Origin of the sequence: uncultured Algimonas sp., assembly GCF_947498175.1 — a bacterium.
Classification (GTDB): domain Bacteria; phylum Pseudomonadota; class Alphaproteobacteria; order Caulobacterales; family Maricaulaceae; genus Litorimonas.
The window spans coordinates 1-48,711 of record NZ_CANMJB010000011.1 but is presented as its reverse complement, the minus strand read 5'-3'; the positions used below and the strand labels follow the sequence as shown (position 1 = coordinate 48,711).

The window sequence follows — 48,711 nt, the reverse complement described above, 5'->3', positions numbered from 1 at the left end:
GGGGTCCATCACGGGACGGCTAGGCCAGCCGGAACGGTGGGGAGATGGATCCCGGGTCGAGCCCGGGATGAGGGGGTGGGGAAATGGCTGACAAGCCGCAGTTTGGGCTTGCGACGAGGTGTTCCCTTCGCGTCCTTTGGGACGCGTGTCCGTGCCGGACAAGGTTTGCGACGATTGCCGTTGGCAATCTTAGACCTGCATAGTGGGACGCAAACCTGAGGGGCTAGGGTCGGGCGGGGACGCAAACCTGTGGGAGGCCCGTTTAGATGACCTGGATATCCTTGATCGGACTATCCGGATCGAAATAACCCTTTTCCTTCGGGAAGCTGACCTCGATCATGCGCATGACCGCGTCATAGGCCTGGGCGCGCATCGGTTCGGGGACCAGCACTTCGTTGGTTTCGTCGCGCAGGCACTCATAGAGGTTTTCCAGCGTGATGCGCTTCATGTGCGGGCAGAGATTGCAGGGGCGGACGAAATCGACGCCTGGGTTGGCCATGGCGACATTGTCGGACATGGAGCATTCCGTGAGGAGTATGACCTTGGCCGGGCTGTGATCGCCGACATAGTCGCTCATCGCCTTGGTCGAGCCGGTGAAGTCGCTCTCCGCCACGACTTCGGGCGGGCATTCGGGATGGGCCAGCACGACGACTCCGGGATTGGCGGCGCGCATGTCGCGCACGTCTTCGGCGGAGAAGCGGGCATGAACCTCGCAGCGGCCGTGCCAGGCGATGATCTCGATCCCGGTCTGGCGGGCGACGTTCTTGGCCAGGAATTCGTCCGGCAGCATGATGACCTTGTCGACGCCGTGTTGGGCCGCGATATGTTCGACGATGGCGACGGCATTGGAGCTGGTGCAGCAAATGTCGCTTTCGGCCTTCACGTCGGCGGAGGTGTTGACATAGGTGACGATGGGGATGCCGGGATAGCGTTGCTTGATGAGGCGGACGTCCGCGCCCGTGATCGAACTGGCGAGGCTGCAGCCCGCGCGCATGGAGGGGATGAAGACGCGCTTGTCGGGACAGAGGATCTTGGACGTCTCCGCCATGAAATGGACGCCGCCCTGGATGATCATGTCGGCGTCGGTCTTCGTGGCCTCGATCGCCAGACCGAGCGAGTCCCCGACATAGTCGCCGACCAGCGCAAAGATGTCCGGCGTCATGTAGTTGTGAGCCAGGACGACGGCGTTCTTCTGCTTTTTCAAGATGTTGATCGCATGGACCAGCGGGGCATAGGCCGGCCATTCGAAGGCGGGAATGAAATCGCTGACCTGGGCGTAAAGGTGATCTGTCGCGGCCTTGACTTCGTCCGTATAGGGCAGATCCTTCGGAAAGCCGTCAATGTCGTTGCCCGGCACGGCGCAGACGCCGTTCGGCACTTCGAGCGTCTGCCCGATCCAATTGCCGTCTTCCCAATTGAGGAGTTCCTTGCCCATGGATGGCCTTCGTTCGCGGTGGTCGTTGCCGACGATATAGGTCGTGTCAGCCGAACACGAAAGGCAGGGCGAGCACGAGCAGACCGAAGAGCAGTCCGGCCGCGATGGAAAAATTGGACAATCTGGAGGTCGGCCGCATCCGGCGGCGGTCCTGGATCCGTCCGACGAAACCCAGCGCGACGGCGAGCACGGCGGCGATCAGGGCGATCAGCTGCATGTCGGCCGTGGAAAGCCCGACACGTCCGTCATAGGCGCCTGTCGCGAAGCCGACGACCAGATTGACGCTCAGCGCCGCGGCGACGAGCGCGCTGATCGCGGCGAGCATGTTGATGACAGAACGCATGGACATCTCCGGGGTGAAAGCGCGACCGGGCATGGACCGCACCGGAAGCGCGGGCTTGGACATTGCGGCGCGCGGCGTCAAGCGCGGCGCGGCGTCAGGACGCGGAGCCGGGGCGCGGCAGGACGGTGGCGCCGCCGTCTTCCCTTCGCTAGAGGCGCGGCCATGATCAAGACCGCGCTCTACCATCTGTTCGTGCCCATGGGCCGAACCGGCCGCCGGACCTTCTGGGTCACGCTGGTCGCGTTTGCCGCCCTCGTCAGCGTCTTCAAATGGGGTTTGTTCCAGCACGACGCGGGCGGCGCGGTCTATTTCTGGGGCTTCCTGATCTGGCTGACCCTGCTGTTCTGCGGCCTGTTCGCGATCTACGGCAAGCGGTTGAAGGATTTCGGGCGGTCGGTCCTGCCCATCGTGACGCTGCTGACGGCGATCGTCGTCGTGCTGATCGTGATCATGCTGGCTTATGGCGGCGCGGAATATTTCGAGGCCTATTCCCAATATGAGCGCAAGGCCACGATCGACCCGGAAATCCGCCGCGCCATCAACGCGCGGTACGAGGCAAGAATGGCCGGGGCAGCCCCCCTCATAACGACGAGCATCAGCGCCCTGTTGATCGCGTTCACGCTGTGGGTCGGCCTCACTCCGGGCGACCAGGACGAGAACCGATACGGCCCGCCGCCAGGATGACTTTTTTCCGATTTTCCTTGCAAACGCCGCAGGAAACGTTAGTATTTTTATCGAGAAACGATATGAAAGGACTCATCCATGGGTAATCTCCTATTTTCGCCGAGCGGCCGCATCGGACCGAGCGCTTATTTCAAAGGCGTCATGATACTGGGAGTCATTTCCGCTCTTGCCAGCCTGTTAGGCCTGACTGGCGCCTTTGCCATGACCTTCGTGATTCTTGGTATTCTGTTGGTGTTGCTTGTTAGCTTTGTCATGCTCGGAATTAAGCGCAGTCACGATGCCGGAAAAACCGGCTGGATGGTTCTAACCCACATTTTGCTCTATCTCGGTGTCAGCACGGCACTGGATTTCATCCTGAAAGCAGTTGGTTTAGGTCCGGACCCCGAGCTTCAAGCGCGTGTTATGGAAGCGCAGCAATCCCAAGATGTTACAGCGTCAATGGAATTGACTGGCGAAGCACTACAGGCCGCAGCCATTCCGGGCGCGATTTCGTCCATCATCGGCGCGGTCATCGTTGCCTATCTGATCAATATGTTCAACAAGCAAGATCTGGGCGACAATCAATATGGCCCCGTCCCGCCAGCCTAATGACACTCTGGATTACGAGTGTTAAAGCCCGCCCGTCCGGCGGGCTTTTTCATGTCGGGCGTACGGGCCCGAACAGGCGATCGGCCTGGCGCATCAGGGCGGCGTCCACGTCCGCCATGCTCGCATCCACGCCAAGCGCGGCCAGCGACGTGACCCCGTAATCCCGGATTCCGCACGGCACGATGCCGTCGAAATGGGACAGGTCCGGGGCCACATTGATCGACAGACCGTGAAAGCTGACCCAGCGGCGGATGCGGATGCCGATCGCGGCGATCTTCTCTTCCACCGTGCCTGCTCGCCCGTCCGGCCGTTCGACCCAGACGCCGATCCGTCCGTCGCGCCGCTCCCCCCTCACCCCGAATTCCGCCAACGTGTCGATCACGAGCTGCTCCACCCCGGACACGAAACAGCGCACGTCGCGACCCCGGTCTCGCAGGTCGAGCATAAGATAGGCGACCCGCTGACCGGGGCCGTGATAGGTATATTGCCCGCCCCGCCCGGCCTCGAAGACCGGGAACCGGTCCGGGTCGACCAGATCGGCCGCATTCGCGCTCGTCCCGGCCGTATAGAGCGGTGGATGCTCGAGCAGCCAGATCTGCTCCGCCGCCTCGCCGCGCGCCACTGTGGCGGCGCGCGCTTCCATCTGCGACAGGGCCCGATCGTAGGGGACGAGCCCCGGCGCGACCGTCCAGTCGATGACACGATCCGACATCAGCGCCGCCCGGCCGCTGGCCGGCGCGCAGGCGGACCCGGCGTCAGGGTGGGAGGCGTCAGGGTTGGGCGCGGCCGGCATCGTCGAGGGCGTCGCGCAATATGTCCGCCGCTTCGGGATGGTCGTTATAGATGCGGCGGACTTCGGCGGAAACGCCCTGCTGCGCTTCGGCCAGCGCCGCGCCGCGCGAGGCCAGCGCCGCCATGTCGGAGAAGCTCGGCTCGCCCATCGTTTCGAACCGGTCGATGAGGACACGGTAATTGGCGACCATCGCCTCGACTTCGGGCCGGGCCGCTTCGGCCGCTTCCGCGCTGTCCACGCGGGCCAGCATCGTCGTCAGCTCCCGGCTGTCCGCGATCACCCGGTCGGCCATGTCGGGCAAGGACATGTCGGCGGCGATTTCGGCCGTGACGGGTGCGCTCGTCTCGGTCTGGGGCTCGCCGCCGCTGCAGGCCATGAGGAAAGCGGCCGGGAAAGCGGTGAGGATCATCAGGGTCGAGCGTGTCATAGCTTGGCCCATAGGCGGCGGGCCGGACCACCGCAAGCCCGGTCCGGCCCGCCTGTCAGCGGTTGCATGGGGAACGTGGGGGCGTCCCCCTAGCGTCCGCTGAACGTTCGCAGATGCGGCAGCAGGATTTGCGCCGCGTCCTGGTTGCGCGACTGGATGGCGTCGACTTCCGACATGAAGGCCTGGAGCTGCCGCGCCAGAACCGGCGAGCGTTCGGCCACCGCCATCATCGCGTCTTGGTCGGTCCGGTCCATGTTGCGCATGGCGGCGTTGACGCGGGCATATTGCTCACCCAGCGTCTGGAATTCGGGTATGGCGGCCTCGGCGGCGCCGACCGTTTCGATGCCGGACAGCAGAGCCGTCGCCGCTCGCAGATCGGCGATCGCCTTGTCGGCCAGTTCGGCCGGTCCGAGCGACCCGATGCTGGATGCGGACAGCACCTCTCCATCGTTGGAACCGCCGCCGCAGGACGAGAGCGTGCCGCCCAGCATCGCCGCGGCCAGAGCGCACAGGATCAATCGTTTCATTGGGTCTTCCCTTTCATTTCAAAGGGCCCTTTATCGATCCGATCCACCGCTCATAGGTCCCATATGGGACAAAGCCGCGGGATAAGGTCAGTCCGCGGACAGGAAACCGAAATCGAACTTGTCGAACGTCTCGCGAATGTCGCGGGCCTTGTTGGGATAGGTCCGGATCAGGGCCGCCATGGCTTGGTCCATATCGGCGCGAGCGGCGGCCAGTTCCGACCGGTTGGCCCGGATCGCGGCCAAGGCTGCCTCATTGCCAGCGGCGAGCTCGCGGTCCAGCCGCAGGGCGATGGTGCGGTAATCGGTCCCGACCGCCTCCAACCGCATAAGCGTGCTGTCCAGGTGGGCACGGTCGTCGATCTTGCCGAACTCCACGACCATGCCGTCCAGATCGCTGACCAGGCGCTCCACCATCAGAGCGGGCTCCAGCTCGCCGAGGTCGGCGGCACTGATCGTCTCGTCCGCCCCATCCACAGGCAAGGGCGAGGTGCGCGTGACGGGTTCGCAGGCGATCAGAGCGAAAGCGACGGGCAGCAGAAACGAAGTCCGGAGATGAGGCAGATAGGGTGTCATGGCAGGGTCTTTCGGAAACGATCAGATCGTATCCAGCCGGAACGGCTGCAGGGCCTCGGCGGTTTCGCGCCGCGACAATCCGCCGTGCCGCCTCGCGCTTCGTCACATCCGTATCGATGGCTGCCGATCCCGCAATTCTTGAGCAAAAGCCGCTTGCCAGACTGCCTGCCGCAATCCTATAGGCGCGGCCTGCTGACTGGCGTGCGGCCGTGGCGGAATTGGTAGACGCGCAGCGTTGAGGTCGCTGTGGGGTAAAACCCGTGGAAGTTCGAGTCTTCTCGGCCGCACCATTTTCAGAGCGTTTTCAATGCGTTAAGCCTCTGATTTGCTTAAGGAAAGCCCTTGGTTTTCCCGGTGCGTCCCGGCTTCTTGAGAGCTTTGCCTAACTTCTTGCCTTACAAAAGGCTCACAGGAGTAGGTTTGTGAAATCGATCCAGCGTCCCAATCAGTATCTGCGTCAACGCGGTGAAATCTGGCATTATGTGAGACGCGTGCCTAAGTCGGTGCGGCAAGCTGACGGTCCAGACATCATCTACCGCTCTCTCGACACAGACAGCCGAAGCGTTGCCCGCCAAAGACGCGACATTTGCGCCGCCGCGGACGACCAACGTTGGAACGAGATCACTCACGCTTGTTCAGGAAGTGCTAGCTCCCATGCTGTTTTGTGGGACACTCAACAGCGCTCTAGCATTGGGTTTTACCTACACGCCAGCTTCCCAGCTTGCCGAGCAAGCCACGCTCGAGCAAATTCTCCGGCGTTTGGACACGTTGGGGTCTGTCACTGCGAAGCCCACGAGAGAGAAGCTTCAGGACGCGGATGCGCTCCTCGGTCTTGTGACGCCGAACGATGTCACGATCACGCAGGCCTTGAACCTCTATCTGGGCGAAATCGCTTTGGATGAGCAGGGCGGAAAATCGCCCGAGCAGTTGAAGACCTACACAAAAGTCAAACGACGCGCCGTCGCCAACTTCATCAAGCTGAATGGCGACCTGTCCATGACGGACATCGACCGCGACCATGCGCGCAAAGTCTATCGCCATTGGGCTGACCGCATCCATCCGAACGATAGGCAAAAGCCTGTCAGCGGCAACAGCGGCAATCGCGACCTTGGCAATCTCAGAAAGCTCTACCGCCGATACTTCGAACACATCGGACAAGAGAGCCGCGAGAACCCGTTTCGCAATCTTCGCTTTGCCGCCCCGAAGTTGAAGACGATCAAACCCTTCACCGATGATTTCGTTCGAACGCGCATTCTCCAACCGAGTGTGTTGGAAGGCCTGAACCGAGAGGCAGCTCTGCTTTGTTACGTGTTAATCGAGACCTGGTGTCGCCCAAACGAGATTGCGAACCTACTTTCCGAAAACATACGGCTGGACGACGATGTTCCCTACATTCGGATTCGATCAACCAAGGCTCGGCAGCTCAAGTCGGCCGCATCCGTGCGCGAGATTCCCTTGGTCGGCATCGCGTTCGAAGCGATGAAGCGGTCTTCGGACGGCTTCCCGCATTACAGGGATCGCGGATACCTCCTGTCCCAATCGCTCTTAAAAGCGTTCAAGTCGCGCGAGCTTATCCCGTCGGACCAGCACCGCATTTACAGCTTTCGGCACAGCTTCGAAAAACGAATGCTCGAGGCCGGGCTAGACTACGGGCTTCGTTGCACGCTCATGGGCCATCGTAACCCTCGACCAGAGTATGGAGACGGTGGCTCATTGGTTTACCGACGAGACGAGCTGCTTAAGATCGTGCATCCGATACCAGATGGCCTTCTGACATCATATCCGTTTCCGGAGTAATTCCGAGATCGCTGCACTACTTCCGTGACTGTTTCAGTATGGAATTTAGACGAGACTGTCTGGACCGCATCGTCTCCAACTCAGTCTCTAATCTCTCAAACAGGGGCCAAGCATCCGCACTGTGTAGTTCTATAATCCAAGCTAGCGTCTCAAGGTCTTTGATGATTTCTGCAGGAATATTGCGCATCCAGATCGTAGTACCGGGTTCTGGTTAAACCTTCCATCAAGATCGCGGTGGGTTTCAACTGCATGCAAGGATAAGCAGAGACGAACTAGGGAAGAGGCAACATGCACGCAGTTTCAATAAACATCCATTGGCATGTGGACTTGAAGTCAGCCAAATGTGTACCAATCTTTCGCATGCTATTTAACCGGTGATCAGCTCAACTGTAGACACAACCTCAAAGCCGGCCATTAGCTTAGTATGAATTTCCCTAACAGTTGTTCGCAGAGATACTCTCTCGCAACATTATACGTCGATGTTTGTGTAAATTAGCCAGAACGCTATCATTCTTGTCTATGCTAGCCGTCTTCGGCAAAGTTTGATTTCGACAGAGAGTTTTCGCCCGAGATTTGCATACTATATCTAGACGGACGCCTCCCAAACTAACCCGTACAGATTACATCCGAAATGCATCAGCTTCTTCAACACTGTGAAAGGGATAGGACGACAGAGATCGTGCGCTTAAAATAGTCTTTATACGCATCATGTTTTGTCCACGACGCCAGCGCCCTTTGCCCGCTTCTGATAGTGACATCCGCTGTAACGTTTGACTCACCTTCACTGAGAAACAATGCGTACGGGTCTAATGAGATGTGTCAGCATGACAATGGCCAACCGGCGGCACTTCACCTCGCTCGTCCGTGTGACGACCGGCTTACGAACAATAGATCAAAGGCACAGATAGGTTGCTTCATTTTTGCTTAAGCGCTTTGTTGAGTTCTCCCGCAGACTGATAGTCAATGTCGAGCAGCAATCTCTATCCAGAGCGATAAGGAGTGGTCCGCAAACCAATCTTTCTCTCTTGAGATTGTTACATTATAGCGATAAAAGTGGATATGGGAGCGTTCGGTAAATCGGGATTTATGATGCGTGCGCTTTGCGTACTCTTCGTTTCAATCTTGTTTTACGGCCAAGCTCTTGCCGGAAGTCACGTCCATGAAGATGCGGATCATGAACCTGCGGAGACCTGCAAAGTCTGCGTTGTTGCAGCGCCCGACGAACAAGACGTGTTACCAGTACAGCTGGAGCCAACCGACACTCCGATTTTCATGGACGAGGCGCGGTACGCGACCGCAACTCAAAGTTCGCCGGAATTCGGTCTCATCGAAACTTGGTACAGTCCGCCACCATTACCGGACGTTCGGCCGAACGCAGCCCGCGCCCCACCTCATTAGCCATCACTGACGACCCGGAACGGCTTTAACGCCGCGTCCGATGACCGATCCACCCTCGTGCATCGCACGAAGGCTGCGTGATATTTTGCTATTGAACATAAGGGGACCCGTGTGCGTCCAATGACCCAATCCGCCCTGCTGCTTGCAGGGGCGAGCCTCCTGGCTTTTCCGCTATCCGCGTCCGCCCAGACCGCAGACGATCCCGTCGATGTCACGCCGGAAAAAGTCTTCGAAGATACAATTCTTGTGACGGGACGCCGGATCGACAATTACAAGGCCGTCGATGCGCTGACAGGAACCCGGGTGCAGGCGTTGCTGAAAGATATCCCCCTGACGGTTTCGGTTGTTCCTGCCCAACTTATTGAGGACCGGGGGATCAACTATCTTGGCGCAGCGCTGGACACGGTGCCGGGTGCGCAACGCAAGCTCGGCTATGGAGGCGTACAGAACTTCGGGGCCTATCTTCGCGGGTTCGACGCCAGCTTCCTGACGCTGCGGAACGGCGTTCGGGATTTCGGCTTCTATACACTGCGCGACGCAGCCAATGTGGAGCGCTTTGAGGTTTTGAAAGGACCAGGATCGGTTCTGTACGGAGCTGTTTCGCCAGGTGGAATTACGAATACGATCACGAAGAAACCGACTGAAGCGCGACTCGCCAGAGGTGTGCTGACCGTAGGTAGTGACGATTTCTATCGCGGCGAACTCGATCTCGGCGGGCCGCTTGACGATAATGTTGGGTACCGGTTGAACGCCGCCATCGAAGATGCGGGCAGCTTCCGGGACCAAGTCGAAAGTAACAGTTTTTTTATTGCGCCAGTCGCCTCCTTCCGGCTGGGTCAGGACACGGACTGGATTGTCGAGCTCGAACACAAAAAGAGCGAATATACGTGGGATCTGGGCCTTCCCCGTGACCCCATCATATTCCAGCTGCCCGTCAGTCGTTTTCTAGGCGAACCGGATGGCATCAACGATGTTGACTCGACCTATGTGGCGTCCGTTCTAGAGCACAGATTCAACGATGACTGGCGTTTCAGACAGACGACCGGCTACGCAAAAACCGACGGCGATTATAAGCTTCGTTCGGCTTTTCGCTTGTCGGCGGACAGGCTGACGGCGGACCGGAGCGCTTTTGACACCGAAGAAGAATCCAAGACCTTCGTGCTGCAAAACGACATTGCGGGCGAGTTCACGACCGGAGTTCTAGAACACCAGCTTGTTGTCGGGCTTGAATATTATGACGTCGAACAATCATATGCGTTCGAGTTTCGGCCTTTAGCGCCGATCGACCTCTTCAATCCCGTTTACGGCGCGCAAGCCGGAGCCGGGTTTCCCCTGTTTGCGGACAGAATTTCCAGCGAAGCCTACGGGCTCTACGCGCAGAACCTGATCTCCATCGGGGATAAGGTAAAACTGCTGCTGGGCGGCAGGTACGACTCGGTCGACAACACGAACTTCAACATATTAACGAACACGTTGACTCGCGAGGGCAACGACAATGCATTCAGTCCGCAAGGCGGTGTTGTCTATCAGCCGGATGAGGCCACAAGCTGGTATGTAAGTTACGGGGAATCCTTCCTGCCCATCACAAGTGGCGTCACGGCTGAGGGCGAACAGCTGGTGCCCGAACAGGGACAGCAATTGGAAGTCGGCGTGAAGCGATCCTGGCTGGATGGCCGTCTGTTTGCGACATTCGCCGTCTATTACATTACCAAGCAGAACGTTTCGACACTCGATCCCGACAATCCTCTCTTCCGCGTCCAGACAGGCGAGCAGCGCAGCCAAGGTGTCGAATTCGATGTCAGCGGCTCCCCGTTCGAAGGTCTCGACCTGACTTTCGCTACCTCCTACATCGATGCGGAGGTCACGGAAGACAACCGGTTCGCGGTTGGCTCCAGACTGCCGGGGGCTGCGGATTTTACGGCCAGTCTTTGGGGGAAGTATACGGTGCAGGCCGGGTTCGCAGAAAACCTGTCCGTTGGGGCCGGTGCGTTCTACGTCGGCGACCGACAGGCGGCTCTGCCAAATGCGGACTGGACCCTGCCCGCCTACACGCGGTTTGATGCGATGCTGAGCTACCCGTTCGACAAGGTCTCGGTACAGTTAAATATCCGAAACCTGACGGACAAGAAGATCTACGATCTGACTAGCACATCCATCCTGCCGCAGGAACCGCGCAGCGTCTCGCTCCGCTTGGCCTATGACTTTTAGCGTGCGCCATGTTTGAAATCGCCCGACACGAATTCCAGCATCAATTTCGCGACGGCCGCCTGACGATCGCCAGCCTCGCCTTTTTTGCGCTGCTGGTATCCGCCATCGTGTCGGGATGGGTGCAACATGCCGAGGCGCAGCGTCAGCATCACGCGTTCACCTCGGAAGCTCGTGCGCAGTGGCTGACGCAAGGCGAACGCCACCCCCATCATGCGGCGCATTTTGGCAACTATGTCGTCAAACCGGAACTAAGCCTCGCATTGTTCGAACCCGGCCTGCGACCGTTCGTGGGACAGACGCTTTGGTTGGAAGCCCATGAGCGTCCGGCCTTCACCAACATTCCGTCCGAAGACGATCAGACGCTCAATACCGGTCTCGGCGTTGTCAGCGGGGCGGCCGCTGTCCAGATGCTGGGAAGTCTATTGGCCTTGGTGATCGGGTCGTTGGCCATCGTCGGCGAACGTGAAAAAGGGACGTTGCGACAGGCCTTGTCCCAAGGCGTTCGTCCGGGCGTCTGGATCGGCGGAAAGATTGCAGGCCTCGCCTCCATCCTGGCTGTGCCGATCGTCCCGGCCGCTGTGATTGCTATGGTTGGATTTCTCCTCATAGCCCCTGCAGACACGCGATCGGACGTCGGTGTGCGAGCGGTTCTGATGTTAAGCACAAACGGGCTGCTCATTCTGATCGCTCTCATCGTGGGATTGACAGTCTCGGCCCTAGTTCGCACGTCTAGAGCGGCGCTGTTGCTGGCGCTGGGTCTGTGGATTTCCGGTTTCATTCTGGCCCCGCGCCTGGCTTCGACCCTGTCGTCGCACTTTGCACCGACGCCGAGCCTGGCGGAGTATAATGCCGCTGTCGGAGACGTGTTCGACGCAGGGTTCGACAAACGCGGCGGCTATATGCAGCAGTTCGAAGCCCTTCGCGTGACCACGCTTGAAGAATACGGCGTCGAAACGCTGGACGCACTCGAAACGGGATATTCCGGTATCCGCATGAAGCATCTGGACGCCTGGTCTACCGAAGTCGACGATCGGGAGTTTGCTCGTTTGCAGGAGGTCTACGGCCGGCAACAGGCCATTCGCCTGGGTGTTTCGTCGATTTCGCCTTTCGTTGCCGCGCGGAGTGTCTCGCAAGGCATGGCCGCGATGGACTGGGCGCATTACCAGGATTTTCTGACAGCGGCGGAACGCTATCGACGCGAGTTTGGCTATCAGATGAACGATCTGCTCCAGCAGCGGGTCACAGGCGAACGTTGGGAAATGGATGGTCAGAACGCCGACTGGGCAAAGGTCGAGCCCTTCCAATATCACAATCCGAGCGCTTTTTGGGCCATCAGACAGCAGACTGGGTTCCTGATGGTACTCTTGCTCTGGCTCGCGGCCTCATGGGCCGCTCTGGCCTTTGTAACACGGCGATTGCGACCATGAACGGGCGATTACAACAGGAGTGGCGGCTTTTTCTCAAAGCGCCTGCGACTTTACCGCTTTTGATCGTGCTGACCGTGCTGAGCGCGTTTGCCGTCTACAACGGCAGTCACCGCGTGGTCCAATCGGATAGGGCTGTTGCGGCAGCGCTCGCCGACGACATCGAACGATATGCGACCTATGAGAAAACTGCCGCAGACTTCGAAGCGGGCCTTATCACGGAAGCGGAACTCGGCAGCGTCAGAAACGCGCACAGTACAGTACTATTTAGGGGTGCCGCACGTGTTCTAATTCCGGTGCGTTCGGAACTCGGCTTCCTTTCCGCTGCCGAACAAAGACCCACACCCGACCTGCAGAGGATCGGCATAAATACCCGATACGGGAATACGGATCCCGCGCTCGACAACCCCGAAAACCGTCTGGACGGACCGTTCGACTCTGTTTTCATCATAAGCTGGCTGGTCCCGCTTTTCGTTCTACTTTTGAGTTACGATGTCATGGCAAGAGACCGGGAGCATCGCGGCTCCGCCCTTCTCGCCGCGCAAGCGGGCGGGTTGAGGACAATTATCGTCCAGCGGCTTCTGGTTCGCTTCGCGGCGGTCTTTGGAATTGTTGCCACAATATTGCTGCTTGGCACGCTCTATAACGAGCCGGATCGTTTGGGGACGGCCTTGCCCGGACTGGCCGTTCTTCTTTTAGGTCTTGGCCTGATCATCGGGTTCTGGATCTGCCTATCGGCCGGTATAAATGCCCGCGCGAAGAATGCAGCGACGGCGGGTCTCGTTCTGTTGACGGTGTGGGTCGGAACGTCTTTGCTCGCCCCGGTAGCGATCAGCATCATTCTTAACCGGACCGCTCCACCACCCGACCGATTGCAGGGCATCTTGGAAATGCGCGAAATCCAGAACGACCTTAACCGACGGCGCGACGCGGTCAGTCAGGCCTATTACGATGCCCAGCCGGATAATCGGCCCGTTCGACAAGGCAATGAGTATGAGGAATATTGGGTCCGAGAACTTTACCCGCGCATCCTGGCCTTCGACGCAGCTTTCGCGCCTCTGGCGCAAGAGCGTGAAGCTGCCCGCGTCCGACAGTCCGAAACACTGCGCAGAGCCTCCGTGGTCAGCCCGTCGCTGGCCATGAAGCTGCTGGGCGACGATCTATCGGGCGGGACGCCGGAACGTCGCCAGAGCTTTCTGAGATCGGTCGACGATTATCAGAGGCAGTGGCGCGACCATTTCGACGACAAGCTCGCGTCGATGCGACCCTTGACGGCGGCGGATTACGCCTCCGCGCCGATCTATATCGCGCCGGCGGAGGACAAGATCGACCGGATGCGAAGACTGGTCGAGCGGCTCGCCGCTCTGGCTCTGGCTTTCGCCGTTGCCTTCGCGTGGGCTTGGTGGTCGCTGAAACGGGTTGAGCCATGATCAGGGATAAAACCAATGCTTAAAGCCGAGACACTGACCGTCACATATGGGTCTCATACCGCACTGGGCGGTCTGGACCTCGATATTGCAGAGGGCGAAATCTACGCGCTGCTCGGACCCAATGGCGCGGGCAAGACGACCACGATCAACGCGTTTCTAGGTTTTGTCGATCTCGCCGGTGGGCGCACCAGTGTTGCGGGTATAAACGTTCAGGAGAACCCGGTCGCGGCCCGACGCGCGCTGGCTTACATTCCTGAGCAGGTCAACCTGTATGGCTGGTTTTCCGGTTTAGAAAATCTCGATTATTTCGCTCGGCTTGGCGGACAGTCCTACGACCATGACGTGCTAAAGAGATTTTTGACGCAAGCCGGACTGCAGGAAGAGGCCTTCGGTCGGAAAGTCGTCGGCTACTCCAAAGGCATGCGCCAGAAGGTCGGGATCGCCATAGCCTTGGCCAAACAGGCGAAAGCCCTCCTGCTTGATGAACCAACCAGCGGCCTGGATCCCGCCGCCTCCTACGAGTTCAGCGAGTCCCTCAAGCGCGTCAGCGGACAGGGTGTGGCTGTTTTGATGGCCACGCACGACCTCTTCCGCGCCTTGGATATCGCAGACCGGATCGGCATCATGCATTCCGGCATTCTGCAGGATGAACGGGCTGCGAAGGAACTGTCGGCGCGCGAGTTAGAGTCGCTCTATCTGTCAGTTGCGCGAGGCCGGGTACATCAAGCTTCGTCTGGAATGAAGATATGAGCTCGTATCTGGCAATCTTTGTATGTCATCTTTTTACAGAGTTGCGTCTCTCGTGACCGATTTGCCTATTTTGGGACAGTGTAGATTTTCCAGCAGAAAGCGCGCCATAGGATTCGCGCTGCCAATGGTGCTAACCTTGTTTTTGGCCTCCCCCATTCTTGCCCAGGTCGACCCGGCAGACATTTCCACGATTGCGGAAGCTCCCAGCAATACCGAAATATACCCTCGTAGTTTTTTCAATAAGTTTTTCCCTCAGACAGCTCTCGAACTGCTTCAACGCGTGCCGGGCTTCGGCATTCAGGGCGGCAGCGATGTGCGGGGCTTTGCGGGCGGGGCGGGCAATGTGCTGGTCGACCAAGAGCGCCCGACTATTAAGGCAGGCGGGCTGGAGGACTTCCTGATGCGCATTCCCGCTGACGCAGTCGAGCGGATCGAGATCACACGTGGGGCGCAGCGTGCTGGCGAAACGGCCGGACAAAGCATTGTCGCCAATGTGGTGCGCAAGCCCGACATCATTGCGGGAACCTGGTCGGCCGAGCTGGAACGCAACTCGGACGGTCTGGTTTATCCACGTGGCGAGGTGTCCATCACAGCTCCTCTCGGCGCGTGGACGACGACGACCAAGCTCAACGCTTTCTGGGAGCAGTTTCCGTTTACGAAATTCGACCGCCGGACGTTCGACGCTGATGGTGAGCTGGTTCTGTTCGAGAAAGAAACCCTGCCATCGACCTTGCGCGACGCATTCATTGCGACAGAGGCAAAACGCTTGCTCGGGGGTGGGTCGCTCACGCTGAATGCGAGGTTCGGCAATAGTCGGTTTTATCGAGAAACGGGACGGGACGGGTTTATCGCTCGTTTGCCAAACGGCGCGCCTGACCGGCGCACGGATATTCGGTTCGACTCCGAATTCTGGGAGGGCGAGCTCAGCGCGGACTGGACAAAGACCGTGCGCGACGATTGGTTCGTGAAAGTGCTGGGTCTGGGCTCGTTTCGCGATAGTGAGGTCAGCTCTTTGAACACTGTCGAAGAACCCATCGGTTCGCCGACATCAATCAGCCGGTTTGAGGCCTCCCGCTTCCCGGTCGAACTTCTGACGCGCGGGACCTATGGCAAGCTGGATGGCAAGCTCCGTCCAGAGGTTGGCGTCGAGCTTGCTTATAACCGACTGGACTCCGAGATCGCTTTTCAGTTCGAGGACAGCGGGGTCATCACCCCAATCGACCTCCCGGCCTCTGATGTCACGATTGAGGAGTTTCGCGGCGAGGCGTTTGCCAATCTGACTTGGGTGGCTTCTCCCAAATGGACAGTCGAAGCGGGCATGGCGGTCGAAACATCCGACATCACCATTGGCGGTGACGCAGAAGGTGACGGCAGCTTTACATTCGTCAAGCCGTCGCTCGCCGTGACCCAAAAATTCTCCGATCAATTTCAGCTTCGCGCAGCCATACGCCGGAGTGTCGGGCAACTGGATTTCAACGATTTCGCCGCCTCCGCAAACGCAGAGGATGACCGCTTGCTGGGCGGCAATCCCAAGCTTGGCCCCGACCAGACAACGCGTGCGAGCCTGACAGCGGATGTGCGCGCCAAATCGGGTGCGGCCTTGAACATCGGTGCATTCCACGAATGGCGCGAAGACGTGCTGGAACAGGTTATTCTTCCGTCCGGGGCCTTTGGCGTCGCCAATGCCGGATCGGCGCAAGTCTACGGTATCGAGGCCAATGCCAGTCTGCCGCTGACACGCTTTATTCCCGGCGGATTGCTGGAAGCGGACGTGACCCTTCGCAATTCCTCATTCGATGACCCGCTAACGGGGATGACGCGCAATATCACCGAGCTTCGCGACCCGCTCATCAAGATCGATTTCCGCCAAGACCTGACAAACTTAAAGGTCGCCTGGGGTGTGGGTTATGAAGCTCCTTACGACATCGCCTTCTTCTTCGTGGACGAGATCGATGCAGGATCACCGAGTTCCGGTTGGACGGCCTTTATCGAGACCACGCGCTTCTTTGGCGTCAAGTCTCAGCTTGAAGTCCGAAATATTGGCGGGCGGAATCTTCCTAGAGAGCGGCTGTTTTTCGAGCCGACCCGTGCCGGAGCGCTGACAGGTTCCGAATTTCAAGACCGACAGCGCGGCGCTTTCGTAAAGCTAACAATTTCAGATCAGTTTTAACGGCTTTCCAAGAACGACCTGCAAGTGAGCATAATGCGGAATCCCCGATTGGCAAAAGGTTCGATCATCTGCTCCAAAGAGAAAGTGTAACGATAGACCTTCCCCTTGCGGATAGATAAACTCAATGCCGACGCCAGCGCCACGCCTTATGGGCACATGTTACCGCTAACGCAGTTTGATGCGAAAATTCGCCTAAAACGGCATTGCGACCCGCGTAAGTCTGCTCAAGCTCTTGGGGAGGACAGCGGCTAGTCTCCCCTCGAAGTCAATGGGCAGGAGGTCAGTCAGCGTCCGGTACCACCAAAGCTCAACGCATTGTAGAGTCGCCGTACAAAGGCTTCGTCGTCGGCTTCTGTCACGGTAAGACTTTTAAGGTTGATCGGCTGGGCACTTCTTTGCTCTGGCAGTCATAAAGACATACGATCAGCTAATGGACAAGGGTTGAAAGGCCGCTCCGCAGAAGACACGTAATTCGGTTCAACGCTTCGACTAGACTACCGAAACCAAGCACTTCAAAGCCGCCAACCTCTAGCTCAGAGGTGGACGACATGATGGGAGCAGATCAGTGTTGGGACTGGTGTGTATGTGAAAAAATAAACATTTCGATAGAGGATCTAAGGAGGTCATCGAAAGGAGCCCATTTAAACTCCGAAACGTTTATGAGTAACGACAGTATTCCATGGATGTTGGCAAATAAGAGTTGCGAAGCGAACTGGGGGTCGCCCTCTCTGAATTCGCCAGATTGCATGCAGGACGCAATCAAGTCCTCGGCGATGACATATCGCCCGACGGCTGAGGAGCCGTCGACGTAAAGCACGTCATCAGAGTCGGTCACCTGATCTTTGACCATGTACACCAATTCGAAGCGTTCCGGGTGACTAAACCAATAGTTGCCGTAGCATTGTGCGAAAGCTCGTAAGCGACCAATTGGAGAGGCCTCCGCCGAAACCGCTTCTTCACATAAATCGAACAGCTCTACAAAAAAATCTTCCCAAACATACCTGACTATTTGCTGCTTGCCGGAAAAATATAGGTAAGGGCGTCTCGCCGAACATCCGGCTCTGACAGCTATCTTTCGCATCGATACATTGTCAAAACCTTCTTCAGCGAAAAGCGATTTGGCCGCCTCGATAATTTGGCGGCGGATTTCCGTTGCCTCCTCCAAGGATTTAGCCGGACGCCCGACAGTCTTTTTTTCCGTCATGTGTGACTCACAAACAGCACCATCAGGCGGGTTGACAATTTGGGTAACGCGTATATAAAACCTGAAAACACTGCATTTGGATCAACGGATACAATGATAAAGCCCTCGGTCAACAACGAGTATGGTCACCTCGAAAAGGTAGTCATGTGCCTGGCCAATGCCGTTGATTTCGATGCCACCAATATCCCGCCTGATCTCATCGACGAGGCGGCCATGCATCAAGCCGTGCGCCACCCGCAGCGCCCCTACGACCAAGCCTTGGTCCACCGGCAGCAGCAGGCGCTCGCCAAAGTGATCGAGAACAATGGCGGCGACGTGTTGTGGGCGAAGCCGTTGGGATCGGGTGTCGCGCAGCATTACACACGCGACGTCGGCTTCACGGTCGGCTCCGTCACCATCGTCGACCGCCCCCGGCGCCCATACCGCCGGCGCGAGTTGGAGGGTCTCGATCCTGTTCTGGAGCAGATCGAGACGGTCGCCCGCGTCACGCGCGGCTGCATCGAGGGTGGCGACGTCATGGTCGACCGCGACACTCTGATCATCGGACTAGGGGAAGAAACTGACCGTGAGGGGATCGCCAATGTCGAGGAGATCTTGAGCGACCATGGAATCGACATGCCGGTCAGGACACTCGAATTCACGCATCGTGGCGTAATCCACACAGACACGTTGTTCAACATCGTCGCGGAAGGCGTAGCCATCATTCAGCGCGATTCCTTCGGCGAGGACGATCTCAAGTGGCTCTCTAGCCGCTTCGAATTGATCGATGCGACGCAAGACGAGGCGGGCGGCATGGAAATCAATACGCTGGCGATCGGTGGCGGCAAGGTCGTCATGCTGGCGCCTGGCGGACGATTGGCCGACGAGATCGCCAAAAAAGGTTTGGAGCCCATCCTCCTGGACTATTCCGAAGTGATCGCGCTTCCGGGATCCTTCCGCTGCACAACATTTCCCATCGTGCGTCGCTAAGCCAATTCGTCACGAAGCCTCAAGGCAGGATCGATCATGCAGTTCTTTAGAGTAACCGTTGGGGAGTTTCCCGCAGTCTTTCGTGTGGGCGCACAGGAATGGGCGCTCGCCTGCGAGCAGGTCAAGCGCACCGAAACCGACTTGCTTGTGCTCAACGAACTTCCCTTCGGGCGCTGGCTTCCGTCTTCAGATACGTTTGATCAGGAGGATTTCGATCAATCCGTCGCCGACCATGACGCGGCGATAGACGCTCTGGCGGACTTTGGTGCGCGCAATGTCATCGGCAGCCGCCTGATGATGCAGGACGGCAAGCGCGTGAACGCGGGGTTTGTCTGGCGGGAAGGACAGGGCGTAGAGAACTTCTACACGAAACAGCACGTTCCCAACTCGCTCGGTTATTGGGAGCAGCAATGGTACGTGCCGGGCGAACGGAAATTTCCCGTCATCGATGTGGGCGGCGTCAAAGTCGGAATGTTGATCTGCACGGACGTCATGTTCAACGAGCACGCTCGCCATTACGGCCGGAACGGGGCGCAATTGATCGTGGTCCCGCGCGCCATGCCGCCGCTGATGAAGGATTTCTTCGACACGGCTATGCGCATGGCGTCCGTGTCCTCAGGCTGTTACGTGGCGTCCTCCAACCGTACGGGTGTCAACGACCTGAATGAGCCCTTCGAAGGGCGAGGCGTCATCTATAATCCGGCCTGTCAGGGCATGGCCCAGACAAGCGGTCTTTCGACCGTGGCATTTTCCGACATCGATCTGCATGCCGTGGCTTTCAAGCAGACTTTCTACCCCTGCGACGTTCCCGAATAGGGAGGGCAGAATGGCGCAATCCACCCATGGCGCGGTTGACTGCATTGTCGTCGGTGCGGGCTTCGCGGGATTGTGCGCCGCCGCCAAACTCGAGGCGGAAGGGTTCCGCGTCAAAGTGCTAGAGGCGCGGGACCGCGTCGGCGGCCGAACGGAAAGCGGGGAGATCGCGGGGCTGACGGTCGATCTGGGCGGCATGTGGGTCGGGCCGACGCAGACCGCGCTATCTAGCTTGGGGGAAACGTTGGGGGCGAAGACCTACCCGACCTTTCTCCAAGGGCGCAGCGTCGGCCGGGTCAAGAACAGGCGCGTCGAGGTCGAAGGCGAGTCTCTGGAAAACGAGATCGGCTTGGTGTCCAAGGTCAAGCTCGGCCTTCTGATCGCGAAGCTAGAGAAAATAGGAAGCGAGATCGACCCCGGATCTCCATGGGAGAGCGCTCTCGCCGAAAGGCTGGACCGGCACACGGTCGCGTCATGGGCGGACCGCAACATCGGAGACCGGAATGTCCGGACCCTGGTGTTTTTCATCGTTAGGAGCGTCTTCTGCTGCGAGCCGGAAGATCTCTCCATGCTGTTTTTCCTGTTCTACCTGACATCGGCCGGCGGACTTGAAGTCCTGGTGCAAGCCGGCCCGGGTGGGGCGCAAAATCATCTGTATGTCGGCGGTCTTCATCAGCTCGCCGTCAAACTCGCGGATCGGCTTCGCTCGGAGATCGTGTTCGGTGCCGAAGTTAGCGCGATCACGCAGTCAGAGACAGGTGTCAGGGTGGAAACCTCCGAGGCGGACGTCTATTCCGCCGCGGCTGTCATCATGACCGCGCCCCCTCCCCTCGTCAATCTCATGCGGTTTGATCCGCCATTGCCCGCCGCACGCGAGGAGCTTCTCAAGCGCCAGGTCATGGGGGCCTGCATCAAGGTCTGGATCGCCTACGAGACGCCATTCTGGCGTGAGCAAGGACTGAACGGATCGCTGGTGGACGACCGCAACGACGTCGCGCCCGTCTTCGACGTGACGCCTCCCGGCGCATCGGTCGGGCTCCTTAGCGCCTTTTTCGACGCCAAGGCGGCCGTGGATTGGAAAGACCGCACGCCCGAAGCGCGCCGAGACGAAGTCTTGCGAACCCTTGTCGCCGCCTTTGGAGACAAAGCGGCCGAGCCGGTGGATTTCATCGAGCGGAACTGGTGCGAGGAAACGTTCTCGGGCGGATGTTACGGGGCCTACATGCCGCCTGGGGCCATGACAAAATACGGCGCATCCCTGCGACGCCCGCACGGCCGCGTCTTTTGGGCCGGCACAGAGACGTCTCCGGTCTGGTCCGGCTATATCGACGGTGCGATCCGTTCAGGAGAGGCTGCTGCCATGGACGTCGCGGAATTCCTGAAACATTAATCGGATCAATCGGACTCTCCGGCGGATGAAAGCGGACGTCGCATCGCCGCCTCTGCCCGCCTTTACCGCTCGGCCGTCGATGGCAGCGCTCTGCGTCATCAGCGCAACCGCCGGACTGTTGTTCAACATCGCTCCGCAAACGACCAACATACTCCGCATGGTCTTCGGACTCTCCCCGAAACAGATCGCCTATCACTCCGCTTGGATCAGCCTTGGTTTCGGGTTGGGGATCGTGGCAGCAATGTTCCGGTTCGCGATCCAGCGCTTAGCCTTGGTTGTCGGGCTGCTGCTGATGGCCCTGCTCGCGCCGCTCTATGCCGCCCTCGATCCGATGGCCGCCGCGCCCCTCTTCGCCCTGCCAGGATTCGGTTGCGCCATGGTCGTCGGGGGGCTGTTCAGAATCGTCAGCCTGACAGGCGACGGGGCACGGGCAGTCGGCCTTCTTTTCGCCGCGCAGATGCTGGCCGCTCTGATCGCCAACGCTTTTCTTGAAAGCCCGCTCTCATTGACCGTTCATGTATCGGGGTTGGTCATGGCCCACACGGCCATGATTGGCCTGAGCCTGTTCTGCGTGAAGGCGGTCGTATATCCGGGCGTTACCGTTGCCACGCCGTCAATCCCATGGCGAGACAAGCTCTCAGCCGCTTTGGTGATGTCGGCCATAGCGACGTTCCTGACCGGGATTGTTGGTATCTGGACGTTTCTCGTGACCTTCGAAAACGCTATGTCGGAAAGCAGTTTCGTGTCCTGGACGATCCTGTCGCTGGTGTTCGCCATGCTGGGATCCTTGGCCGCCACCGTTCCACAGATTATCCGCATCCTTCCGCTATCCGTCGCCCTCGTGGGGGCCGCCGCGGTCGCGGGTTGCTTTATGATGGCCGTGCCTGAGCTTGCGCTGTTCGGCTTGGCCTTGCTGTCGTTCGGCTGGAATTTCGGCTTGGCCGTCGGAACCGCCCGTTTGGGGCATTTTGGCGGTTCGGCCTCGCTTGTGCCGCTCGCGCTCGCCATGATCGGCGTGGGTGGCGCCTTGGGGGCGGGCTTGGTCGGGTGGCGTTTGGAGGTCGGGCCGCCTGACGAAGCGCTCCATGTCGCGGCCATGCCAATCGGTTTCGGCTTCGCATGGCTCGCCCTTCTGACGATGCGGGCAGGATTCGGGCCGGATATCAAGGGAGATCACCGTGGATCGTGATTGGATGACGGCGCATTTAGAGGCGCAGAAACAGCAACAGGCAGCTTCGCCCGACCCGTCTGCCCGCGTCAGGCGGGACCGCTTGTTGCGGGCGGCTTCTGCCTTGAAAACTCACGAGGCAGACTTTGTCGACGCGCTCGCCGAAGACTTCAACGGCCGGGCCGCGGAAGTCACCCTCATCGCGGACCTCGCGCCCTCGATTCATGCCCTGAAACATGCCGCCAAGCTTGTGGAGCGCTGGATGAAGCCACAAGCGCGGCGTGTCGAAGCGCCGCTTGGGCTGCTCGGTGCGAAAGCACGCGTCGTTCTGCGCCCCAAAGGTGTCGTCGGAATAATGTCGCCTTGGAATTTTCCGGTCAATTTGACCTTCGGGCCCTTGGCCGGGGTGTTGGCGGCGGGCAACCGGGCCATGATCAAACCTTCGGAACTCTGCCCGAACACCTCTTCTTTGATCAATACGGTCGTTCGTGCCGTGTTCGATCCAGACGAAGTCGCCTGTGTCACCGGGGGCGCCGACATCGCTGCGGACTTCTCGTCGCTGCCGTTCGACCACCTGATTTACACGGGCGGGGGCGCCATAGGGCGGAAAGTAATGAAAGCGGCCGCTGAAAACCTCACGCCGTTGACGCTGGAGCTCGGCGGGCGCTGCCCGGCGATCGTCGACCGTGGCGCAAACCTAGAACTTGCCGCGAAACGCATCGCGACGGGAAAGCTGCTGAATGCGGGGCAGGTCTGTCTTGCCCCCAATCACGTTTGGGTGGCCCAGCCGCAGGAAGACGCGTTCGTATCCGCACTGTGCGACGTGATCTCCCAAATGTATCCCGCCGATGGCGATGCGTCCGACTATACCGGCATTATACACCCGAGGCACCTGTCGCGTTTGGAAGACCTTATAAAAGCGGCGGAGGGAGACGGTGCCACCGTCATTTGGCCGGCGGGCCGACGCAAGTCCGAGACTCGCTTAATGCCGGCCTTGGTCACCGATTTAACGGCGGATAGTTCCATCATGCAGGAGGAGATATTCGGGCCCATCCTGCCAATTCTACGCTTTGATTCCCTTGACGACGTTGTAAATGACATCGGTCGCGAGCGCTGGCCCCTTGCCATCTATCCTTTCATGCCCGACCGCGAACGGCGCGACAGGCTGATGTCAAGAACACTGTCGGGCGGGGTTTGCATGGATGATTGTCTTCTGCACTTTTCGCAGGAAAATCTACCCTTCGGTGGTGCAGGTCAGTCCGGCTATGGAGCCTATCACGGACGGGCGGGGTTCGACGAGTTCTCCCACGCGCAATCCGAATTCAGGCAGATTCGAAGCTGGGATCTCTTGAAGATCGCCAGACCCCCCTACAGCCCCAAGCTTTCTAAAATGATCAAGTCGCGGTGGTGATCTCACTGGTATGCGTTCGCATCCTGCTGCGGCTTCGTTGCATCATGGTCATGCCTATCTACGGGTGAGTGTATCGGCGCAATTTTCCCAAAATATCATACGCCGCCTAGCAAGATGGAGCAACCTCGGCGATAATTTACTTTACGCGTTTATTAAACTGTTACAGGGTCTCTGAAGTGAGGCTAAGGCAGATAACAACCGGCCTCCTTCGAAAGCCAGGGAGGTCACAATGTTTTCGTCAAAGCTGCATCTAGAGTCCACGGTTGCTCTTATCGCAACTGCATCGGTCTTTGCTCCGGTGCCAGCATTCGCCCAGAATTCAAATGAGGACGCCGGCTTGCTCGACGTCATCATCGTGACGGCACAAAGACGGGCGCAGAACGTCCAAGACGTACCGTCCTCAATTACTGCGATAAGCGGCGACGCCTTAAAAGAGAGGGGGGTGGCTAACGTCGAAGACCTTGCCCGTCTTACGCCGGGCCTGGCGATCAAGACCGAGTTCGCCGCTTCCAATCCTCAGATCTTCCTCAGAGGCGTCGGCACCAATGATTTCAACGCCAATCTGAACTCCGGCGTCGGCGTCTATTTGGACGAAGTCGTAATTGGCTCTCCGACAGCTCAACTTTTCCAGTTCTTTGACCTGGACCGGGTTGAGGTGCTCCGGGGTCCTCAAGGTACGCTGTACGGCCGGAACACGACGGGCGGGGCCATCAATATTTACAGCCGCATGCCCGGCGATGTCGTCTCCGCAAGCGGAAGAGCAGAGTATGGCAGCTATGACAGCGTCCTCGTCGAAGGCGGGGTCGATATCCCTATTGGAGAGCGTGTGCGAAACCGCGTGTCGGCCCAATACCGCAAGCGCGACGGTTTGACGGACAACCGCCTCTCCGGAGACGAAGTGGGCGCGATCGACCAGATCGCCGCGCGTTGGGTCTCGGAGGCAGATCTGTCGGACAAACTATCGGCCACATTTAGTCTCCAAGGAGGCCGGAGCCGGGGGGACCAGGCCATCTACCAACATATCGGGTTACTCGACTTCGGCGACGGGGTCGGCCGCGACGCGCTGGAATATGCGGACACGGACGGTGACGCGTTCGCCGGGAACTACAACTCCGTCGATGACGACCGAGTCGATGCGGCTGGAGCCACGCTCAACTTTGAATGGCAAGCGAGCGACGCGCTCAGCTTCAACGCCATCGGCTCTGTCCAATACGCCGAGCGGCAGAGTTTTGACGAGGATACGGACTACAGCCCTAATACGTTGCTCCACAGCGATTACGACACGACCTCGCGCCAATATACGATGGAACTGCGCGCCAACTACGAGGCTGACCGCTACTCCGCAGTCGGCGGCGCGTTCTACTACAACGAAAATCTGGATTTCGCCGGAGCCTTTGACGTGTTTTCGGATGCCAGGGATGGCATCAGCGCACGGCGGGCCGAACTCGGTCTTGAGGGGATCTTTTTGCCTGGCGGGTTCAACCCCGATGTCGGCCTGTACGAACGCGCCGTCAATCTCGGCGGCTTCGGCCTGCCGAGCGGATTTCTTCTGCTGCCAGAAAACGCTATTCTCGGCCTGCCCGCTTTTCGTAGCCAATATGGGTATGAGCAAGAAACGGAAAGCTGGGCCCTGTTCGGGCAGGTCGATTACCAATTGAGCGACCGGCTCACCTTGACGGGCGGCCTGCGCTACACGGAGGAAGACCGGATTTTTGATTATCAGTCATCTTTCGATGAAGCCGTCACCATACCGTTGGTTGATTTCGAAGACACGGTGTCCGCCTCCAACCTCTCCGGCCGCGCCGCCTTGTCCTACGAGATCAGGCCCGGTGCGTTGGTTTTCGCCAGCTATAGCCGCGGCTTCAAAAGCGGAGGATTCAATGGCGGTTCCGTGCAATTTGTCGAACAGCTTCTGCCCTTCGAGGAGGAGACGTTGGACGCCTTCGAAGCCGGGGTAAAAGCCGATCTGTCCGGGTCGCTGCGGCTCAACGCTTCCGTGTTCCATTATGACTACAACGACCTTCAGGTCTTCCGCCTGGTAAACATCAGCGGTGTGCCGCAGCAGCTTCTCGACAACGCCTCGGACGCCACCATCTCGGGCGGGGAGATCGAAGCCCGATGGCGCCCCACGCCCGATCTGGTTTTCAGCGCCGGCATCAGCCTCCTGGACACGGAGCTGTTGGATTTCGTCACGGATCCGCTCGTCGGGTCGGAGGACTTTTCCGGAAATGAGCTTCCGTTCGCCGCGGACGTCTCGGGGTCCGTGGGGGCGAACTACAGGCTGAGGACGCGGGGAGGCGATCTGGTCTTCGCGGGTGAGGTTTCATTTTTCGCGGAACAGTTCACAGATCCGAGTAATTCCGAGCTTCTCACACTCGACGCTTACGAAACTGCGGATGTTCGTGTCGATTTCACACCGAAGGAGAGCGCATTTACCTTGGGCTTGTTCGCCCGAAACGTGTTTGACGAGGACTTCGTAACGAACGTGACCGACCTTGCGGAATTCGGTTATGTCGCCGAGCTTCGAGGAACTCCGAGGATTATCGGTGCTAGATTGCGATTTACTATGTGAAGGGCCGTGATTGATTTATTTACTTCAAGGCTTGAGACACGCCCAACCGCAATTGATTTGAAATTGTAACGTAAGTCCTTCCTCTTACGTACAACAGTAGGGGCTTCGTAGTGTGTCCATCAAACTACCCGGAAATCAACGTGTCCGGAAAATCAACTCAAAGGGTGTTCTCGGACGGCTTCCGCCTGTGTCCGTCAAACAAACGTTTTCGGACAGTCGGAGAAGCGTAAATACACTTGCCGTAGGTCGAACGGCATTGTGCCGCAAACTTCGTAAGATCTGCGGCGCTAGCCCTCAATTTACAAATAAGCTGAGAATCTTTCTGGCTCTATTTGTGCGAGCTGGGCTAACACATTGAGCTCATCGGTTAGTGCGTCGATGGCACTGCTCGTCTCAGGACGTCCCTTTTCGATCCAATCTAGCGGATCCATACCCTCGACCCAGCCAACATTGGGCCGATGTATTTGATAGCCCATCAATCGCTTGAGCTCGTCCGAATAGTGACGAGCCTTGTCCCAAGGCACCGACAGCATGAAATTCTCAGTCTGCCGCAACCAACCTAGATTGTATCCCAGGATGGCTCCCCGGCGGCTTTTCTGCGTTGTATTTCCTCCGCCGGCGTGGAGCAAATTTCCGAGATAGATGAGACACGAGCCTGCCTTCATACTGACATGCTCGATATCGGATCGTTCTGGTTCCCTGTCGCGAGACCATTTATGCGAGCCTTTTACATAGCGTGTGCCCCCATTCTCTGGCGTGAAATCATCCAAAGCGAGCATGACATTTACCATCGTGACAAAGTCTTTCTCGAAGGGAAAAAGCTCGTCATCCCTATGCAGGAATTGTGGCTTCTCGTCTGGCAAGATCTCGATAGCTTGTGTCAGATTGAGTTGGATACTGGTGCAATGTTGTCCAAGCGCAGCCGTTGCCGCATTGACCAAGACCGGATGCGTGCATAACCGTTCGATCGTTTGCGATTTACGCATGAGCGCCCCAAATCTCTTCGTGCTGCTGCCGTAGAAAAAGCCCTGAGATGTCGGAGTCGCTTCGAAGTAGCCGGCCAATTCACCAATCACCTGACCAGCATCGAACAATTCTTCAATGACAACAGCGCCGTCTCTCATCAGCGATTCGGTAACCTCGGACGCAAGACTATAAGGAGTATATGAGTTCAAGGTGTTCATTGGAACTGCCCTCCCTTCATCACGTCCGACATATGATCTCGGATGTCATCGAGTGTGGGCCTCATGTTCAACACGAGTCGGGAGTGAACATCGCTGAGTATCTCAGAAAGAATATCCAGATCGCAGATCGCCAGAACGCTATCAATGATCGAGCTGTGCATTCCCTCGAGCGCCAAATTACTATCTAGGGCTTTGGAAAGTTCGATCGTGATGGGTTTGAAAATCCGGAAGCTGCGGCGTAATCTTGTTATGTTCTCTACGCTTGTTTCGAACTGAATCCCAAAAGCCACACCTTGTGCAAATCGGATAGGCGGGCTGATTGAGCTTAGAGGTAAACCGGCTCTCGCTATGGCTCGCGTCACGATGCGGCCAACGCAAGAAATCATCCCGTCGAGTTTGCGTGACAAGCCAAACTCAAACAGGCTGAGCATCATCATGCTGCTGCAAATTTCGTTCAGGCCATCGACGCCCGGAGCTGGAATCCAGCGAGATACCTCCCAAACCTTTTCCTCACGTGGCGGAACGCCATCGAAGAATTCCGCAAGCTTGTCGCAGGAAACATTCGCCTGATTTGTCGGCGATACGCGGCAGGAGGCGAGTACCTGTCCGACGTCATCGATCAGAAGTAGATAGTGCGCAAACTCGTTATCGAATTCATCAACTTCGTAGTCCCCGCCCTGATCGAGCTCGGTCCAGCCCAACCTGTCTACGAACATGGCCTTACGCTGGCGATGCATCTGATCGAGCTGCGGACCGTAGAGCGCTATGTTCGTCGTGTTGACAATATGTACCTTCATTTTGGTCTCCTCCCAGTGATGAGACCATCTGGGGTTTTAGGCGGAGACTTGTCATTGGGGGTTTTTCCCCAAACTACACTTCGATGAGACCTTTCCGGAAGGCTTCCAGGACCAACTGATCACGCGTGACAAGGTTCATGCGGGTTCGAGCGTCATCCATATGGCGATGAACCGTTTTCACACTGATATTAAGAATAGTTGCAATATCGCCGTAACGCTTGCCTTCCGCTAACCATTTGATGATTTCGATCTGGCGTTTAGTCAGAGCATGCGTCTTTGTGCCTGATTGTCTGTGTTGAAGTCGTCGCCCGGCTTCGCAAAAATAGATTGAGGCGACTTCGATTGCTGCCAACCCGTCGTCGGACAATTCGACCGTGTCACCCATAAGACTCACGACGCTGAGTTGCCGATCGAGCGATCTTATAGGGACGAGTACACCCTCACGAGCTTTGTACTCGCTCGCCTCGTCGAGAATCCTACGTCCAATAGACGTAACAGTGCCAGTTGCGAGCACATCACTCCATGAGAACGCCGAATTCGAATGTTTTAAAAATTCAAGGCAGGCATCGAAGCGGAAGTATTGCCGGCTGAAATACCGGGCCTCCCATCGCCGGTTCCACCTTCCGAACAGTTCTACAGGACGTCCGTTTCCCGTGCTGCCTCGCAAATCGGTGCATAGAAAGGTATCAAAACCGTAGTCACTAACAACGCTCGAGAACTGGATGTTCAGGTCATCAAGTGTCTCGGCTTTATGAGATGATCGGATGAAGTCGAAAAGCGGCCTCGCTAAATCCTTTTCGAATTTTGTCATAAAGCCGCCCCCATGCTGGCCTCAGCACAACCTGTCTATGAGTGTAGAGCAACTGCAATCCTCCTGGGAGTGCAAATTGCACAACAAAGGACATCATTTATCAGGGTTGGCGGAGCTGTACTTGTTCTAGTCCGGTTGGCCAAACAGCCGTCCATCTGACAACAAAGTCATAATCCTAAGCCGTTGTATGGAAACTTTATAGAGGGTATCAGGCGAGCGAAGGTATGTATAACTAAAGGTAGAGTTGTGCGTTTATGAAGAAGCCTCATCAAAGCAAACCCCGTAATGCCAATGCGGTTGATCTACATGTTGGCACAAGACTGAGACTCAGGCGCTTGCAGCTCGGTATGTCGCAATCTGCGCTTGGCGATGCCGTAGGCGTTACATTCCAGCAAATTCAGAAGTACGAGAAGGGAAAGAACCGTATTGGCGCGTCCCGTCTTTGGTCATTCGCAGAGGCTTTAGAGGTACCGCTACAATGGTTTTTTGAAGGACTGTTACCACAGCGAGAAGGCCAATCGGTTCAACCAAACGACAACATGCTCCAGGATTTCATCAACACTCGAGACGGTTTTGATTTTGTCGAAGCTTTGAACGGTATAAAAAGCATAAACGTCCGGCGTCAGCTCCTGCTCTTTGCACGTACGCTTAGCGATGAATCCCATGAAAATAAGGTCAAAAACCGATCATCGGACTGATCATTTGGTCGCGATCAACATACAGTTGTGTGAAGACTAAACCTGTTGCAACAGTTTTAAGAATTTTGGATCGCCTGTAGAAAACCCAGGCTTATTATGTTGCAGGATATCGCGTAGTCAGGCTGTAAAACTGATCTCAATCCGCGAGCTTTATGTTTCATAAGCAACAGGATCCATGTCCAACGTAAATGTTGCATTTTGCAACATACATGTTATATCCTTTTTATGTCACAGCAAGCCGTCCGCGTCTCATCCGATCTTGTCGAAGCCGCCCGCCTGGACGCGGCGGTCGAAAGCCGCTCCGTTTCCGGTCAGATCGAGCATTGGGCTCAGATCGGACGCTTGATCCTCCGATCTCCCGATTTCGACTATAGCCGCGTGAAGCGGGCGCTTCGCGCCGAGCTGTCCGTCGATGATCTGTCGGGTCGGGAACAAGCCGTCTATCACGAGGAGTTCCTGGAGGCGATGGAAATCCCTTCCTCGGAAGAAGAGGCCTTTTTCGCGGACATGCGCAAGCGCGGCGTCGGCGTTGGGATGGATGAGGCCGGCGCCCTGGTCTATGGCGATAACGAGCCCACACGGCCCGATACGAGCGCACCCGCACCGGCTGAATAGCGGAAACCGGGAGCAGTTTCGGTGGCCCAGGACGACAGCCTTGAGAAGCGACCGACGCTCTATTTGATCGCCGGACCGAACGGTGCCGGAAAATCGACCCTCTACAAGACGCGCATTGCACCGCGGACCAATGCACCCTTTCTCAATGCCGACGTTCTCCAGCGCGCCGAGCTTAAGGATCAGACGGTCCAGGGCGCTTATAAGGCCGCACAAATTGTGCGTGAGCGCCAGTATGAACATCTGCGAGACGGCAAGAGCTTCGTCACGGAGACCGTGTTCTCGCATAAAAGCAAGAACCAGCTGGTCATCGACGCAAAGGAGCGGGGCTTTCGGGTCGTCCTCTATCATGTCGAGATCCGGAGCGAAGATCTGTCGGTCGCGCGCGTCAAGCAACGGGTCAAGGACGGCGGACACGACGTCCCTGAGGACAAGGCCCGAGCCCGGTATCATCGCAACAAGCCCTTGATCCGGGAAGCGGTGCGTGAAGCCGACGACGCCTTTGTCTATGACAACTCGACCTATGGCCGCGCGCCCCGGATGATCGCCCGGTTCCACGATGGTCAGGCCATCCGCGTTTCCAAGACTATTCCGAAATGGGCGCGAAATCTATACAAGGAGGATTTGTGGGCGTTTACGCCCGCACGATTGAACGACGCGGCTGCCTCCTATGAAAACCTGAGCCAGATTGCGCGCGAACAGGTTTCGCCGAAGGCGAAGGTCTTGATCCCGCGCGGCCGTCGCTCCTTCACCGGGCCGATCATCGCCGAGTCCGCCATGCATGTATTGCAGCAGACGGATGACGGCCGACTCTACGCCCACTTCAAGTCTCTCATGGACAAGGTTCCGCCCTTGGAGCGCGACGTGAAGATCGATTATCCCCACAGTCGCAAGGCCGTGGTCAAGCGCGCCGGTGCCATCTCGACCCAAATGTCCTTGGCCGAGGCCAAGGACGTTCTGACAGCCAGCATAGGGGTTGCCCGAAAAGCGTTCGAGGCCGAAGGCAAGGCCGCTTTGAGCGTGCAGGACACATTGTCGAAAGCCCGGGCCGACGCGCTTCTGAAATCCTTGAAGCTGGCGCCGAAGATGATCGATGCCCTCAAGGTGCATGGCTTGACCTCGATCGACGTGCAAACTCGGCCCGACGCGAGCAAGGCCGACATTGTGCGGTCGATCGTGAGAGCTACAACTCAAGTCTACAACGCCAAAGGCGTCGGGAAGACAAAGGCTCGCAACTATTCTTCATGTCATTCTAGCTAGAGTAGGTCTTCCAGTTCGCGGGCGAGGTCGGAGATCTCGTTCAGAACATCGTCGGGAACGGTCTGTGTCTTGAACTCTGGGCTATTATGTCGGACTGGAACGAGAGCCTGGATTTGAGGGGTCGGCTTCCGAGCCTGTCCCTTGATGGCGCGGTCCTGATAAAAGCGGATTTTCTTCGCCCGGTCCGGTCGATAACTCTCCACGAGAGTGATTTGCTCATCGGTGGACAGCACCGCGACTTCCTGGGCCAGCATGAGGTCGCGACCCATTTCAGAATGGTTGCGCGTCACGCCCATGGATCCGACAGAGCGAGAGGTCTGCTTGATCGTCTTGCGGCCGAGCCGGTAGGACACATATTCGGTCGTCATCCTGTCGTTGAGCGCGAAGAAGATCTGATGCGCCGACGATTGCAGGATCTTCTCGCGCCCCGCCTGGCCGTGGCGGAGGTCCAGCTGCGTCAGTCCCTGGATGTTGTTGACGATCCGGAGATTGAAGAATCGCACGAAGGGAAGATTATCCACGACGCTCAGCATGGTCCCGAGCGACTCGAACTCGTCCAGAAGCACGAGCACCTTATGCGGTTCGTCCGGTCCGGGTTCGTTCTGCAGCTAGGCCGCGAGGACCTGTTCCACGAACAGCCGGAGCACTTATTGCCCAGAAAGACAGCGGCCTAAAGACGAATGCGCTGAGACAATTGATGGAAAGCGCTGTGGGGGCACAAGCAGTAGCGCAATGGGTCTCAACGAGTGGACTAAGTGCTGGATTTGCGACGGCAAATGTAGTGGCTGCTCTGCCACGAGACAGGTTGGAAGCTAACCGTTAAATAGCGTTGGCTTTGTCAAAGGCATATACGCCTTACCTTTACCCACACGCAATGTTGAAGAGAATGTCGTAGCAGTCCATGGACCAAATCCTTTAATCTTTGTCATATTATTCGGCATGTATGAGTCTGGCAGCTGGATTGGACGGTTGACGCCGCGCACCACTCCGGACCATCTGCGATCTAGCGCTATGCCGAGACCCTGAAGCATGACCTTCATGAACATCCCTGCTCAAACTTGGTACAAACGCCTCGCCCCCTATCGCACGGCCGATGATCGGCGCGCCTTATTGGAATTGTTGATCACGCTCGGGCCGTTCCTGGCGCTTTGGGCTGCTCTCTGGGGCCTGTTGCAGGCCGGGCAATATTGGGCGATCGTTGGATTCCTGCCTGCGGGGGCGCTGGTCGTGCGTCTTTTCATCATCCAGCATGACTGCGGACACCAATCCATGTTCAGCGGTCGCCGGACGAATGACTGGGTCGGCCGATTCCTCAGCCTGATCACCCTCACGCCCTATGACCACTGGAAACGCGGACACGCGCTCCATCATGCCGGTTCGGGCAATCTGGATCGGCGCGGGATCGGCGACGACATCATCACGATGACGGTCAAGGAATACCGCACGGCGAGCCGATGGACGCGTCTGAAGTATCGTTTGTATCGCCACCCCGTCGTGATGTTCGGCATCGGCCCGCCCTACGTTTTCTTCCTGTACAACCGCCTTCCCCTCGGATCCGGTAAATTGAGCCGGTCCGAATGGGCGAGCGCGCTGCTGACGAACGTTGGAATCGCCTTGGTTTACGGCGTGATGATCTGGGCTGTCGGGTGGAAAGTCTTCCTCATCATCCAAGTTCCGACCATCCTAGTCGGTGCCTCGATCGGCGTCTGGATGTTCTATGTCCAGCACCAGTTCGACGACACCCATTGGTCGCGAACGGGCGAATGGGACCGCAAGGAAGCCGCCCTGCGCGGCAGTTCCTACTACGCGCTGCCCGGGTGGGCGATGTGGGTCACCGGTCATATCGGCGTGCATCACGTGCATCACCTGTCCGCACGCATTCCCTTCTACCACCTTCCGCGCATTCTGAAGGCGCATCCGGAACTCAAGACGATCGGGCGTCTGACGCTCCGCGAGAGCTTTTCCAGCGTCAGTCTCGCGCTCTGGTGTGAGCGTCGCAAACGGATGGTCAGCTTCCGCGCATGCGCTTAATCAGTTTCAGCCCCGGTCCCAGCATCTGAGCGCCGGCAGCGCGTCGGCGAAACCGTTGACTAAGGCGTCGACCCCGAAATAGCCTGTTGTCATCATCTCGCCCAGACCAGCCGCCTCGAACAGCAACATGGCCCCGTCGTCATGGGCCACGAACTTCTTGTGGGCGTGGGCGTCGGAGACGAAATCCTTAGCCGCGGGCATAGCGGCGAGCGTCTTGCCGCCCGCCTTTGACACGATCACGGCGACCGCGTCGTACAGGACAGAAGGCCCGCCGCCGACCTGCTCGTCCGCGGGCAGATGCGTCCCGTCGTCAAGATCGACCCCGCCGACGGTTGGCGCGATGACAGCGACATTCGCGCCGAGCTTTTTCATCGCAGCCTGCAAGCCCTTGACGCGGCCTGCGTCGGACTCGTCCGCCACCAGGATGCCGAGCGTCCGGCTAGCGAAACTTTTCGGCGGGTTCTTCAGCATGCTGAGCGCGTCGGACGGCGCGATGTCCATCTTCGTCTCGGCCGCAGTCTTGGCGGGCTTCGGCAGTTTCATGCCCAGTCCCTGGGCGACCGCCTTGGCCAAACCGTCGTCGATGTTGTGCAGATGGGCGACCATCAGTTCGCGGATGGCGACCTTCCCGACCTTGCTGAGCTCGAAGCAGAGCGCGTCCTGCATGTGCATCTGCTCGACCTTGGTCTGGCTGATGTAGAATTGGCGCGCCTGGCTGTAATGGTCGGCGAAACTCTCAGGGCGTATCTTGAGCGCGGGCCCTTCGAGCGGCTGTTCGTAGAACTTATAGCCGGCCTTGGGATTCTCGCGCGGACCACCCTCGTCGGGGCCCCAGCTATTGGGTTCGTAATTGGCGCGGGTCGTCGGATTCTCCATCGCCATGTGACCGTCCTGCTGGAAATTGTGCATGGGACAGCGCGGACGGTTGACGGGAATGTGCTGGAAGTTTGGACCGCCCAACCGCTTGAGCTGCGTGTCCAGGTAGGAGAAATTGCGGCCCTGCAGCAGCGGGTCGTTCGAGAAACCGATGCCGGGCGGGACGTTGGAGGTGCAGAAGGCGACCTGTTCGGTTTCGGCGAAGAAATTGTCGACATTCTTGTCCAGCACGAGCCGTCCGATGATCCGGACCGGAACGACCTCCTCGGGGATGAGCTTCGTCGCATCCAGCACGTCGAATTCGAAATTGTCCGCGAAATCCTGATCGAAGATCTGGACCCCGAGTTCCCATTCGGGGAAATCGCCCTTGTCGATCGAATTGAAGATGTCACGCCGATGGTAGTCGGGATCGGCGCCGTTGATCTTGACGGCCTCGTTCCACATCACCGACTGCATCCCGTATTTCGGCTTCCAGTGGAATTTCACGAAGGTCGACTTGCCGTCCTTGATCAGGCGGAAGGTGTGGACCCCGAACCCTTCCATGAAGCGCAGCGAGCGCGGGATGGCCCGGTCCGACATGATCCACATGACCATATGCATGGCTTCGGGCGACAGAGAGATGAAGTCCCAGAAATTGTCGTGGGCGGTCTGCGCCTGCGGAAAGCCGCTATGCGGTTCGGGCTTGGCGGCGTGGATCAGGTCGGGGAACTTGATCGCGTCCTGGATAAAGAAGACCGGGATATTGTTGCCGACCAAGTCCCAATTGCCTTCGTCCGTATACATCTTGACGGCGAAACCGCGCACGTCGCGGGCCAGGTCCGGCGACCCCTTGTTGCCCGCAACGGTTGAGATGCGCATGAAGGCTTCCGTCTTCTTGCCGATCTCGCTCAATATCTTGGCGTCCGTGAGGTCCGACAGGCTGTCGGTCAGTTCGAAATAGCCTTTCATGCCGTAGCCGCGCGCATGCACAACGCGTTCAGGAATACGCTCGTGATCGAAATGGAACATCTTCTCGCGGAAGGCGAAATCGTCCATCAGCATTGGGCCGCGCGGCCCCGCCTTCAGATGGTTCTGACTGTCGGAGACGGGCGTGCCGTTCTTCGTCGTGAGCGTGTCGTAGCCATCCTCGGTCGTCTGGTGCGGCGCGCCGCCCGCATCGAGATCAGGCAGTTGAGTCGTCTTTTTCATGTGATCGCTACCGCGCATCACAATCCGAGTCATGTCGTGAAAGTTTTAATGCGTAATATTGCAACGTCCGTAGATATGGCTTGTTCCACACGCCGACGCGGTGGCCTGAGCATCTTGGTCACCAGTGCTTCATTTATCGAATCGGAAGGTTGGACCCGAAAATAGGAACAATGGACTTCTTCAAATCCACTGTAAGGTTTTGCTCTATGTTGGCCTTGGCGTGACAAGAGATTGAACTTTGGAAACGCCTCATGCCTGCACGCGCTTATTGGAAAGGTCATTTGCGACTCAGCCTCGTGACCATCGGCATCGAGCTTTACACGGCCGTTGACCATGCCGAGACGATCAGGCTGAACCAGATCCATCGCGAGAGCGGAAAACGCATCAAGTATCAAAAACGGCGCCCGGGGTTGGCGAGGTCAAGAGCGACGATATCGTCAAGGGCTACGAAGTCGATGACGGCAAATATATGCTGCTCGAAAAGGACGAGCTCGACGTTCTCAAGTTGGAATCCAAGGAAACGATCGACCCGGTACAGTTCGTCGATCATTGCGAAATCGACCCGCGTTTTTTCGAGAAGCCGTATTTTGTGACGCCCGGTGACGGCAAGGTGGCCGAGGAAGGGTTTGCCGTTATTCGTGACGCGCTCGCCAAGTCCAACAAGGTCGGTCTGGGTCAGCTCGCCGCGCGCGGGATCTCGGCCGCACCATCCTCATTCCGAACCGGGCTTCCCGGCCCTGCCGAAGCCAACGGAATGACTGTGCTGTCTTAGGCTTTCGTCGGCCTCCGACCGATTTCTGCCAGCGTCTCTATCCCAGGCTCAACATCGCGCGGGAGGCGAGCGCGGCCAGCTGCGCGGCATTTTCGTCCAGTGTTTCCGGCCGGGTCGCAGTCGGGTAGGCGCGGCCCAAGGCAGTCAGGGCGGCCTCTAGGTCGGACACCGCATCGGCGTCCGAAGCTTCGATCCGCGTCCGGTTGTCGGTCATGACGGCCAACGCCGCCTTGTAGAAGCCATAGCCGTCCAGATAGGGCTCGTAAGCGTCGCTTCGCTGCGCCACGCCGTACATGTCGGCGGCGCGGTCGATTTGATCGGCGGTGACACGGGCGGCGACGGCGCCCGCATCCATGCCGTTGTCAGGCGCTTTGTCGGCGGCCGTCCGCAAGGCAGCGATAACCCCATCGACATGGCGATCGATGTCGGCTTGGGGCGCGCCCCGGTAAGCCGCATCGGACGCGTCCAGCAATAGGTCCGTAAAATCCTCCACGCCGCGTTCGCGCAGCACGCCTTCCATGTCGGCCAGAACCTCGGACACGGGATGGGCGAACATTTCGCCCGCCGCGTCCGTGAAGCCCGCTGCATAAGCATCGCGCCCGGCGAGGAAATGCGCTTCCGTGATGGCGAGCGCGGAACGGAAAACCACTGGATCGGTCCCGGCCTGCGCTATGGACACACCGCCCTCACCCTCGCCGCCCTCGCCCGGATCTCCGACCTGTGCCGCCGATGACCCCGAAGCGGCAACGTCCGGATCGGTGACGTCAGGGGTGGCTGCCGGTGCCTCGGCAGAGGCTGGGGTCTCGTTATCCGTTCCGGGCGAACACGCCGTGCCGGCCAGTCCGGCGGCCAGCGCGGTTGCAAGTCCGAGTTTGGTCCAGCTTTTCTGTTGGATTGACATGATTTGCCTTGTTCGACTGTGAAACGCTATGAGGCCCCATGACCTATATGCAAATCGCTCGCAAGTCCGAAGACGGATGATTCTCGTCATCGACTCGGTTCTGGATGGCGATCAGCTCGCGGCTGTCCGCCATGACCTGCGCGATATCAGGTGGCAGGACGGAACCCGCACGGCGGGTCGCACGGCCAGCCAGGTCAAACGCAACGCCCAGGCCGATCTGACCACGCGCAGCGGCTCCCGATTGCGCGACCGGCTCTTCGCATGCATCCAGTCCCATCCGGTCCTGAACGCCGCCGCCCAACCCGCCCGCTTCTCCCCGCTCCTGCTCAGCCGGACCGAAGCGGGCGGCGGCTACGGGTTGCATCACGACAATGCCGTCATGGGTCGCGAGGCGGCGGCGATGCGAACCGATCTGTCCTACACTCTGTTTCTCAGCGACCCCGACGATTATGACGGCGGCACGCTGACCCTCGACCTGCCCGGCGAACGGCGGTCGTTCAAATGCCCGGCCGGATCGTTGCTGCTCTATCCGTCGACATCCCTGCACCAGGTGGACGATATCGGATCCGGTGTCCGACTGGCGGCCGTGGGATGGATCGAAAGCCGTCAGAAGCACGGTGAACACAGGGAGGTCCTGTTCGACCTCGAAAACCTTCGCGCGACCCTGTCGCAGTCCCATGCCGATCAGTCCGATCCGATGCTCGTTCTCGGCAAGGTCATCGCCAATCTGAAGCGTCTGCTGTCCTAGGCGCAGCGCTGTGACCTTACCTCACCCCGGTAAAAAGCCCTCCTGACAGGGTGGGCTCTGCACTCGGCATGATTCATACCGCCTAGAAACGGCGCTTCAAGCTGGCGGAGAAGGTCGTGCCGATCTCGTAATCGTCGATGACCAGCGTCGTCGGGCCGCGCGTCTGCGTGGCCTCGTATTTCTCGTCCAGGATGTTCTGAATCTTGAAACCGAACTCGTAATCGCCGCCGCGCAGCTCGAACGGCACATTGACCACGAAGTCGAGGCTGATCGGCAATTGCTCGTTGATGGCAGGCAACCCGGCTTCGAGCTGTTCCACGGCGCGGATCCGTTCGCTGGTATAGTTCAGCAGCAAGAACGCATCCCAACCGGCTTCGTAGTTCTCGATACCCAATTGCAGGTTGGCCAGGTGGTCGGATTGGCCCTGCAGCTTGCGGCCGTCCGAGTAGAGGCCCTCGGCCGCGATGAAGCGCGGGTCGAACCCGTCCGGATTGATCACCGCCGGGATGATCGGCAACTGGCCTTCCGCAGTGACCGAGCTGTCGGAATAGGTGTAGTTGGAGCGGACGACGAAATCCTGTCCGCCGATCAGGTCGCTCAGGAAACCGAAATCGGACGGGATGCCGAATTTCTTCTCGAACTCCAGTTCGATGCCATAGACCTCGGCCGCCGGCGCATTGATGAAGCTGGTCGTATCGACTTCGCCCACGCTGATGAGGATTTCTTCGATCGGATTCGTCAGGTCCTTGTAGAAGAAGCCGACGGTGAAGAACTGGTTCGCCGCGAAATAGTATTCCAGCCGGGCATCCAGATTGGTGCTTTCGGAATTTTGCAGGAACGGGTTGCCGATGAACTGGTCGTTCGTGTCGGTGTTGATGAACAGGGACGGGGTCAGTTCGCGAAACTGCGGACGATTGATAGTCTTGGACGCCGCCAGACGCAGCTGCCAATTGTCCAGGAACGTATAGGTCGCCGTCATGGAAGGCAGCCAGAAGCTCTCTTCCAGCGGATCGAACTGGCTCGATGTGTCGTCTAGGATACTGCCGATGGCGGTCGTCTGCTCGGAGTCTTCATAACGTACGCCGCCCGCGACCTGGAGTGTGTCGGTGACGTTGGTGTCGAAACCGACATAACCCGCGATCGTCTCCAGAGTCGATTCGGCCCGGTCCGGGAAACCGGCGCTGGCGGCGAGGCGGTCGATCTTGGTGAACCCGTTTTCGAACAAGGCATCCGAGAACAGGCGGTCGATGCGGAAGCGTGAAAACTCCTGCGGGATGACGCGGTCGCCCTGTTCGTAGCGGAAGATGACCTGTTCGCTGTCGCGCGACTTGTCCAGATAGGCCCCGCCGATCTTCAGGTCGATTTCGCGGTCGCCGAAGACGGCCGGATAGACGAAATCCACGCCCAGATCGAGCGACGTGTCGTCCAGCTCAGAGAACTGGACCTGGTTGGACACGCCGAGGCGGCCCGTATCGATGCCGATGAAGCGGTCATCGAGCGGACCTTCTTCATTGTAGCGCACGAAGCGCTCATAGGGAGCGTCGCGGCCGGCGACGGCATAGGAAGCCCGCCAGTTCAGTTCCGCATCGTCCAGCGCGGAGATGAAATGTTCGCCGAGCAGCTGTCCCATATAGACTTCGCGCTCGAACCATTCGGTGAAATCCGTACGCTGGAATTCGTTGTCGTCATTGTCGAAACCCTGCAGCACGCGCACTTCGGACGAGGATTGGCGCGTGGCGAAGCCGACCAGCGTGACCGTATTGTCCTCGTCGATCTCCGCACCGACCGACAGAAGGCCGTTCAGCGAGATCGCGTTTTCCGTCCCGACCAGATCCTTGTCGTTCTGCAGGCGGATGCCGTCGCCGTCCAGCGTCGTGGTATTGTCCTGGCCGCGGCGCGTCTGCCAGCTATTGTCGTAGCCGATCGTGGCGAGAACGCCGATCGACGGGCCGCTATCCAGATCGAAGACCTTGCCGCCCGACAGGCGCGCACCGCCATTGAACGGCACGTCCGTATTCGACCGCACGATCAGCGTGTCGAACGTATCGAAGTTCTGCGTCGGTTCACCGAGTTCGTTCAGGGGCGGCAGGTCGCGCAGACCGTCGTCGAAGCCGATCCAGTCCGTATCGGATCCTTCGACATTGAACCCGCGGCGCAGCGTCGTTTCCGAATTGGCGGAACCTGAAATCGAGACTTCGAGAAAATCTTCCGACGGAAGGCCGCGCGTGCGCAGATTGATCGCCCCGCCGCCGAATTCGCCGGAGAATTCTGGGCTGGCCGTCTTCTGGACGACGACGTCGGACAGGATAGACGTCGGGAAGAGATCGAGCGGCGCGACCCGGCGCAGCGGTTCCGGCGACGGCAGCGGCGAGCCGTTGAGCGTCGCATTGGAGTAGCGCTCGTTCAGGCCGCGGACGATCACGAACTTGCCCTGGGCGAGCGACAGACCCGTGACGCGGGTAAGCGCGGAGGCGATGTCACCGGCGCCGATTTGGGCGAAGACATCCTCGTCCAGCACGGAGGTGATTTCCGAGGTGATCTGCTTTTCGTTAGGAATGAACGTGCCGACCGCAATGACCTCGTCCAGATTTTCGTCAGATGTGGGGGTCTGAGCGATACTCGGCCCCGTGGGGCTGGATGTGGTTTGCTGGGCGAACGCCGTCAGCGGCGTGGCGAGAGCGGTGCCGAGCAGCAAGGTTCTGAACAAGGTCTGGGTCACGATGGGGTCATCCTGGAAATCTGTAAGACAAAAAGCCGGCACCTCGTTCCCCGAGTCTGCCGGCCGACGCCCGGGCGTACGGGCCCGGGCGGAAGCGTGTCGGGTTGGGTTCTAGGGCGTCGCGGATTGATCGACGAGTAGCGTCCAACCTTTGTACCAATCGTCGTCGGCGTTCTCGACCGCGCCGACATAGGCGGCGTCGTCGAAGAAGGCATCGACCGTGCTGACATTGGTCGCCGTCACGGCATTGACCGTGGCATCGGGCGTGTAGTCGCCCACAGTGCTATAGGTCGGAGCGGTTCCGCCGACGACGTTGTTGCGGCCGGCTGTCGCCACCTGTTCGGGTGACCCTGCGGTCGCATCCGCCAGATCGGGGTTGTTGCCCGCAATCAGCGAGGAGCTGAAGGTGATGCCGCCGCCTGTGCCTTGGGCTTCCGACTCGGGGCCGTCGATATCGACGCCGGCTTCGCCAAAGCCCGTCACGACCGCATTATAGATGTCGGTCGCGGTGCCTTCACGCAGCAGCATGCCGATATCGGTCGAGCTTTCGCCGACCAGGGTCAGGTTGGCGAATGTCGGATCGGCCCGCGGAATGGCGGCGTTGACGGCGCTGTTGCTGTCGCCCTCGAACCCTTGGTCGCCAGCATCGGCGGCTTGGTCGATGATGACGTATTGGACGTTGCCGGTCCAACCGTTGGTCCAGTCGAGACTGTCGTCGCCATTACCGGTCAGCACCAGGTGTTTGGCGTTGGCCGTGCCGCCGAAGAACTCAATTCCGTCATCGGCATTGTTGTGGACCTGGACGTAGTCGATCTCGGTGCCGTTGCCGACGCCCTGCAGCGCGATGCCGTTCAGCTCATTGTCCGGCGTGAAGCGGAACCCCGCATACTGGACGCGCACATAGCGCAGAATGCCGGAATTGTCGTCGGCCGTGCCGCCGCCATAAAGACCCGATGCGCCTTCGCCGTCGCGTTCGCACCCGGCCGCACCCGGCGTCGCGGTTGCGTCGGCGCAGCGATTGATCGGCGCCCGGCCGTTGAGGATCAGCGAGATGCCTTCGCCGCGGTCCGTGGCCGCATTGGCTTGGCCGTTCACGTCGGACTCGGATGTCATGACGATTGGGTTTAGCGCCGTTCCGACAGCTTCGATCTTGTTGCCGCGCGGCACGACGATGCTGTCGCGTCCCGTGTCGGCGTAGAGCGTGACACCTGCATCGATGCGCAAGGTGACCGGTGTTTCGTCCGCCGTCGCGGCGGTGCCCAGATCGGTGCCGACAAAGACCTGGCCGGTGACCTGGTAGAGGAAGTTGTTGTTCAGACGCACGTCGGCGCTGAGCGTGCCGGACAGGCGGCAGACTTCCGTGCCGTCGATGGTCGTGTTTGCCGGTGTCGTACCGGTCGGGCAGGTCGGAGCGGCCGCATCGAACAAGCCGAAGGTCCAGCCCGCAGCCCAGTTGCTTTCGGGTGTCTCGGTCGGCGAGAAGGCCCCGATATAGTTAAGCGCTTCGAATCCCGGAACGGCGCTGACGTCGTCGGCCGGAACGGCCTGTTCGTTCGGGCCGGGGAAGAAGCGGTTTTGAAGCGTGTCCAGACCTTCGACGACATTGTCGCTGCCAGTGATGATGGCTTCGGTATTGACCGTCTCGCCGTCGTCGCCGGACTGGATGTTGTCCGGGTTGTCCAGGAAGATCGACTTGAAAGACAGGGCTCCCGACTGGAGGTTGGCGAGCGTCACGTCGTTGTCGACGTCGATGCCGGCATCCGGGAAGTCCACGATGATGCCGTTGACGATGCGGCCCTGCGTGCCTTCGCGGAACAGGCCGCCAATGTCGCCGTCTTGGCCGACCATGGTGAAGTTGGAGATCGTCGGGTTGGCGGCAGGCGTCGCGGCGTTGTTGGCGCTGTTGCTGTCCGCTTCGATGCCCTGGTCGCCGGCCCCGCGGGAATGGACGATCAGCAGGCGCTGGATGTTGCCGGTCCAGCCGTTGGTCCAGTCGAGGCTGTCATCGCCATTGCCGGTCAGGACGACGGCGTTGCAGCTGACCGTGCCGCCGAAGAACTCGACGCCGTCATCGGCATTGTTGTGGACCTGGATGTGGTTGCAGGTCGTGCCGCTGCCCACGCCCTGGAAGGCGATGCCGTTCAGCTCGTTGTCGGCCGTGAACTGGTTGCCAGCATATTTGACCTGGACATAGCTCAGCGTGCCGGAATCGTCGGTGGCGTTGCCGCCGCCATAAAGACCCGATGCGCCTTCGCCGTCGCGTTCGCAGCCGGCCGTGCCCGGTGTCGCCGTGGCGTCGCCGCAACGGTTGATCGGCGCCGAGCCGTTGATGACCAGACCGCCCCACAGCCCTTCCGCATTCGGATTGACCGTGCCGAGCACGTCCTGGAGCGCCGTCATGATGATCGGCTGGCTGGCCGTGCCTTCGGCTTCGATCTTCGAGCCGCGGGAGATGACCAGATAGTCGAGGCCGCCCGCGCCGGAGAGGCGCGTCCCGGCCGGGATCGTCAGTGTCACAGACCCCGGTCCGGGCGCTTGAGCCGCGCTGCTGCTGCTGCTGGCAGATGCGTTGGCATCCGTTCCGACCGTAACCTTGCCTTTGAGGATGTAGCCGTTTTCGGCCGTCAGCGTCACGTCGGATGTGATGTTGCCGCTCAAGGTGCAGGCTTCGGCGGAGCTGGTCGTGCCGGGCAGCGTTACCGTTTCGAGGGTCGTGCCGGCCGGGCAGTTGTTGTTCGGCACCAGATCGACCGTCACGTCGGGATTGGTCGTTGGCGGGGTCGGTGTGGTCGGCGGCGTCGTCGGAGGGTTCACAATGACCGTGACAGGCTCTGTCGTGCCGGGTGACGACGAATTGTCATCGCCGCAGGCCGCCAGCGCGAAGCCGGCCGTTGTGGCCATCAAAGCCAGTTTCAAAGTCGCATTCATCATGAGGTCCTCACGGGTGGGCAGGTCTTGTCCGGCATCCCGGTCAAACCTAGGCAGTGTTGGGTCGGGAATCCCGACCTGCGGCTGGCCGTGCCATCACCATTTAATTGTGACGCGGAGTCTATGAATGCGTGTCGCTTTGGTGAAAGGCTCGTGAAGGTTCGATGACGACGGTCCTAGGCGCCGGTCCTGTGCGGCGGGCCATCTGCCTTGTGGCAATACAAAAAGCCCGCACCGGGACGTGCGGGCTTATCATATTGAGTGGAACACGCCGGAATGGCGCGCGGCAGGACGATGGAGCGGGATCAGTTCCGGTCGAGCGTTTCCAGACGCTCGGACGGAACCCTCCACTCGGGGTTGATCGCAAGCGCGCGCTCATAGGCAGCGCGTGCATCGGCGTCCTTGCCTTCCATCTGATAGGTCAGGCCGAGACCGTATTCCGCCAGGACGGCCGTGCGGCCTTCCGTGCTGTCATCGCGGAAGCTGGCCCGGGCCGACGACAGATTGTTGTCGTCGATGGCCGCGAAGCCCTGCCCCAGCGAAGCCAGCCCCGTGTCGCCCGATAGATCGCCCGCCCGGCTGAAATCGTCCGATGCGCTGTCGAAACGGCCCAAGGCCATCTTGTGCAGCGCTCGTCGTGTGTAGAGCTGTGCCCGGACATCCTCGCTGGCGCCGGAGGCGCGGATGAGCTTCGAGCAGGCACGGATCGCACGCGACGAGCTTTCCGTCGCGACGCAATCGTTGAAAGTCGTGCTGATCGTAGCGGGAACGCCCGACAGGTCGTCGGCCATCGCCGTCGCGGACTGACCGCTTTGCGCGTAGGCGCCTGTCGCCGTGGCCAGTGTCAGTCCTGCCGCTAATAGATATGTTTTCATGTCGATCTCCGAAGTCGTGGCCGAATGTTCTTCTATGGCCATGCCTCCTATCGGCTTCGGAGCTTCACGGCACTTCTGTGAAGCTTATGTGACGCTAAAAGTCATAAAAGTCAACAATCCAATGACACAAATATGACAGCTTTTGTCACGTTTATGTCTTCTCATGACGAGTTTCCGCGTTGCACTGCGAAAGATCCTTGCCAAATCAGTCGCATATCGACTCTGCGTCGATGCGGACGGAAACGATCGGGACAAGGGGCGCGTTGACGGTTCACACCGGCCTGCGTTGAGGCCGGAGGAAGCGGTGATATATTTCATGTTCGACGAGACCGACGACGAAGAGGCTGAATTGCGGGATCGTTGGCGCACACTCGTGCAGGAACGCCTTCCGGCACAGGCGCGGCGGCGCAAGGACTGGCCGGTCTATCTCGATCACTGCTTCGCGCGCATTCTGCTCGACAATGCCTTCGGCATGATGTGGCGCAAGGTGATCGAACCGCCGGCCTGGCGCAATACGCCGCTACCCGTCCTGCAGACCGCGATCGATCTGGGCGAAGACGTGCTGGCGGACCGCGCGGACCTCTGGGCGCTCAACGACGCTTCGTTGATCATGCGCGGCAAGAAACCGCGCGGGCGCAAACCCGCAACGCGCCGGCCGGGCCGCAAAAGGAACGGCCGCTGGCACGGACGCGCCGCTCAGGCGCGCCGGTTCAAAACGGGCTGAGTCTGGGGCAGGCCGATCAGGCGCGGGCGTTCGGACCCATCTGCATGATGGTGTCCTTGATCTGCAACTTCTGACGTTTGAGTTGCGAGATCTTCACGTGATCCGGAGCCGGACTTCGGAGTTCTCGGTTGATCTGGGTGTCGATATCCCCGTGGCGGGATTGCAATTGTTCCAGATGAGCCGACAGCGTCATGAAGACCTCCGTTAGTGGGTGTGGAAAATGCATCGTAGCATAAAGCGGGCGCCGCCGCTAGAAACGCTCCATGAACGATGGTCCAGACAATGACGGCGACACGATCCCGAACGGCGAAGACGGCGCGACCGCGTCCGAAACCCGCGCCCTGCTCGACCATCTGAAGCAGGAGCATCGCCGCATCGACCAGGAGATCGGCGCCCTGATCGAAACCGGCGTGGCGGACATGCTGAAGGTCCGCCGGATGAAGAAGATCAAATTGTCGATCAAGGACCAGATCGCCTATCTCGAAAACCAGCTCACGCCCGATATCATCGCCTGAGGCGTCCCGGGACGTCCGATACGCCTGAGACCTCCGGCCGGGGGCCGTTTCCAGGCTAGGATCGCTTGTCCAGATACATGGCGCGGTCGGCGCGTTCCAGGATCCGGGCGGCCGGCTCGTCCGGATCGCAGGGCGCGACGCCCCAGCTCGCTCCGATGCCGACATCCCCGTCCGGATGGGCGATCGCCAGATCGCCGAGGCGGCAGGCCAACGACGCGGCCTTGGCCTTGGCGATCTCCATGTCGGACTTGAACAGGAGCACTCCGAATTCGTCGCCGCCCAGCCGGGCCACCATGTCGCATTGGCGCACCCCGGCGCTCAGGCAGTCCGCCACCCCCTCCAGCAACCGGTCGCCGATGCCGTGGCCGTAACGGTCGTTGACCTGCTTGAAGTCGTCCAGATCGAAGAAGATGATCGACGACATCAGGGCGTAGCGCGCCATGACGGACTGCGCCCGTTCCACTTCGCGCACGAAGGCGCGGCGGTTGAAGATCGGCAGCATCGGATCCAGATCGGCGGCGGCTTCGAGTTCCAGCACGCGCAGGCGAAGCCGGGTCACCTCCTCGGACAGGTCCCGATTGCGCGCCGCCAGCTGCGCCTGCGTCACCCCGATCTGCGACGGCAGCGGATCGGCGGCGGTCTGCAACAGCGTGCTGATGCGGGTCGGATCGGCCAAGTCTGGTGCGCTCCTGCAGGACTGGGGGTCGGAAGGACCCTCTCGCCCGGCGCCGGTTAACGTCGCGCTAAGATTTCGCCTTGCTCCATTCCGCGCCCGTTGACCGCCCGCCGCCCATCGCTATGATGGCGCGCTTTCCAGCGTCCCACGCGAAAGCCGCTCCATGTCCGTTCCGACCCCCAGCGCACCCATTGCCATCATCATGGGATCGACCAGCGATTGGCCGACCATGGAACATGCCGCGACGGTGCTGGATGAGTTGGGCATCGCTTTCGAAGCCACCGTCATTTCCGCCCATCGCACGCCGCAGCGCCTCTACGATTTCGCCGAGAACGCCGCAAGGCGCGGCGTGAAGGTCGTGATCGCGGGCGCGGGCGGCGCGGCCCACCTGCCCGGCATGTGCGCCGCCATGACCCGCCTGCCGGTGCTGGGCGTGCCGGTCGAATCCAAGGCGCTGTCCGGTATGGACAGCCTGCTCTCGATCGCGCAGATGCCGGGCGGCGTGCCGGTCGGCACGCTGGCCATCGGCAAGGCGGGCGCGAAGAATGCGGGCCTGCTGGCCGCCGCTATCCTGGCCACGTCCGACACGGCGTTGGCCGGGCGGCTCGATTCGTGGCGGGCGCGTCAGACCGAAAGCGTCGGCACGGATCCGCGCGGCTGACATGACCGACCAGCTTGCTGCCCTGTCTCCCGGCTCCACGATCGGCATTCTCGGCGGCGGACAACTCGGCCGCATGCTCGCCCTCGCCGCCGCGCGACTCGACCTGCGCACGCTGACTTATGGAACGGGCGCGGAAGACCCGGCTGGACAGGTGTCCACCCGCCATATCCATGCGCCCTATGACGACGACGCGGCGCTGGCCCGTTTCGGCGCATCCTGCGACGCGATCACCTATGAATGGGAATCGATCCCCGTCCGCGCGGTCGAGATCGCCGGCGCGGGCCGGACCGTCGCCCCTAATCTGACCGCGCTGCGCACGGCGCAGGACCGGCTGCTGGAGAAGCGCTTCCTGTCGGAATTGCCCGGCGTGTCCGTCGCCCCGTTCCGCGACGCTTCCGGGACGATCGACGCCTTGCGCCGCGCCGTCGCCGAGATCGGCCTGCCTTGCGTCGCGAAGACGCGCCGCGGCGGCTATGACGGCAAGGGGCAGGCCATGATCCGGACCGCGGCCGACATCGCGGCCGCCTGGGAAACGCTCGGCGGACATGCGCTGATCGTCGAAGGTTTCGTCGACTTCACCCGTGAAGCCAGCATCGTCTGCGCCCGCGGCCAGGACGGCGAGGTCTGCGCCTACCCGCTGACCGAGAACGTCCACCGCGACCACATTCTGCATACGTCCACCGCACCCGCCGCCCCGTCCGTTCACGGGGGCGATGACGGCCGGCCGGGCGACATCGCCCGCACCATCGCCGACGCGCTCGACTATGTCGGCGTCATCGGGGTCGAGCTGTTCGACACCGCCGAAGGCTGGGTCGTCAACGAAATCGCTCCGCGCGTCCACAATAGCGGCCACTGGACTCAGGACGCCGGCTGCACCGACCAGTTCGAACAGCATATCCGCGCCGTTGCCGGTTGGCCGCTCGGCGATTGCCGCCCCGCCTGGCCCGTCCGGATGACCAACCTGATCGGCGAGGACGCCGCTGACTGGCCCACCCTCGCCCGCGACCCGTCTGCTCGCCTGCATCTCTACGGCAAGACCGAAGCCCGCCCAGGCCGCAAGATGGGTCATGTGAACCGGCGATCGGGGTGATGGGGGCGCGCGGTTGCCGGTGATGCTTTGACTGTTCCGCGCTATTCTGTCTCTGAAATCCATTTCTTTCCTTCATTCCTTTCTCCTCATCCCGGGCTTGATCCGGGATCCATCTCCTGCCGTCTCGTCTGGCCGTGAGGGTTGGGCGATGACCCCTACCCGATCAAGCCGGGCACAGGCTCGTCGAGTCTGGCGTGAGGGACCATCGGATAGCAGTTCATTCTCCTCGCCTTCCTCTCCTTCCGCTCTCTTTCTCTTCCCCTCATCCCGGACTTGATCCGGGATCCATCTCCCAACCGTTCCGGCTATCATAACGGTCCTGTGATGGACCCCGGGTCGAGCCCGGGGTGAGGGCTGGTGGGATGTCCGAGTTGAAAGCCAACGGGGATGGGTGAAAGGGCTGTGGGGATGTGTGAGACCGAGGCGGATGTCGTGCAGGGTGCGTCGTGCATAGTCAGCGATCTCTGGCCTCCGATCATCGCGCACGCCTCCATGTGCGACCGGGCATCGGGGCCACGGCGGGGTTGCGTTTGTGCCGCGAAGGCGACACGAGGCGCGGGCCCTGCCCCGT

41 protein-coding genes, 1 tRNA gene and 2 pseudogenes are annotated in these 48,711 nt (G+C 59.6%); 26 read left to right on the top strand and 18 right to left on the bottom strand.

Annotated features, from left to right (window positions below; translation table 11 throughout):
- Positions 1–262: 262 nt before the first annotated feature.
- The gene (gene nadA, locus Q0718_RS12375) at positions 263–1,435 is read right to left on the bottom strand and encodes a quinolinate synthase NadA (RefSeq protein WP_298918431.1); all 1,173 of its coding nucleotides are present in this window, start codon (positions 1,433–1,435) and stop codon (positions 263–265) included.
- 46 nt (positions 1,436–1,481) lie between these two features.
- Complete coding sequence (locus tag Q0718_RS12370) at positions 1,482–1,778, bottom strand: hypothetical protein (RefSeq protein WP_298918428.1); 297 nt, start codon at positions 1,776–1,778, stop codon at positions 1,482–1,484.
- Between the two features lie 162 nt (positions 1,779–1,940).
- On the opposite strand from Q0718_RS12370, the gene Q0718_RS12365 reads away from it, so the two are divergent.
- Together Q0718_RS12365 and Q0718_RS12360 are read left to right on the top strand one after the other, a co-directional pair.
- Positions 1,941–2,462: a DUF805 domain-containing protein gene (locus Q0718_RS12365; RefSeq protein ID WP_298918425.1), complete on the top strand. Its 522-nt coding sequence runs from the start codon at positions 1,941–1,943 to the stop codon at positions 2,460–2,462.
- A gap of 78 nt (positions 2,463–2,540) precedes the next feature.
- Positions 2,541–3,050, top strand: coding sequence for a DUF805 domain-containing protein (locus tag Q0718_RS12360; protein WP_298918423.1), 510 nt, complete (start codon positions 2,541–2,543; stop codon positions 3,048–3,050).
- 49 nt (positions 3,051–3,099) lie between these two features.
- Here the strand turns inward: Q0718_RS12360 and lipB are convergent, their stop codons facing one another.
- The 4 genes from lipB to Q0718_RS12340 form a co-directional block, all read right to left on the bottom strand.
- Positions 3,100–3,762: a lipoyl(octanoyl) transferase LipB gene (gene lipB, locus Q0718_RS12355; RefSeq protein ID WP_298918416.1), complete on the bottom strand. Its 663-nt coding sequence runs from the start codon at positions 3,760–3,762 to the stop codon at positions 3,100–3,102.
- Positions 3,763–3,820: 58 nt separating this feature from the next.
- A complete protein-coding gene (locus Q0718_RS12350) occupies positions 3,821–4,270 on the bottom strand; it encodes a hypothetical protein (RefSeq protein WP_298918413.1) in 450 nt (149 codons plus the stop codon).
- A gap of 89 nt (positions 4,271–4,359) precedes the next feature.
- On the bottom strand, positions 4,360–4,797 hold the full coding sequence (locus Q0718_RS12345) for a hypothetical protein (protein WP_298918410.1): 438 nt from the start codon (positions 4,795–4,797) through the stop codon (positions 4,360–4,362).
- Positions 4,798–4,884: 87 nt separating this feature from the next.
- On the bottom strand, positions 4,885–5,370 hold the full coding sequence (locus tag Q0718_RS12340) for a hypothetical protein (RefSeq protein ID WP_298918405.1): 486 nt from the start codon (positions 5,368–5,370) through the stop codon (positions 4,885–4,887).
- A 203-nt stretch (positions 5,371–5,573) separates the two neighbouring features.
- Between Q0718_RS12340 and Q0718_RS12335 the strand changes: the two genes are divergently transcribed.
- The 8 genes and pseudogenes from Q0718_RS12335 to Q0718_RS12305 all read left to right on the top strand — a co-directional run bounded on the left by Q0718_RS12335 (position 5,574) and on the right by Q0718_RS12305 (position 16,547).
- Positions 5,574–5,660 (top strand) — tRNA-Leu (locus tag Q0718_RS12335).
- 132 nt (positions 5,661–5,792) lie between these two features.
- Positions 5,793–5,933, top strand: a pseudogene (locus Q0718_RS13745) (DUF6538 domain-containing protein); the annotation flags it as partial.
- Position 5,934: 1 nt separating this feature from the next.
- Positions 5,935–7,167: an integrase gene (locus Q0718_RS12330; protein ID WP_298918402.1), complete on the top strand. Its 1,233-nt coding sequence runs from the start codon at positions 5,935–5,937 to the stop codon at positions 7,165–7,167.
- A gap of 1,518 nt (positions 7,168–8,685) precedes the next feature.
- Complete coding sequence (locus Q0718_RS12325; protein ID WP_298918399.1) at positions 8,686–10,773, top strand: TonB-dependent siderophore receptor; 2,088 nt, start codon at positions 8,686–8,688, stop codon at positions 10,771–10,773.
- Between the two features lie 8 nt (positions 10,774–10,781).
- Entirely contained in the window at positions 10,782–12,200 is a 1,419-nt protein-coding gene (locus Q0718_RS12320) for an ABC transporter permease subunit (RefSeq protein ID WP_298918397.1), read from the top strand.
- On the top strand, positions 12,197–13,627 hold the full coding sequence (locus Q0718_RS12315) for a DUF3526 domain-containing protein (RefSeq protein WP_298918395.1): 1,431 nt from the start codon (positions 12,197–12,199) through the stop codon (positions 13,625–13,627). The genes Q0718_RS12320 and Q0718_RS12315 overlap by 4 nt, the downstream gene beginning before the upstream one ends.
- Positions 13,628–13,642: 15 nt before the next feature.
- A complete protein-coding gene (locus Q0718_RS12310; RefSeq protein ID WP_298918392.1) occupies positions 13,643–14,377 on the top strand; it encodes an ABC transporter ATP-binding protein in 735 nt (244 codons plus the stop codon).
- A gap of 52 nt (positions 14,378–14,429) precedes the next feature.
- Positions 14,430–16,547 carry a TonB-dependent receptor gene (locus Q0718_RS12305; protein ID WP_298918389.1) on the top strand — a complete coding sequence of 706 codons (2,118 nt, stop codon included), beginning with the start codon at positions 14,430–14,432 and terminating at the stop codon, positions 16,545–16,547.
- A 562-nt stretch (positions 16,548–17,109) separates the two neighbouring features.
- Here the strand turns inward: Q0718_RS12305 and Q0718_RS12300 are convergent.
- A complete protein-coding gene (locus tag Q0718_RS12300) occupies positions 17,110–17,751 on the bottom strand; it encodes a TetR/AcrR family transcriptional regulator (protein ID WP_298918387.1) in 642 nt (213 codons plus the stop codon).
- 93 nt (positions 17,752–17,844) lie between these two features.
- Here Q0718_RS12300 and Q0718_RS12295 point away from each other — a divergent pair, with 93 nt between their 5' ends.
- The 6 genes from Q0718_RS12295 to Q0718_RS12270 all read left to right on the top strand — a co-directional run bounded on the left by Q0718_RS12295 (position 17,845) and on the right by Q0718_RS12270 (position 26,074).
- Positions 17,845–18,720 (top strand): arginine deiminase family protein, encoded by an 876-nt coding sequence (locus tag Q0718_RS12295; protein WP_298918385.1) that lies wholly within the window; start codon positions 17,845–17,847, stop codon positions 18,718–18,720.
- Between the two features lie 36 nt (positions 18,721–18,756).
- The gene (locus Q0718_RS12290; protein WP_298918382.1) at positions 18,757–19,536 is read left to right on the top strand and encodes a carbon-nitrogen hydrolase family protein; all 780 of its coding nucleotides are present in this window, start codon (positions 18,757–18,759) and stop codon (positions 19,534–19,536) included.
- A 10-nt stretch (positions 19,537–19,546) separates the two neighbouring features.
- The gene (locus Q0718_RS12285; RefSeq protein WP_298918380.1) at positions 19,547–20,923 is read left to right on the top strand and encodes an FAD-dependent oxidoreductase; all 1,377 of its coding nucleotides are present in this window, start codon (positions 19,547–19,549) and stop codon (positions 20,921–20,923) included.
- A 25-nt stretch (positions 20,924–20,948) separates the two neighbouring features.
- Positions 20,949–22,112, top strand: a complete 1,164-nt coding sequence (locus tag Q0718_RS12280; protein ID WP_298918377.1) for a hypothetical protein — start codon at positions 20,949–20,951, stop codon at positions 22,110–22,112.
- Positions 22,102–23,502, top strand: coding sequence for an aldehyde dehydrogenase family protein (locus Q0718_RS12275; protein ID WP_298918374.1), 1,401 nt, complete (start codon positions 22,102–22,104; stop codon positions 23,500–23,502). Before Q0718_RS12280 ends, Q0718_RS12275 begins: the two co-directional genes overlap by 11 nt.
- 229 nt (positions 23,503–23,731) lie before the next feature.
- On the top strand, positions 23,732–26,074 hold the full coding sequence (locus Q0718_RS12270) for a TonB-dependent receptor (protein WP_298918373.1): 2,343 nt from the start codon (positions 23,732–23,734) through the stop codon (positions 26,072–26,074).
- A 299-nt stretch (positions 26,075–26,373) separates the two neighbouring features.
- Here the strand turns inward: Q0718_RS12270 and Q0718_RS12265 are convergent, their stop codons facing one another.
- From Q0718_RS12265 to Q0718_RS12255, 3 genes are all read right to left on the bottom strand, one after another.
- Positions 26,374–27,258, bottom strand: coding sequence for a phytanoyl-CoA dioxygenase family protein (locus Q0718_RS12265; protein ID WP_298918371.1), 885 nt, complete (start codon positions 27,256–27,258; stop codon positions 26,374–26,376).
- The gene (locus Q0718_RS12260) at positions 27,255–28,055 is read right to left on the bottom strand and encodes an acyl-homoserine-lactone synthase (RefSeq protein WP_298918369.1); all 801 of its coding nucleotides are present in this window, start codon (positions 28,053–28,055) and stop codon (positions 27,255–27,257) included. The genes Q0718_RS12265 and Q0718_RS12260 overlap by 4 nt, the downstream gene beginning before the upstream one ends.
- Positions 28,056–28,128: 73 nt before the next feature.
- Positions 28,129–28,866, bottom strand: coding sequence for a LuxR family transcriptional regulator (locus Q0718_RS12255; protein ID WP_298918366.1), 738 nt, complete (start codon positions 28,864–28,866; stop codon positions 28,129–28,131).
- Positions 28,867–29,120: 254 nt separating this feature from the next.
- On the opposite strand from Q0718_RS12255, the gene Q0718_RS12250 reads away from it, so the two are divergent.
- From Q0718_RS12250 to Q0718_RS12240, 3 genes are all read left to right on the top strand, one after another.
- Positions 29,121–29,564, top strand: coding sequence for a helix-turn-helix transcriptional regulator (locus tag Q0718_RS12250; protein ID WP_298918363.1), 444 nt, complete (start codon positions 29,121–29,123; stop codon positions 29,562–29,564).
- Positions 29,565–29,789: 225 nt separating this feature from the next.
- Complete coding sequence (locus Q0718_RS12245; RefSeq protein WP_298918360.1) at positions 29,790–30,179, top strand: hypothetical protein; 390 nt, start codon at positions 29,790–29,792, stop codon at positions 30,177–30,179.
- Between the two features lie 21 nt (positions 30,180–30,200).
- Entirely contained in the window at positions 30,201–31,436 is a 1,236-nt protein-coding gene (locus Q0718_RS12240) for a zeta toxin family protein (RefSeq protein WP_298918358.1), read from the top strand.
- Here the strand turns inward: Q0718_RS12240 and Q0718_RS12235 are convergent.
- On the bottom strand, positions 31,433–32,044 hold the full coding sequence (locus Q0718_RS12235; RefSeq protein ID WP_298918434.1) for a type IV secretory system conjugative DNA transfer family protein: 612 nt from the start codon (positions 32,042–32,044) through the stop codon (positions 31,433–31,435). The genes Q0718_RS12240 and Q0718_RS12235 overlap by 4 nt on opposite strands.
- A 430-nt stretch (positions 32,045–32,474) precedes the next feature.
- On the opposite strand from Q0718_RS12235, the gene Q0718_RS12230 reads away from it, so the two are divergent.
- On the top strand, positions 32,475–33,467 hold the full coding sequence (locus tag Q0718_RS12230) for a fatty acid desaturase (RefSeq protein ID WP_298918355.1): 993 nt from the start codon (positions 32,475–32,477) through the stop codon (positions 33,465–33,467).
- A gap of 6 nt (positions 33,468–33,473) precedes the next feature.
- On the opposite strand, the gene Q0718_RS12225 is transcribed toward Q0718_RS12230, so the two are convergent.
- A complete protein-coding gene (locus Q0718_RS12225; protein ID WP_298918352.1) occupies positions 33,474–35,531 on the bottom strand; it encodes a catalase in 2,058 nt (685 codons plus the stop codon).
- Between the two features lie 251 nt (positions 35,532–35,782).
- On the opposite strand from Q0718_RS12225, the pseudogene Q0718_RS12220 reads away from it, so the two are divergent.
- Positions 35,783–36,303: pseudogene (locus Q0718_RS12220) on the top strand (Ku protein).
- A 37-nt stretch (positions 36,304–36,340) separates the two neighbouring features.
- On the opposite strand, the gene Q0718_RS12215 reads toward Q0718_RS12220, so the two are convergent.
- The gene (locus tag Q0718_RS12215; RefSeq protein ID WP_298918349.1) at positions 36,341–37,204 is read right to left on the bottom strand and encodes a hypothetical protein; all 864 of its coding nucleotides are present in this window, start codon (positions 37,202–37,204) and stop codon (positions 36,341–36,343) included.
- Between the two features lie 76 nt (positions 37,205–37,280).
- On the opposite strand from Q0718_RS12215, the gene Q0718_RS12210 reads away from it, so the two are divergent.
- Positions 37,281–37,952 (top strand): Fe2+-dependent dioxygenase, encoded by a 672-nt coding sequence (locus tag Q0718_RS12210; protein ID WP_298918346.1) that lies wholly within the window; start codon positions 37,281–37,283, stop codon positions 37,950–37,952.
- A gap of 82 nt (positions 37,953–38,034) precedes the next feature.
- On the opposite strand, the gene Q0718_RS12205 is transcribed toward Q0718_RS12210, so the two are convergent.
- From Q0718_RS12205 to Q0718_RS12195, 3 genes are all read right to left on the bottom strand, one after another.
- Positions 38,035–40,671: a TonB-dependent receptor gene (locus Q0718_RS12205; protein WP_298918343.1), complete on the bottom strand. Its 2,637-nt coding sequence runs from the start codon at positions 40,669–40,671 to the stop codon at positions 38,035–38,037.
- A 111-nt stretch (positions 40,672–40,782) separates the two neighbouring features.
- Positions 40,783–43,602 carry a hypothetical protein gene (locus Q0718_RS12200; protein WP_298918339.1) on the bottom strand — a complete coding sequence of 940 codons (2,820 nt, stop codon included), beginning with the start codon at positions 43,600–43,602 and terminating at the stop codon, positions 40,783–40,785.
- A 302-nt stretch (positions 43,603–43,904) separates the two neighbouring features.
- Positions 43,905–44,474: a tetratricopeptide repeat protein gene (locus tag Q0718_RS12195; protein ID WP_298918336.1), complete on the bottom strand. Its 570-nt coding sequence runs from the start codon at positions 44,472–44,474 to the stop codon at positions 43,905–43,907.
- A gap of 304 nt (positions 44,475–44,778) precedes the next feature.
- Here Q0718_RS12195 and Q0718_RS12190 point away from each other — a divergent pair, with 304 nt between their 5' ends.
- Entirely contained in the window at positions 44,779–45,198 is a 420-nt protein-coding gene (locus tag Q0718_RS12190) for a hypothetical protein (RefSeq protein WP_298918333.1), read from the top strand.
- A gap of 16 nt (positions 45,199–45,214) precedes the next feature.
- Here the strand turns inward: Q0718_RS12190 and Q0718_RS12185 are convergent, their stop codons facing one another.
- Complete coding sequence (locus Q0718_RS12185) at positions 45,215–45,391, bottom strand: DUF465 domain-containing protein (protein ID WP_298918330.1); 177 nt, start codon at positions 45,389–45,391, stop codon at positions 45,215–45,217.
- Positions 45,392–45,461: 70 nt separating this feature from the next.
- On the opposite strand from Q0718_RS12185, the gene Q0718_RS12180 reads away from it, so the two are divergent.
- Positions 45,462–45,713: a DUF465 domain-containing protein gene (locus Q0718_RS12180; RefSeq protein WP_298918327.1), complete on the top strand. Its 252-nt coding sequence runs from the start codon at positions 45,462–45,464 to the stop codon at positions 45,711–45,713.
- A 55-nt stretch (positions 45,714–45,768) separates the two neighbouring features.
- On the opposite strand, the gene Q0718_RS12175 is transcribed toward Q0718_RS12180, so the two are convergent.
- Positions 45,769–46,389, bottom strand: a complete 621-nt coding sequence (locus tag Q0718_RS12175) for a GGDEF domain-containing protein (protein ID WP_298918324.1) — start codon at positions 46,387–46,389, stop codon at positions 45,769–45,771.
- A gap of 163 nt (positions 46,390–46,552) precedes the next feature.
- Between Q0718_RS12175 and purE the strand changes: the two genes are divergently transcribed.
- Together purE and Q0718_RS12165 are read left to right on the top strand one after the other, a co-directional pair.
- Positions 46,553–47,050, top strand: a complete 498-nt coding sequence (purE, locus tag Q0718_RS12170; protein WP_298918320.1) for a 5-(carboxyamino)imidazole ribonucleotide mutase — start codon at positions 46,553–46,555, stop codon at positions 47,048–47,050.
- Position 47,051: 1 nt separating this feature from the next.
- On the top strand, positions 47,052–48,140 hold the full coding sequence (locus Q0718_RS12165; protein WP_298918318.1) for a 5-(carboxyamino)imidazole ribonucleotide synthase: 1,089 nt from the start codon (positions 47,052–47,054) through the stop codon (positions 48,138–48,140).
- Positions 48,141–48,711: the final 571 nt, after the last annotated feature.

Coding starts and splice junctions, on each gene's coding strand:
- nadA (WP_298918431.1), bottom strand. CDS start 1,435: ATGGGCAAGGAACTCCTCAATTGGGAAGACGGCAATTGGATCGGGCAG.
- Q0718_RS12370 (WP_298918428.1), bottom strand. CDS start 1,778: ATGCGTTCTGTCATCAACATGCTCGCCGCGATCAGCGCGCTCGTCGCC.
- Q0718_RS12365 (WP_298918425.1), top strand. CDS start 1,941: ATGATCAAGACCGCGCTCTACCATCTGTTCGTGCCCATGGGCCGAACC.
- Q0718_RS12360 (WP_298918423.1), top strand. CDS start 2,541: ATGGGTAATCTCCTATTTTCGCCGAGCGGCCGCATCGGACCGAGCGCT.
- lipB (WP_298918416.1), bottom strand. CDS start 3,762: ATGTCGGATCGTGTCATCGACTGGACGGTCGCGCCGGGGCTCGTCCCC.
- Q0718_RS12350 (WP_298918413.1), bottom strand. CDS start 4,270: ATGACACGCTCGACCCTGATGATCCTCACCGCTTTCCCGGCCGCTTTC.
- Q0718_RS12345 (WP_298918410.1), bottom strand. CDS start 4,797: ATGAAACGATTGATCCTGTGCGCTCTGGCCGCGGCGATGCTGGGCGGC.
- Q0718_RS12340 (WP_298918405.1), bottom strand. CDS start 5,370: ATGACACCCTATCTGCCTCATCTCCGGACTTCGTTTCTGCTGCCCGTC.
- Q0718_RS12325 (WP_298918399.1), top strand. CDS start 8,686: ATGACCCAATCCGCCCTGCTGCTTGCAGGGGCGAGCCTCCTGGCTTTT.
- Q0718_RS12320 (WP_298918397.1), top strand. CDS start 10,782: ATGTTTGAAATCGCCCGACACGAATTCCAGCATCAATTTCGCGACGGC.
- Q0718_RS12315 (WP_298918395.1), top strand. CDS start 12,197: ATGAACGGGCGATTACAACAGGAGTGGCGGCTTTTTCTCAAAGCGCCT.
- Q0718_RS12310 (WP_298918392.1), top strand. CDS start 13,643: ATGCTTAAAGCCGAGACACTGACCGTCACATATGGGTCTCATACCGCA.
- Q0718_RS12300 (WP_298918387.1), bottom strand. CDS start 17,751: ATGACGGAAAAAAAGACTGTCGGGCGTCCGGCTAAATCCTTGGAGGAG.
- Q0718_RS12295 (WP_298918385.1), top strand. CDS start 17,845: ATGATAAAGCCCTCGGTCAACAACGAGTATGGTCACCTCGAAAAGGTA.
- Q0718_RS12290 (WP_298918382.1), top strand. CDS start 18,757: ATGCAGTTCTTTAGAGTAACCGTTGGGGAGTTTCCCGCAGTCTTTCGT.
- Q0718_RS12285 (WP_298918380.1), top strand. CDS start 19,547: ATGGCGCAATCCACCCATGGCGCGGTTGACTGCATTGTCGTCGGTGCG.
- Q0718_RS12280 (WP_298918377.1), top strand. CDS start 20,949: ATGAAAGCGGACGTCGCATCGCCGCCTCTGCCCGCCTTTACCGCTCGG.
- Q0718_RS12270 (WP_298918373.1), top strand. CDS start 23,732: ATGTTTTCGTCAAAGCTGCATCTAGAGTCCACGGTTGCTCTTATCGCA.
- Q0718_RS12265 (WP_298918371.1), bottom strand. CDS start 27,258: ATGAACACCTTGAACTCATATACTCCTTATAGTCTTGCGTCCGAGGTT.
- Q0718_RS12260 (WP_298918369.1), bottom strand. CDS start 28,055: ATGAAGGTACATATTGTCAACACGACGAACATAGCGCTCTACGGTCCG.
- Q0718_RS12255 (WP_298918366.1), bottom strand. CDS start 28,866: ATGACAAAATTCGAAAAGGATTTAGCGAGGCCGCTTTTCGACTTCATC.
- Q0718_RS12250 (WP_298918363.1), top strand. CDS start 29,121: ATGAAGAAGCCTCATCAAAGCAAACCCCGTAATGCCAATGCGGTTGAT.
- Q0718_RS12245 (WP_298918360.1), top strand. CDS start 29,790: ATGTCACAGCAAGCCGTCCGCGTCTCATCCGATCTTGTCGAAGCCGCC.
- Q0718_RS12230 (WP_298918355.1), top strand. CDS start 32,475: ATGAACATCCCTGCTCAAACTTGGTACAAACGCCTCGCCCCCTATCGC.
- Q0718_RS12225 (WP_298918352.1), bottom strand. CDS start 35,531: ATGAAAAAGACGACTCAACTGCCTGATCTCGATGCGGGCGGCGCGCCG.
- Q0718_RS12215 (WP_298918349.1), bottom strand. CDS start 37,204: ATGTCAATCCAACAGAAAAGCTGGACCAAACTCGGACTTGCAACCGCG.
- Q0718_RS12210 (WP_298918346.1), top strand. CDS start 37,281: ATGATTCTCGTCATCGACTCGGTTCTGGATGGCGATCAGCTCGCGGCT.
- Q0718_RS12200 (WP_298918339.1), bottom strand. CDS start 43,602: ATGATGAATGCGACTTTGAAACTGGCTTTGATGGCCACAACGGCCGGC.
- Q0718_RS12195 (WP_298918336.1), bottom strand. CDS start 44,474: ATGAAAACATATCTATTAGCGGCAGGACTGACACTGGCCACGGCGACA.
- Q0718_RS12185 (WP_298918330.1), bottom strand. CDS start 45,391: ATGACGCTGTCGGCTCATCTGGAACAATTGCAATCCCGCCACGGGGAT.
- Q0718_RS12180 (WP_298918327.1), top strand. CDS start 45,462: ATGAACGATGGTCCAGACAATGACGGCGACACGATCCCGAACGGCGAA.
- purE (WP_298918320.1), top strand. CDS start 46,553: ATGTCCGTTCCGACCCCCAGCGCACCCATTGCCATCATCATGGGATCG.
- Q0718_RS12165 (WP_298918318.1), top strand. CDS start 47,052: ATGACCGACCAGCTTGCTGCCCTGTCTCCCGGCTCCACGATCGGCATT.